This is a genomic window from Rhizobium sp. BK196 (assembly GCF_014193255.1).
In the GTDB taxonomy this organism is placed as follows: domain Bacteria; phylum Pseudomonadota; class Alphaproteobacteria; order Rhizobiales; family Rhizobiaceae; genus Rhizobium.
In genome coordinates, this window is record NZ_JACHZB010000001.1 from 273878 (window position 1) to 329092 (window position 55215).

At 61.4% G+C, this 55215-nt stretch carries 60 protein-coding genes and 1 pseudogene (1 of these 61 running past the window's edge); 35 read left to right on the forward strand and 26 right to left on the reverse strand.

The window, feature by feature from the left end; all coding sequences use genetic code 11:
• Window positions 1-61: 61 nt before the first annotated feature.
• Window positions 62-916 (forward strand): DMT family transporter, encoded by an 855-nt coding sequence (locus FHT78_RS01485; protein ID WP_183739547.1) that lies wholly within the window; start codon window positions 62-64, stop codon window positions 914-916.
• A 639-nt stretch (window positions 917-1555) separates the two neighbouring features.
• Here the strand turns inward: FHT78_RS01485 and FHT78_RS01490 are convergent.
• From FHT78_RS01490 to FHT78_RS01500, 3 genes are all read right to left on the reverse strand, one after another.
• A complete protein-coding gene (locus FHT78_RS01490; protein ID WP_183739550.1) occupies window positions 1556-2146 on the reverse strand; it encodes a flavodoxin family protein in 591 nt (196 codons plus the stop codon).
• Between the two features lie 62 nt (window positions 2147-2208).
• Window positions 2209-2946 carry a response regulator transcription factor gene (locus FHT78_RS01495; RefSeq protein ID WP_183739553.1) on the reverse strand — a complete coding sequence of 246 codons (738 nt, stop codon included), beginning with the start codon at window positions 2944-2946 and terminating at the stop codon, window positions 2209-2211.
• Between the two features lie 739 nt (window positions 2947-3685).
• A complete protein-coding gene (locus tag FHT78_RS01500) occupies window positions 3686-4771 on the reverse strand; it encodes a hypothetical protein (RefSeq protein ID WP_183739556.1) in 1086 nt (361 codons plus the stop codon).
• Window positions 4772-5269: 498 nt separating this feature from the next.
• On the opposite strand from FHT78_RS01500, the gene FHT78_RS01505 reads away from it, so the two are divergent.
• The 6 genes from FHT78_RS01505 to FHT78_RS01530 all read left to right on the forward strand — a co-directional run bounded on the left by FHT78_RS01505 (window position 5270) and on the right by FHT78_RS01530 (window position 10322).
• On the forward strand, window positions 5270-5842 hold the full coding sequence (locus tag FHT78_RS01505; protein ID WP_183739559.1) for a PE-PGRS family protein: 573 nt from the start codon (window positions 5270-5272) through the stop codon (window positions 5840-5842).
• Window positions 5843-5945: 103 nt separating this feature from the next.
• Window positions 5946-7661 carry a type I secretion system permease/ATPase gene (locus tag FHT78_RS01510; protein ID WP_183739562.1) on the forward strand — a complete coding sequence of 572 codons (1716 nt, stop codon included), beginning with the start codon at window positions 5946-5948 and terminating at the stop codon, window positions 7659-7661.
• A gap of 14 nt (window positions 7662-7675) precedes the next feature.
• Window positions 7676-9121 (forward strand): HlyD family type I secretion periplasmic adaptor subunit, encoded by a 1446-nt coding sequence (locus FHT78_RS01515; protein ID WP_183739565.1) that lies wholly within the window; start codon window positions 7676-7678, stop codon window positions 9119-9121.
• Between the two features lie 7 nt (window positions 9122-9128).
• Window positions 9129-9401, forward strand: a complete 273-nt coding sequence (locus FHT78_RS01520; RefSeq protein WP_183739568.1) for a transposase — start codon at window positions 9129-9131, stop codon at window positions 9399-9401.
• Window positions 9402-9691: 290 nt separating this feature from the next.
• Window positions 9692-9919 carry a DUF4160 domain-containing protein gene (locus tag FHT78_RS01525; protein WP_183739571.1) on the forward strand — a complete coding sequence of 76 codons (228 nt, stop codon included), beginning with the start codon at window positions 9692-9694 and terminating at the stop codon, window positions 9917-9919.
• A complete protein-coding gene (locus FHT78_RS01530) occupies window positions 9912-10322 on the forward strand; it encodes a DUF2442 domain-containing protein (RefSeq protein WP_183739574.1) in 411 nt (136 codons plus the stop codon). The genes FHT78_RS01525 and FHT78_RS01530 overlap by 8 nt, the downstream gene beginning before the upstream one ends.
• A gap of 435 nt (window positions 10323-10757) precedes the next feature.
• Here the strand turns inward: FHT78_RS01530 and FHT78_RS01535 are convergent, their stop codons facing one another.
• Window positions 10758-11297: an alpha/beta hydrolase gene (locus tag FHT78_RS01535; RefSeq protein WP_183739576.1), complete on the reverse strand. Its 540-nt coding sequence runs from the start codon at window positions 11295-11297 to the stop codon at window positions 10758-10760.
• Between the two features lie 105 nt (window positions 11298-11402).
• Between FHT78_RS01535 and FHT78_RS01540 the strand changes: the two genes are divergently transcribed.
• A complete protein-coding gene (locus FHT78_RS01540; protein WP_183739579.1) occupies window positions 11403-11879 on the forward strand; it encodes an Lrp/AsnC family transcriptional regulator in 477 nt (158 codons plus the stop codon).
• A gap of 452 nt (window positions 11880-12331) precedes the next feature.
• On the opposite strand, the gene FHT78_RS01545 is transcribed toward FHT78_RS01540, so the two are convergent.
• Window positions 12332-13621 carry a hypothetical protein gene (locus tag FHT78_RS01545; protein ID WP_183739582.1) on the reverse strand — a complete coding sequence of 430 codons (1290 nt, stop codon included), beginning with the start codon at window positions 13619-13621 and terminating at the stop codon, window positions 12332-12334.
• 191 nt (window positions 13622-13812) lie between these two features.
• Here FHT78_RS01545 and FHT78_RS01550 point away from each other — a divergent pair, with 191 nt between their 5' ends.
• Together FHT78_RS01550 and FHT78_RS01555 are read left to right on the forward strand one after the other, a co-directional pair.
• Window positions 13813-14388: a transglutaminase-like cysteine peptidase gene (locus tag FHT78_RS01550; RefSeq protein ID WP_183739585.1), complete on the forward strand. Its 576-nt coding sequence runs from the start codon at window positions 13813-13815 to the stop codon at window positions 14386-14388.
• A gap of 207 nt (window positions 14389-14595) precedes the next feature.
• Window positions 14596-15066, forward strand: coding sequence for a DUF3597 domain-containing protein (locus tag FHT78_RS01555; protein WP_183739588.1), 471 nt, complete (start codon window positions 14596-14598; stop codon window positions 15064-15066).
• 16 nt (window positions 15067-15082) lie between these two features.
• Here FHT78_RS01555 and FHT78_RS01560 read toward each other — a convergent pair whose 3' ends face one another.
• Window positions 15083-15379: a YkgJ family cysteine cluster protein gene (locus FHT78_RS01560; protein WP_183739591.1), complete on the reverse strand. Its 297-nt coding sequence runs from the start codon at window positions 15377-15379 to the stop codon at window positions 15083-15085.
• Window positions 15380-15621: 242 nt separating this feature from the next.
• Between FHT78_RS01560 and FHT78_RS01565 the strand changes: the two genes are divergently transcribed.
• The 3 genes from FHT78_RS01565 (at window position 15622) to FHT78_RS01575 (ending at window position 19779) form a co-directional block, all read left to right on the forward strand.
• Window positions 15622-17133 carry an ATPase domain-containing protein gene (locus FHT78_RS01565; protein ID WP_183739594.1) on the forward strand — a complete coding sequence of 504 codons (1512 nt, stop codon included), beginning with the start codon at window positions 15622-15624 and terminating at the stop codon, window positions 17131-17133.
• The gene (locus FHT78_RS01570; protein WP_183739597.1) at window positions 17117-19174 is read left to right on the forward strand and encodes a hybrid sensor histidine kinase/response regulator; all 2058 of its coding nucleotides are present in this window, start codon (window positions 17117-17119) and stop codon (window positions 19172-19174) included. The genes FHT78_RS01565 and FHT78_RS01570 overlap by 17 nt, the downstream gene beginning before the upstream one ends.
• Before the next feature lie 86 nt (window positions 19175-19260).
• Window positions 19261-19779, forward strand: a complete 519-nt coding sequence (locus FHT78_RS01575) for a hypothetical protein (RefSeq protein WP_183739600.1) — start codon at window positions 19261-19263, stop codon at window positions 19777-19779.
• A 118-nt stretch (window positions 19780-19897) separates the two neighbouring features.
• Here the strand turns inward: FHT78_RS01575 and FHT78_RS01580 are convergent, their stop codons facing one another.
• Together FHT78_RS01580 and FHT78_RS01585 are read right to left on the reverse strand one after the other, a co-directional pair.
• Window positions 19898-20605 carry a phosphatase PAP2 family protein gene (locus FHT78_RS01580; RefSeq protein ID WP_183739603.1) on the reverse strand — a complete coding sequence of 236 codons (708 nt, stop codon included), beginning with the start codon at window positions 20603-20605 and terminating at the stop codon, window positions 19898-19900.
• Between the two features lie 234 nt (window positions 20606-20839).
• Complete coding sequence (locus FHT78_RS01585) at window positions 20840-21292, reverse strand: Lrp/AsnC family transcriptional regulator (RefSeq protein WP_183739606.1); 453 nt, start codon at window positions 21290-21292, stop codon at window positions 20840-20842.
• Between the two features lie 119 nt (window positions 21293-21411).
• On the opposite strand from FHT78_RS01585, the gene FHT78_RS01590 reads away from it, so the two are divergent.
• Window positions 21412-22386: a nucleoside recognition domain-containing protein gene (locus FHT78_RS01590; RefSeq protein ID WP_183739609.1), complete on the forward strand. Its 975-nt coding sequence runs from the start codon at window positions 21412-21414 to the stop codon at window positions 22384-22386.
• Window positions 22387-22755: 369 nt separating this feature from the next.
• Here the strand turns inward: FHT78_RS01590 and FHT78_RS01595 are convergent, their stop codons facing one another.
• Window positions 22756-23697, reverse strand: coding sequence for a hypothetical protein (locus FHT78_RS01595; protein ID WP_183739611.1), 942 nt, complete (start codon window positions 23695-23697; stop codon window positions 22756-22758).
• A gap of 248 nt (window positions 23698-23945) precedes the next feature.
• Here FHT78_RS01595 and FHT78_RS01600 point away from each other — a divergent pair, with 248 nt between their 5' ends.
• From FHT78_RS01600 to FHT78_RS01610, 3 genes are all read left to right on the forward strand, one after another.
• Complete coding sequence (locus tag FHT78_RS01600) at window positions 23946-24152, forward strand: hypothetical protein (protein ID WP_183739613.1); 207 nt, start codon at window positions 23946-23948, stop codon at window positions 24150-24152.
• A 200-nt stretch (window positions 24153-24352) separates the two neighbouring features.
• Window positions 24353-25702 (forward strand): chloride channel protein, encoded by a 1350-nt coding sequence (locus FHT78_RS01605; RefSeq protein WP_183739616.1) that lies wholly within the window; start codon window positions 24353-24355, stop codon window positions 25700-25702.
• Between the two features lie 315 nt (window positions 25703-26017).
• Window positions 26018-26884 carry a LysR family transcriptional regulator gene (locus FHT78_RS01610; protein ID WP_183739619.1) on the forward strand — a complete coding sequence of 289 codons (867 nt, stop codon included), beginning with the start codon at window positions 26018-26020 and terminating at the stop codon, window positions 26882-26884.
• Window positions 26885-26891: 7 nt separating this feature from the next.
• Here FHT78_RS01610 and FHT78_RS01615 read toward each other — a convergent pair whose 3' ends face one another.
• Together FHT78_RS01615 and FHT78_RS29195 are read right to left on the reverse strand one after the other, a co-directional pair.
• Window positions 26892-27095, reverse strand: a complete 204-nt coding sequence (locus tag FHT78_RS01615; RefSeq protein WP_183739622.1) for a hypothetical protein — start codon at window positions 27093-27095, stop codon at window positions 26892-26894.
• Window positions 27096-27193: 98 nt separating this feature from the next.
• A pseudogene (locus FHT78_RS29195) lies at window positions 27194-27319 on the reverse strand (addiction module antidote protein, HigA family); the annotation flags it as partial.
• A gap of 142 nt (window positions 27320-27461) precedes the next feature.
• Between FHT78_RS29195 and FHT78_RS01620 the strand changes: the two are divergent.
• Window positions 27462-27599 (forward strand): hypothetical protein, encoded by a 138-nt coding sequence (locus tag FHT78_RS01620; RefSeq protein ID WP_183739625.1) that lies wholly within the window; start codon window positions 27462-27464, stop codon window positions 27597-27599.
• A 5-nt stretch (window positions 27600-27604) separates the two neighbouring features.
• Here FHT78_RS01620 and FHT78_RS01625 read toward each other — a convergent pair whose 3' ends face one another.
• Entirely contained in the window at window positions 27605-28285 is a 681-nt protein-coding gene (locus FHT78_RS01625) for an RNA polymerase sigma factor (RefSeq protein ID WP_183739629.1), read from the reverse strand.
• 149 nt (window positions 28286-28434) lie between these two features.
• Here FHT78_RS01625 and FHT78_RS01630 point away from each other — a divergent pair, with 149 nt between their 5' ends.
• Complete coding sequence (locus FHT78_RS01630) at window positions 28435-28956, forward strand: DUF4142 domain-containing protein (RefSeq protein WP_183739632.1); 522 nt, start codon at window positions 28435-28437, stop codon at window positions 28954-28956.
• On the forward strand, window positions 28953-29264 hold the full coding sequence (locus tag FHT78_RS01635; RefSeq protein ID WP_183739635.1) for a plastocyanin/azurin family copper-binding protein: 312 nt from the start codon (window positions 28953-28955) through the stop codon (window positions 29262-29264). The genes FHT78_RS01630 and FHT78_RS01635 overlap by 4 nt, the downstream gene beginning before the upstream one ends.
• Before the next feature lie 41 nt (window positions 29265-29305).
• Here FHT78_RS01635 and FHT78_RS01640 read toward each other — a convergent pair whose 3' ends face one another.
• The 3 genes from FHT78_RS01640 to FHT78_RS01650 form a co-directional block, all read right to left on the reverse strand.
• Complete coding sequence (locus tag FHT78_RS01640; RefSeq protein ID WP_183739638.1) at window positions 29306-29605, reverse strand: HigA family addiction module antitoxin; 300 nt, start codon at window positions 29603-29605, stop codon at window positions 29306-29308.
• A 48-nt stretch (window positions 29606-29653) separates the two neighbouring features.
• Window positions 29654-29938, reverse strand: a complete 285-nt coding sequence (locus FHT78_RS01645) for a type II toxin-antitoxin system RelE/ParE family toxin (protein WP_183739641.1) — start codon at window positions 29936-29938, stop codon at window positions 29654-29656.
• A gap of 121 nt (window positions 29939-30059) precedes the next feature.
• Window positions 30060-30800 (reverse strand): phosphatase PAP2 family protein, encoded by a 741-nt coding sequence (locus tag FHT78_RS01650; protein ID WP_183739644.1) that lies wholly within the window; start codon window positions 30798-30800, stop codon window positions 30060-30062.
• A gap of 306 nt (window positions 30801-31106) precedes the next feature.
• Here FHT78_RS01650 and FHT78_RS01655 point away from each other — a divergent pair, with 306 nt between their 5' ends.
• Window positions 31107-31799, forward strand: a complete 693-nt coding sequence (locus FHT78_RS01655) for a response regulator (protein WP_183739647.1) — start codon at window positions 31107-31109, stop codon at window positions 31797-31799.
• Window positions 31796-32965, forward strand: coding sequence for an ATP-binding protein (locus FHT78_RS01660; protein ID WP_183739650.1), 1170 nt, complete (start codon window positions 31796-31798; stop codon window positions 32963-32965). Before FHT78_RS01655 ends, FHT78_RS01660 begins: the two co-directional genes overlap by 4 nt.
• Before the next feature lie 102 nt (window positions 32966-33067).
• Here the strand turns inward: FHT78_RS01660 and FHT78_RS01665 are convergent, their stop codons facing one another.
• Window positions 33068-33715, reverse strand: coding sequence for a TetR/AcrR family transcriptional regulator (locus FHT78_RS01665; RefSeq protein ID WP_183739653.1), 648 nt, complete (start codon window positions 33713-33715; stop codon window positions 33068-33070).
• A gap of 134 nt (window positions 33716-33849) precedes the next feature.
• Between FHT78_RS01665 and FHT78_RS01670 the strand changes: the two genes are divergently transcribed.
• The 10 genes from FHT78_RS01670 (at window position 33850) to FHT78_RS01715 (ending at window position 42047) form a co-directional block, all read left to right on the forward strand.
• Entirely contained in the window at window positions 33850-34743 is an 894-nt protein-coding gene (locus FHT78_RS01670) for an NAD(P)/FAD-dependent oxidoreductase (protein WP_183739656.1), read from the forward strand.
• A 56-nt stretch (window positions 34744-34799) separates the two neighbouring features.
• The gene (locus FHT78_RS01675) at window positions 34800-35180 is read left to right on the forward strand and encodes an antibiotic biosynthesis monooxygenase family protein (protein ID WP_183739659.1); all 381 of its coding nucleotides are present in this window, start codon (window positions 34800-34802) and stop codon (window positions 35178-35180) included.
• 355 nt (window positions 35181-35535) lie between these two features.
• Window positions 35536-35775, forward strand: a complete 240-nt coding sequence (locus FHT78_RS01680) for a hypothetical protein (protein WP_183739661.1) — start codon at window positions 35536-35538, stop codon at window positions 35773-35775.
• A gap of 13 nt (window positions 35776-35788) precedes the next feature.
• On the forward strand, window positions 35789-37474 hold the full coding sequence (locus tag FHT78_RS01685) for a portal protein (RefSeq protein WP_183739663.1): 1686 nt from the start codon (window positions 35789-35791) through the stop codon (window positions 37472-37474).
• On the forward strand, window positions 37474-37827 hold the full coding sequence (locus FHT78_RS01690; protein WP_183739665.1) for a hypothetical protein: 354 nt from the start codon (window positions 37474-37476) through the stop codon (window positions 37825-37827). Before FHT78_RS01685 ends, FHT78_RS01690 begins: the two co-directional genes overlap by 1 nt.
• Window positions 37811-38506 (forward strand): hypothetical protein, encoded by a 696-nt coding sequence (locus FHT78_RS01695; RefSeq protein WP_183739668.1) that lies wholly within the window; start codon window positions 37811-37813, stop codon window positions 38504-38506. The genes FHT78_RS01690 and FHT78_RS01695 overlap by 17 nt, the downstream gene beginning before the upstream one ends.
• Window positions 38507-38512: 6 nt before the next feature.
• Window positions 38513-39547, forward strand: a complete 1035-nt coding sequence (locus tag FHT78_RS01700) for a major capsid protein (RefSeq protein WP_018115848.1) — start codon at window positions 38513-38515, stop codon at window positions 39545-39547.
• 64 nt (window positions 39548-39611) lie between these two features.
• Complete coding sequence (locus tag FHT78_RS01705) at window positions 39612-40022, forward strand: Bbp16 family capsid cement protein (protein WP_183739670.1); 411 nt, start codon at window positions 39612-39614, stop codon at window positions 40020-40022.
• Window positions 40015-40329 (forward strand): hypothetical protein, encoded by a 315-nt coding sequence (locus tag FHT78_RS01710; protein WP_183739672.1) that lies wholly within the window; start codon window positions 40015-40017, stop codon window positions 40327-40329. Before FHT78_RS01705 ends, FHT78_RS01710 begins: the two co-directional genes overlap by 8 nt.
• 71 nt (window positions 40330-40400) lie before the next feature.
• A complete protein-coding gene (locus tag FHT78_RS01715) occupies window positions 40401-42047 on the forward strand; it encodes an SGNH/GDSL hydrolase family protein (protein ID WP_183739675.1) in 1647 nt (548 codons plus the stop codon).
• A gap of 12 nt (window positions 42048-42059) precedes the next feature.
• Here the strand turns inward: FHT78_RS01715 and FHT78_RS01720 are convergent, their stop codons facing one another.
• From FHT78_RS01720 to FHT78_RS01740, 5 genes are all read right to left on the reverse strand, one after another.
• Window positions 42060-42359 carry a hypothetical protein gene (locus FHT78_RS01720; protein WP_183739678.1) on the reverse strand — a complete coding sequence of 100 codons (300 nt, stop codon included), beginning with the start codon at window positions 42357-42359 and terminating at the stop codon, window positions 42060-42062.
• 410 nt (window positions 42360-42769) lie between these two features.
• Window positions 42770-43072: a hypothetical protein gene (locus tag FHT78_RS01725; RefSeq protein ID WP_183739681.1), complete on the reverse strand. Its 303-nt coding sequence runs from the start codon at window positions 43070-43072 to the stop codon at window positions 42770-42772.
• Window positions 43073-43248: 176 nt separating this feature from the next.
• Window positions 43249-43512 (reverse strand): DUF982 domain-containing protein, encoded by a 264-nt coding sequence (locus FHT78_RS01730; protein ID WP_183739684.1) that lies wholly within the window; start codon window positions 43510-43512, stop codon window positions 43249-43251.
• Between the two features lie 152 nt (window positions 43513-43664).
• Window positions 43665-45314 (reverse strand): calcium-binding protein, encoded by a 1650-nt coding sequence (locus FHT78_RS01735; protein WP_183739687.1) that lies wholly within the window; start codon window positions 45312-45314, stop codon window positions 43665-43667.
• Between the two features lie 618 nt (window positions 45315-45932).
• Window positions 45933-46124, reverse strand: coding sequence for a hypothetical protein (locus FHT78_RS01740; RefSeq protein WP_183739690.1), 192 nt, complete (start codon window positions 46122-46124; stop codon window positions 45933-45935).
• A 657-nt stretch (window positions 46125-46781) separates the two neighbouring features.
• On the opposite strand from FHT78_RS01740, the gene FHT78_RS01745 reads away from it, so the two are divergent.
• The 3 genes from FHT78_RS01745 to FHT78_RS01755 all read left to right on the forward strand — a co-directional run bounded on the left by FHT78_RS01745 (window position 46782) and on the right by FHT78_RS01755 (window position 50658).
• Entirely contained in the window at window positions 46782-47882 is a 1101-nt protein-coding gene (locus FHT78_RS01745; RefSeq protein WP_183739693.1) for an acyltransferase, read from the forward strand.
• Window positions 47883-48175: 293 nt separating this feature from the next.
• A complete protein-coding gene (locus FHT78_RS01750) occupies window positions 48176-50281 on the forward strand; it encodes a calcium-binding protein (protein WP_183739695.1) in 2106 nt (701 codons plus the stop codon).
• 194 nt (window positions 50282-50475) lie between these two features.
• Window positions 50476-50658 carry a hypothetical protein gene (locus tag FHT78_RS01755; RefSeq protein WP_183739698.1) on the forward strand — a complete coding sequence of 61 codons (183 nt, stop codon included), beginning with the start codon at window positions 50476-50478 and terminating at the stop codon, window positions 50656-50658.
• Between the two features lie 35 nt (window positions 50659-50693).
• On the opposite strand, the gene FHT78_RS01760 is transcribed toward FHT78_RS01755, so the two are convergent.
• From FHT78_RS01760 to FHT78_RS01785, 5 genes are all read right to left on the reverse strand, one after another.
• Complete coding sequence (locus FHT78_RS01760; RefSeq protein WP_246715050.1) at window positions 50694-51212, reverse strand: hypothetical protein; 519 nt, start codon at window positions 51210-51212, stop codon at window positions 50694-50696.
• Between the two features lie 227 nt (window positions 51213-51439).
• Window positions 51440-51694, reverse strand: coding sequence for a KTSC domain-containing protein (locus FHT78_RS01765; RefSeq protein ID WP_183739704.1), 255 nt, complete (start codon window positions 51692-51694; stop codon window positions 51440-51442).
• A gap of 343 nt (window positions 51695-52037) precedes the next feature.
• Window positions 52038-52373 carry a hypothetical protein gene (locus FHT78_RS01770; RefSeq protein ID WP_183739707.1) on the reverse strand — a complete coding sequence of 112 codons (336 nt, stop codon included), beginning with the start codon at window positions 52371-52373 and terminating at the stop codon, window positions 52038-52040.
• Between the two features lie 1416 nt (window positions 52374-53789).
• Window positions 53790-54698 carry an RDD family protein gene (locus tag FHT78_RS01780; RefSeq protein WP_183739713.1) on the reverse strand — a complete coding sequence of 303 codons (909 nt, stop codon included), beginning with the start codon at window positions 54696-54698 and terminating at the stop codon, window positions 53790-53792.
• A protein-coding gene (locus FHT78_RS01785) for a stage II sporulation protein M (protein WP_183739716.1) crosses the window boundary here: on the reverse strand, window positions 54695-55215 show its final stretch. 547 nt of this gene lie beyond the right edge of the window; 521 of the gene's 1068 nt are visible here — the last part of the coding sequence; its start codon lies off the right edge, out of view; the stop codon is at window positions 54695-54697. The genes FHT78_RS01780 and FHT78_RS01785 overlap by 4 nt, the downstream gene beginning before the upstream one ends.

The following is a 55215-nucleotide window of genomic DNA, read 5'->3' on the forward strand; positions in this document are numbered from 1 at the left end:
AGTCGGCATGCCTGCCCCGCTCGGTTCTGCGAGTTCGCTTTCAACGAAAAGCTTGGGGGCTATGTTGCTTTTGGCCCTGATGTGGGGCCTGTCTATTCCGATCACCAAGCTGGGCCTCGGCAGCATTCCCCCGATGACGTTCACGGCGCTGCGCTTCATGGTGGCTGTGCCGCTCATGATGTTCCTGGCCAGACGCGAACTCCGGGTTCCCAAAAAAGCAATTCCTGGAATTGTCGGTCTGGGTGTCATGGGTATCACACTGGGCAACGTCGCCCAGTCGTTCGGAGTGCAAGGCACGTCGGCCTCGGTCGCCACTATCCTCTCGGCGACGATCCCGCTGTTCATGGTCGTGCTGGCAGCAATGCGCTTCCGGCAATCAGTGACACCGCTGCAGTGGAGCGGTCTACTGGTTGCGTTCCTCGGTATTGCCCTGGTGGCCGTCGGAAGCGGACCCGGTGTCGATGACATGTCGAGGACGACGGTGACCGGCGTGATGTTGATGCTGCTCTCCGCCGTCGCTATCGCGATCTACTATATCTGGAGCGCGGAGCTGACAGAGAAGTACGGCCTGCTGCCAATTGCGGCATGGAACATGCTCGTAGGGCTTTTGACCGTCCTGCCGCTCGCTGGCTGGGAAATGACCCAACACACCGTCGTTATCACCGTCGAAGCGCTTGCGGCCATCGTCTACCTCGGCGTGGTCGTTACCGTCGCCGGGCTGATCGTGTGGCTCTACCTCCTGAAGGTCGTTCCGGCCCGCGTTGCGGCGAGCGTCCAGTATTTGCAACCTGTCTTCGGGATCAGTGCCAGCGCGTTTCTGTTCGGCGACAAATTGGGGCTGATGTTCGCAGCAGGCGTAGGTCTTGTCCTCGCCGGGCTTGGGCTGGCGGCCGCCGGAAAGCGAACAAGCTCCTAGCTGGTTTGAGGTTCGCCTCTTTGAATTCCCCCGCTCGGTTACTCCCCGAGCGTTTTGGCCCGCCTTCGGCGGGTCTTTTTTGCGCCGTGAACGATGGTTGCTTTGGATCCGCAGGTACCCGAAGCGCTGACTGGGGTGCGAAAACTCTGCGACACCCCTACTGGGAGTCGACCCGCGTCGGTCGTTCCATGAGGAAATGGGTCGAAGTGCGTCCCACCTCAACGAAGCCATTTCGCCGGTAGAGGCTGCCAACCGGGTTCCATAGAAGATATTCAAGGCGGACGGCGAGGTTTTTGGCGTCTGCAAGTTGGAGGCAGTGGGCAAGAATCTTCGAGCCAATGCCAATTCCTCTGAACTCGAATTCCTCAACCGTTGGCGTGAGCTTTCGAAATTTCAATTCGGGGGAAGGTCCGGAATTTTCATACGACCAGACTATCGTCAAGCGATCAGCCCGTCACCTCAGTTCTATCCGAGTCGACCGCGCCAGCGTTTGGTTGCGCACTTACCCGCTGATGTCGCGACACCGCCTAACTCTGCGAGGCGCCAGGCCCGCCGGCGGCTCGAAAGCCATACATCAGGGAGGACCGCTTTTCAGGGAGCAGACCATCACCACGCGAGGCGGCAAGAGATGGTCCGGTATCACCTCCTCCAGACCCACTGCCGGATCTCGTCAGCCAATTGCTCGAGAACGCCTGTCGTCCCGGCGGAGAGCGGGTCCGGAAACCGTTGCTCGGGATAAGCGAGCGTTCCCCCCAGATGGACCGGCTGGACGCAGGGCATCTCGTGCTGTTCGAAAAAATTGGTCATGTTGTCCGCGCATTGGCGCACACTCGGATCATCAGCGGGATCGGTGGCGCCGTTGACGATGACCGCTCCGAGTTTACCCTTGAGCTGTTGTCCCTCACGCCACAGGGGATCCGACCTGTTGAGCAAGACGACGCCCAGCGCCGGCGGCATTCCGAAGCAGGTGGGAGTAGCCATCAGAATCATGTCCGACTCCTTCATGCGTGACAGAACACGATCGATCCCGTCGCCGTGGTATCCGAACGTTTGATAACACTGCTCGCACCCGAGACACTCGATACGCTCATCGGCCAGACGCACCTGTTCGACGACCTTCACCCGCCGATCTCTATCGAGCGAGCGAAGAACTTCGCCGAGCATCCGCCCTGAGTTACTGGACGCGCGTGGGCTGCAGTCTATTCCAATGATGGTCGTCGCTTTGTCCATGTGAGGATCCCTGGTAAGGCGCGACACAGTCCGCAGCGTGCGCAGCTTTGCGGGGACACCGCCTAACTCGGCGAGGGGTCAGGCCCGCCGGCGGCTCTTTGAATCAAGCGGGCAACCACTTCGGTACGGTTCTGCGCCTGCAGCTTACGCATGATGTGCTGCAGATGCATCTTCACCGTATGCCCCGACAAATTCAGTTTTCCTGCGATCACCTTGTTCGAGCAGCCGGACTGCAGCTCTGCCAGCACATCCGCTTCCCGCGGAGTGAAATCGGCGATCGCCAGATATTGCATCCTGTCGTCAAGGCTTTTCTCCGCCTCGCTTCTCGCCGGACCGTGCTCGCCTGAGCCGTTTGCGGCAGCCCCCAGCAGCTGCGGGAAAAATGTGCCTCCTGCCAGAACGAGACGCAGGCCGGCAAGGGCAAGGTCGACGGCGAGTGACGTCGAGAAAAGCCCCCGTATGCCCATCTTGAGCGCCCGGCGGGCTATGTTGACGTCGTCGATGCCTGAGAGCAGCGTGACGGCAGCCTCGGGAAAACGTTCGGCAATCGCTGCAAGGTCATCACGCAGGCTGGTACTCTCGATACCCCTGCCCGCCAGATCCAATGCGATCAGCCGCACCTCGGCTCCAAGAGCCCGGTCGAGACTCTCGGCCGAGATCAGATCGATGAAGTTCCACCCGGCGAGTTCATGCTGAAGAAGCTTCACCACGGTGGTGCGTGTCAGTGTAGAATGCCCAATAATGATCACAGTTGGTGCATTGCGCCCCGCACGGCGCTTGGTTTTAACACTGTCGGACACTTGCGTGCTCCCCGGAAGATTTGCAACCCAACAGCTATTCACATTATTCCTGTTCTCGCTTCATGTCATGAGAAAAAACGAGTGTATCGCCCATATCAATAGTCTGATCTCTCATGATAATTCTTATAGTCTATGAGACTTAAGCGAGAGACGACTGGGAATGCAGTGCACTTTTCAAAGCTTAACTAGGAGAGCCGCCGCAGCGACTTGTCGTTGCAGTCTTTCCGCTCGTTGTCGAATTCACGTACGGCAAACGGGTCAACAAAGTTTTCAAAGGCACTGAAAAGGCAGGCGATCTTCTTCAGTTCCCTTCGCGAAAGAGTCGTTGCTTGGAACAGCTGCCGGTCGGCCGGGCTTTGTGTCCATATCCCGATTCAAAGCAGAAGCGGACCTCGACGGCAAAACGGCCGATGCGAAAAGCGACCAAGAGCCTGGGACCGGTGTTAACTCATTATGATTACTGATTAACTAGGGGTTTTGACGGCGCAGGGATACCGGGCGGCAGCGTTTTCACTCAGGCAGCACCGCGCCGGCACCGCCAAGTGGGAGTCTATCCGATGGAGCTTTTCGGGGAAGTATCAAGCGGTTTTCCGTCCGGGATGCGACGCCTCGTCCGTCATGTCAGGGCTTACCCGGGATATCTGCTACACGATAAAGCTCAAGATCGAAGGGCGCTGTCAGAGGCAATTCCGGCAAAACCTGCCTGCCGCTCCAGCATTACGCCTTGGATGGAAATGCCCTAGCTGTGCATGAAGTCCATGATATCATCGACGAGAGCCGAATGGGCGGTCGTGAGGTTGCCGTCTCCGCTGTGCCCTCCGATGCCGGCCAATTGGAGCGCGTGCTGGTCGTAGAGAATATGATCGATCTGCTGGGCGTCCGCCGTCCCGCCGGCGGGAACGGCGATGTTGATCGGATGGAAATAGGCGAAATTGACGTCGACCATGCTGCCGGTCGACGATCCGATCCCGCCGCCGCCACCTGCATGATTGCCGGTGAAGATCGTGTCCGACGACAGGTTGAAGCCACCGCCATTGCCGCCGATGCCGGCGATCTGCACGGCACCCTGATCGAAAATGACATTGTTCGTCTGATGCGCCTCAGCCGAGCCGCCTGCGGCGCCGATCGCGATGTTGATCGGCGAGAATATGGCGATACTGACGTCGACCATGCTGCCGACGAAATATCCATTGCCGCCATGGCCGGCATAAAAGTCGCCGGTCAATGTCAGCGACGTTCCCGGGCTCAACGAGTCATGGCCCGCAGCGTTGTGGTCTCCGCCCGAGCCGCCCATGCCGCCGATCTGGGTTGCGCCCTGCAGGAACAGGGCGTTGTTCGACTGGTCGGCGTGGGCCGTGGCACCCGGGCCTGCAGCCACGGCCGTATTGACGGGCACAAACAGCGCGGTTTCGGTGCTGACGAGCCCGCCGTAGAAGAGCCCCATGCCGCCGCTGCCGGCATGATTGCCACCCTCGCCGCTACCGATGACAACATTGCCGCTGCCGCCATTCCCGCCGATCCCGGCCATTTCGGTCGGATGCTGATTGACGAGCGCATCATTGCCCTGGAAGGCGTCGGCAGACGAATGCGGTCCTGCAATAGCGGCATTGGACGGCATGAAGACGGCGAAAGCATTGGCGCTGATCACACCCTCGCTGATGCCGTCACCGCCGCTGCCGGCTGAACTATAAGATGGACTGGAAGCGACATCCAATGGAAGCCAGGTCGGCACCAATGCCAGATGCCCCGCGGCCACATTGGAGACGAGGTTTTGATCGGTGCCCGCCTTGGGCAATTCTTCCAATGAGGGACGAGCTTCCGTCATCACCGTCTCCATTCGCGGCCAACCGCACGGCCACCGGGCGTGCAGCGATATGCAGCCTGAATTGTTCCGGCATTGTGCATCCGAACGCGCAAAAAGCAGAGCCTGCAATTCGTCTACATACCCTCGGCTAGTTCTGTAGCCATTTGGCTGTCATGGCCACAGAGCCCGTTGTGCGTGTTTGAAAGCACCAAATCCCTCTTTGGATAAAAGGCCCGGCGTGCCTTTTTCGCGGCGAGACACGAGCGTTTTCCGGCCCCGGACAGTATCTCCTTTGCCACGCGCAGCCGGCACTCCAGACACCGATCGAAAGCAACGCCCCGTCTCCCCAAGTATACGCCCAAAGGAACGTCGCCGAATATCCGGCTATCTCAGAGATTAAATCGTGCCACTATTCGCCGGCGGCTGTATTGGCTGGCGGCGGCAGACTGAATACCCACGCCGTAAAGGGGACGCCGTAGAAGAAATCCGGACGAAACCAAGTACCAAGGAGCGATATCAATGCCTATTCCTCAATTATCCGACACGATCTATCTCCATAACCCTGACGCAGGCGACGCCAATGCCGGCAACGGCGGCGATGGCATCAATAATGGCAATATCGACTACAACCCGATTGCCTATGTGAACCCCGTGCAAACGGTTTACGGGGCAGATACCCATCTGCACAACGGCGATCACGTCTGGCAGGGGGCAGATTGGGACGCCGGCGGCGGTGGAGCCGGTGGCTTCAGCCAGGCCCAGAACGGCTTCCTGGCATCGCTCACCAGCGGCGCCGGCGGCGCAGGCGGAGCGGCTCACTCCAACGGCGACCAAGGAAATACGAGCGGCGGCGACACGGCGACCGTGAATGCGGGTACGACCGCAACACAATATACGCAGCTGATGGCCGATCAGCATGCCACCATCCTGGCAGGCGTCGGCGGCAACGGCGGCAACGGGAACAACGCGCTCGGCGGCGATATCTCCTCAGCCGTGGTTCACACCAATCCCGAAACGACGACCGTGAACAATGCGCTCGATCATTTCATAAACGCCTTTGGTCATATCGACGTCAGCCATCTCGGCTCATGAATTCAACCCCTGAGGGTCGCCGGTTTCGGCTGGCGACCCTCCACTATTGCCGACCCTGCAAGCAGCCTCTTCTTGTCAGTATCGAATGCAGCGAGATCTGATAATGGCAACGATTTCGATAAAGCCATCGCGCCCGCAGACACATCTCGTTGTCGCGCTGCGAGCCTGTGCCGGGGCCTTCGGGTTGGTCTTCCTCTATAGCTGCGGCTACAATCTCTTTCTTCTGGCGCCTTCCGTCTATCTCCTGCAGATCTATGACAGGGTCCTGTCGAGCCGAAGCGCCGACACGCTGCTGATGCTGACGATGATCATCGCCGTCGCCGTGCTGGTCGGGTCCATGCTTGACATCGTGCGCAGGGCCGCTCTTTCGCGCATCGGCAGCTGGCTGGACCACAGGCTGCGGCCCATGGTGCTGACGGCATCTTTCGAATATGCCACGCTTGCCGATACCGGATCGGCCACGGAGTGCTACCGCGACCTGGCCTCATTGCGCCAGTTCCTCGATTCACCGGCGAGCTCCCTTTTCTTCGACGTTCCCTGGGCGCCGGTATTCCTGCTCCTGCTCTTTCTCGTTCATCCGCTGCTCGGGACCATCGGTCTCTTGAGCGCAGTTGCGCTTCTCCTGTTTGCGTTCCTGACGGAAGTGGCGACGAAAGAGCCGCTGACCCAGGCCAATTTCGCCCTTTCGAGCAGCTATCTGCGATTTGCGACCGCCCTCAAGAACATCGAGGTGATCAGGGCGATGGGCATGCAGGATGGCGCTGCACAGATCGTCTATCGCGATGCGGAAATGGCAAGAAAGGCACAGGACGTCGCGATGCATCGCACGGAGATCATTCTCGGTTTCTCCAAATCGATCCGCACGCTGGCGCAGATCCTCATGATGGGATCGGCGACATGGCTGGTGCTCGTCAACAGCGGCAGTCCCGGGATCATCTTCGTTTCGAGCCTGCTGCTCGGGCGCGGGCTTGCGCCGATCGAGGGCGCAATCGGTGCCTGGCGCTCCCTTACCTTTGCGCGCAGCGCCTTCAATCGCCTGAACAGAATGCTGATAACAGTCGCCTCGCAACATGACGGGCGAATGGTGCCGATGCCGGAACCCAATGGCCTCATTCTCGATAATGTCGGCTATATCGTCCCATTCGCCAACCGGCCGATATTGAGCGGCATCACATTGCGCCTGGCACCCGGCGATTGCGTCGCGCTCATCGGTCCGTCGGGGTCGGGGAAATCGACACTCGGTCGCATCATCGCCGGCGTCGTGCCGGCAACGAGCGGGTGTGTTCTTCTCGGCGGGGTGGATATCTCGGCCTTGCGCCTTTGCGGGGGGACCCGCCATGTCGGATACCTGCCGCAGGATATCGAACTCTTCGGCGGGGCGATCAAGGATGTGATCGGTCGGCTGGACGGAGGAGATCCCGGCAAGGCGATCGACGCTGCCAAGCTGGTTGGATTGCACGAAGCGATCATGCGGCTGCCCCGCGGCTATGAGACCGATATCGGCGAAGGGGGAAACCTGCTCCTTCGCGCTCAGCGCCAGCAGCTGGGGCTGGCCCGCGCAGCCTACGGAAATCCATCTCTCATCGTTCTCGACGATCCGAATTCGAGCCTGGATTATGACGGCGAACGCATGCTGTTTAAGGCAATCGAGCGCATGAAGGCCAGGGGCATGACCATCGTCATCATAACGCACCGGATGGGGATCCTGCCGGTCACCAACAAGATTGCCATCATGCGCGACGGCATGCTGGCTGCCTTCGGCGACAGCGACCGAATTTACGACACCTATCTTCAACCGCCGTCTCGAACGGGAACATAGGGAAGGACGCTGCCGTGACCCTTGTTCAACTGGACGCAAAGCCGGCGAAATCGTCGAACTGGTCAAGGACGGTCCAGCGCTTCGCCCGGCGCTCGACGGCGAGAGCCGAACGGCAGACGGCTTATTTCCCGGTCATCGATCCGAAACAGCGCGGCCCTGCGCCCCCCTCGCCCATGCCGGGGCTCAGGAGCGTTGTTCGGACCGGCAACCTGCTGATCCTGGTCTTCATCGTGGGATTGGGGATCTGGTCGGCCATAGCGCCGCTGAAAAGCGCTGCGGTCGCATCGGGCGTTATCGAACCGGAAACCAGCCGCAAGACCATTCAGCATCTGGAAGGCGGGATTATCAGGCGGATCCTCGTCAGAAACGGCGATACGGTCATGGGCGGGCAGATCGTGATAGAGCTCGACGATACCAAGTCCCGCGCCGAGCGCGACAGCATTCAGGGGCAGCTTTGGGACGCCGAGGGAAGCCGCGCCCGCCTGCTTGCGGAGCAGACGGGCAGCGACCACATTGCCTATCCCGGAGATCTCAGGGCGGCGATGGAGAGATATCCCTCGGTCGGCGCCATTCTGACCGGGCAACAGAAAATATTCGAAGCCCGCCGCCGGGTCATGCAGGCGGAAATCCAGATCGCCAACGAAAAGATCGCGCAGGTGCGGCAGGAAATTGCCGGACTGGGCGCGCAGAAGGCAGCACTCGCCGACAGAGCCGCAATCTCCAGCCAGGAACTGGATCAGGTTAGCGCCCTCAACGCCAAGGGACTGGAGAAGAAGAGCAGGCTTCTCAACCTCCAGCGGGAAAAGGCCGATCTCGACGGCCAGCAGGGTCAGGTAGAGGCGCAGATCTCCCGCGCCTACCAGGTGATCAGCGAGGCACAGGCCGATCTCGCAAAGCTCGAGAGCGACCGGTTGAGCGAAGTCGCCCAAGGCATGCGCGATACGGAAGGCCGGATCATGCAGCTGCGCGAGCGCCTGCGGGCGATCGACGACCAGGTTTCAAGGACCGATATCCGTGCTCCAGAAGACGGAACGATCATGAACCTGCGCGTCCACACGGCCGGCGGGGTGATCGGCGCGGGCGAACCGCTGGTCGATCTCCTGCCGCGCGCCGATCGCCTTATCGTCTCTGCCCATGTCAGGCCTGAGGACATGAACCTCGTCCGTGCCGGGCTCGAAGCGCAGGTCCACCTCCTGCCATACAATCAGCGGCGCGTTCCGCTCCTCAAAGGTCGCGTCGAATATGTATCGGCCGACCGTCTCACCGATACGCAGACCGGCCAGCCCTATTTTGCCGCGACGATCCGTGTCACCGACGAGCGGCTGGCGAAAATGAGGGATGTCGAACTGGTCGCGGGCATGCCCGCGCAGATACTGATCGAAACGGGCCAAACCAGCGTGGCGCTTTATGCCGTCAGACCACTCCTCGACAGTTTCAACAGAGCATTTCGCGAGGACTGACCGTGTGATGGGCAAGAGAAAATTCGACGACGACCAGATTACGGGCATTCTCAGGGAACACCAGGCCGGCGTGACGGTGGCCGATGTCTGCCACAGGTACGGTATCAGCGAGCCGACATTCTATCGGTGGCAATCCCTGCAGTCGGGAAATGTCGGTCTCTCTGCCAAAAAGGTGAGAGCGCTGGAGGAAGAGAACCAGAAGCTCAAGAAGCTGCTGGCCGAAGCCATGCTCTCTGCCGCAACGCTGAGCGAGATGCTGGCGAAGACCTCGAAAGGGTGAAGCTGACTTCCGGATGGAGGTGGCTTGGTGGCGGCCGGCGGCTGCGGTCCTGATCTTGCGCCCTTTGTGCAGCTCGGTGAAGCCCCTCCCCAACCCCTCCCCACAGGTTTGAGGGGCTAACCTGCGGCACCGGCTCATCCCTCATGAACGTCGAAGATTTGAAAAGCGGCTTCAGCACCTTAAGCCCCTGCCGCTTGTGGGATCGTAGGCACCATTTTTTGCGCTCGTAAGCTGGCAGTCGAGCGCCTTACGGCTCTTGAAAAACCCAACTTGTTGGGTTATTTTGGAGCATGGTCACCGTTCTCCGCGAAGCAGGAATGCGATTTGTCATTTATACGGATGACCACGAACCGGCGCACACCCATGTCTATGGAGATGGGGAAGCCCGCATCAATATCCTTGATCTCACGGTGTTATCGAACCGGGGAATGAAGAAGCGGGATTTGGGCATCGCCCTTGCCATTGTCCAGGCGAACAGGCGCCTGTTCATCGAGAAATGGGAGAGCATCCATGGGTGAAGTTACCTTTGAAGATCGCCACTACCAAGACGCTACCCTGAAGGGGGAGGCGGAACGCGCCCGCGCGCCGATCCCGGCATCAGTCCGTTTCGATGAAGCATCCGGCCGCATTGTTGTGGATTTCACCAACGGCGCCGCGTTCATGGTGCCTGCCCGATCGATCCAGGGCCTGGAAAATGCCACCGTTGCGCAGTTGGCGGAAGTCGAGCTTCTCGGTGAGACCGGACTGCACTGGGAAAGCCTGGACGTCGATTTTACCATCGCCGGACTGATGAAAGGCCTCTTCGGGACCGCGAAGTTCATGGACGCGCAACGCCGAGGCGGCCAATCCCGATCAGCCGCAAAGGTCGAGGCAAGCCGTGCCAACGGTGCCAAGGGCGGACGCCCCCGGAAGAACGGCTAGGCGCTTGCAGATGGCTGGGCCAAACCCGCGAGCCCGAAGGATCGGCCGAACCAGCTCTTAGCCGGTCTAGCGGCTGATCCCGAAACTGTCGCATAACACCGTCACCGGCAAACCGCCTTCCAGGTAGGCCGCTAGAAAACGCATCCGCTCATCCATCGCACAGGTCTCTTTCCACGGCATCGGCAAAGCCCTCCTTTGCCGAGCACAAAACCTATCAATCATGTCGTCAGCCTATACTGTCCAGTATGTAGCCGGTTTGGACCCATCAAAGCCCCTCCCCAACCCCTCCCCACAAGCGGGAGGGGCTAACCTGCGGCACGCCTCACCCCTCATGAACGTCGAAGATTTGCAAAGCGGCTTCAGCACGTTAAGCCCCTCCCGCTTGTGGGGTTGGAAGTGTTTTTGTCTCCGCTTGCTGATTTTGCGTATCCGACCTCAGATGATAGAGGCAGCTGCAAACGCTTTCAGCAATCCCAGCCCCTCGGGCCAGTTCTCCAGGCCGCTCTGCCCGTTGATATGGCCGAAGGCGCCAACGACTTCGAGCCCGCTTCCCCATTGAGCCGCCCTCTCCCGGGCATAGGGGAGCGAGCCATAGGGATCGTCGGTGCTTGCCACGATCAGGGATGGAAAACGAAACCGTTCCTGCGGCACGGCCGCAAAGCCCGCCGCCTGTGCGGGGAACGCCGCAGAGGTTGGATCGGGCACGGCCACCAGAAACGCGCCCCTGGCCGGCGCCTCCGATAGTCTTTGCCAATGCGCGACCAGCAGGCATGCGAGACTATGGGCGACCAGAATGGGCGCGGTTTTCGCAGATCGCACGGCCCGTTCCAGCGCCGTGGTCCAGTCGGAAAGATCAGGCTCGTCCCAGCTTGCCGGCGAGAAGCGCCGGATGGACGTGTCGGCCTCCTCCCAGCGCGTTTGCCAATGGGCGTTTCCGGAGTTGCCGATACCCGGCAGATGAATGAATTCGGTCACCGCTTCACCTCTTCGTCGCGTCCTGGCCATTCTGGCTGTTTACAGCCGCGGACGGAATTGGCATTCATCGGAAAAGAGAAGCGAAAACCGATGGATTCAAGGCAGATGGCAAAAGTTCCCGATAGTCGCGCAGCGCTTGATCCGACCGATATCGCCATGATCGAAATTCTTCAGGACGACGGACGGATCAGCGTCTCGGAACTCGGCAGAAATGTCGGCCTCTCCCAGCCCGCAGCCTCGGAGCGGCTCAAGCGACTTGAGGAGCGCGGCATCGTCACAGGCTACCGGGCGGTCATCGACCCTGCCTCCCTCGGGTTTGGAATGATGGCGGTGATCCGTCTGCGCACGACGCATGAACACATTAAACCGTGTCTGAAGCAGTTTTCCGAGATGCCTGAAATCATCGAGGTTTTGCGGCTAACGGGCGAGGATTGTTTCCACCTTAAAGTCATCGTGCCGTCGCCGGCCGACCTCGAAAGCATCGTCGATTCGATTGCCCGCTACGGTCCCGTCACCACGGCGATCGTCTTGCGCAGCGAACGCCCGAAACCCATCGGTCGCGATCTGATCGCGGAACGTTAGCGCCGATCGACGGCTTCGCGATATCCCGCGAGCGCGGGAAACCCATGGCGCGCAAATGTCACCGCCCGCGCCGCATAAAAAAGGGCTTCATCGCTGAAGCCCATTTCGCTTGCATATGTCGGCTTGGACCGATCTTTGTTACGCCCCCTCTCCTTCCTCATCTCCGTGTTCCCGGCCCAGCCCGGGTTATTTCACGGAGATCCAGCGCGCCCGCTCCCCTCAGGCGCAATGACCCCCTACGCAGTACATGCGGGCCACGCATCGCGCCGAGGCGTGATGCCTGGATTCCTGTGATTTCCTTCGCGCCAGCACGCGGGCACAGGAATGAGGAAGGAAAGGGAATGCGCCCCTTGATGATGGCAAGAAGTCACCATCGCCGGGCCGCATTTCCAATGCTGCATTTGGAAAAAGGGCTTCGACCCTGAAGCCCTTCCCCGGTTCAGGATGCCGGATCAGCCGGGCTTGTGTCCGCCCTTGCCAGAGCCGCCATTGCCGGAGCTGCCGCTGCCGGAACCGCCATTGCCGCCACCGTTGTCGGAGCCACCGTTATTGCCGCCGCTGCCCGAGCCGCCGTTGCCGCCACCGTTGTCGGAGCCGCCGCTGTTGCCGCTGCTGCCGGAACCGCCGTTGCCGCCGCCGTTGTCGGAGCCGCCGCTGTTGCCGCTGCTGCCGGAGCCGCCGTTGCCGCCACCGTTGTCCGAGCCGCCGCTATTGCCGCTGCTGCCGGAACCGCCGTTGCCGCCGCCATTGTCGGAGCCGCCGCCATTGCCGCCACTGCCCGATCCGCCGTTGCCGCCGCCGTTGTTGGAGCCACCGCTATTGCCGCTGCTGCCGGAACCGCCGTTGCCGCCGCCGTTGTCGGAGCCACCGCTATTGCCGCTGCTGCCGGAACCGCCGTTGCCGCCGCCGTTGTCGGAGCCACCGCTATTGCCGCCACTGCCCGATCCGCCGTTGCCGCCGCCGTTGTTGGAGCCGCCGCCATTGCCGCCGCTACCCGATCCGCCGTTGCCGCCGCCGTTGTTGGAGCCGCCGCTGTTCGAGCTGTTGCCGCCCTTGTTCGAGCCTTCCTTACCGCCCTTGCCCGGATGGTCGTTGCGCTGGCCCCAGCCCTGACCGCCGTTGTCGCCGTGGCCCTTATCGCCACCATCGCCATGGTGACCGTTGTCGCCGTGATGACCGTTATTGCCGTGGTGGCCGTTATTGCCGTGGTGGCCGTTGTCGCCGTGGTGACCATGATCGCCATGATGGCCGTGGCCATTGCCGCCATGATCGCCGCCGGGGCCGTCGCCATCACCAGGGCCAGAACCACCGGTGTTGCCCGATCCACCGGTGTTGCCGGAGCCGCCAGTGTTGCCAGAGCCGCCGGTGTTGCCAGAGCCGCCGGTGTCGCCCGAACCGCCAGTGTTGCCAGAGCCGCCGATATTGCCCGAACCGCCGCTATTGCCATCATTGCCGCCGGTGTTCTGACCGCCGGTAGAGCCCTGGTTCGACGCCTGTTTGCCAGAATCGGAGCGGTTAGAGCCGGATCGGTTAGAGCCGAAGCGGTTGCCGCTGCTGTCGTTGTTGACCGTGCGGCTGTCATTGTCGGTGCGGATGGATTTCGTCGGCAGGCACAGGCGGGCCTCGATCGTTCCAGGCGCGGCCTTGGCACAGTTGACGACTGCCGGCGCGGCCATCGCGAGGCTGCTGCTGGCCAGAAGGTAAGCAACGGCGACGCTATACTTCGCTGCTTTGCTGATCATCTTTTTTCTCCCTAGGTTAACAACCCGTTAACTGGGAGAATGTTTATATTAGCGATCCGTTAATTCCAAGAATAAACGGCGGATTACGGCACAGCTTCTTAACCTATAGTTAATTATGCAAGTAATAAATTTTATTAAAAGTTTTACTGTAAACCATGTTACCTTCCCCACGCATAATAGAGGGGTGATTCATGCGGCGGCTTTTCTGTGTTGCTTCCCTTGTGTTCTTTTCCGTGCAATTTCAAGCACTTGCCGGGCAGCCTCTGCCGGTCGGCAGGAGCATCGGCGCGCCGGTGGGCTTCGCCTCCGCCTGCGCCAGCTATCGCTGGCTTTGCCACGGGACGGCTGTTCAGGCCCGCACCCGCGGGCCGGCCGATGAGGCGGGCATGCCGCTTCTGCGCAGGGTCACCCGCGCCGTGAACCTCTCCGTCCGCTCGGTGGAGGACCGCTCCGCTGACGACTGGACCCTGCCCGTCGGCGGCCGGGGCGACTGCGAGGATTATGCCCTGCAGAAGATGAAGGACCTGATCGACGCCGGATTCCCGGCAAACCGCCTGGCGCTCTCGGTGGTAATCGGCCCGCATGACGAAAACCACGTCGTGCTGATCGCCCGCCTGGACGACGGCGATTACGTGCTCGACAATCTCAACAACGGGGTAAGACCCTGGCGAGCCACGCCCTATACGTTTCTGGCGACGCAGGATTTCCGCGCCCGCTCAACATGGCGCGTGACGCTGGCCGGACCGCGGGCGAATGAGTTTTCTTGATCGGCTGGGGGCGTAATTATTGACGCCGAGTGCTCGGGTATACAGGACGCAGACGTTTAATACCTGAGAACCGCGTCTCACGCCCCATGATTCCCGTCCGCCACCTTTGCGGATCGCGCCGCCACCCTAGTTCTCTCCCGGTCATCCCTTGGAAACCCGGTTCCAACAGGCGTTTCCAGATCGCAACCACAAGAGGAGGGTTTCCCCGTGGGCGTCTTCGACCGCATCAAGAACGCGATTTTCGGCAAAGCGCAGGCAGCACCTGTTCAAGAACCCGCATCCGCAGCCCCGCAGGCCTCCACTGCGCCCGCTGCATCCCCCGCGCCGGCGACGAAATCCGCGCCGGTGACCGAACCCGCAACCGGCGCGCCGCCGCCGGCCCAATCGAACCCCGCTCAGGCAAGCCCCACCCAGGTAAGCAGTGCCGATATCGAGCAGATCCTCAACGCGGCCGTCAAGAAATCCGGCCAAAAGCTTGACTGGCGCCATTCGATCGTCGACCTCATGAAGGCGCTCGGAATGGATGCCAGCATGGCCGAACGCAAGGAGCTGGCCGCCGAGCTCGGTTACACCGGCGATACCAATGACAGCGCGAAGATGAACACCTTCCTCCACAAGGCGCTCATGAAGAAACTGTCGGAAAACGGCGGCAAGGTGCCGGCCGATCTTCTGGATTGAGTGACGGCTGAAGCGGCTAGGTAAAACCGAACGCTTTGCGCGCCGTCAAACAGGCGTCGTCGCCGGGCAGGCATGCGCGGCAGACATCCGGCCTGATGTCGTAGACCATGCACGCGACATGCGAACCGACCGTGCCTGAGAGCGCACAGCAACGGTCTCCGTCCCAGCGCATGCCTGTCTGGTCTGCCGAAACGAAATGCGCCGGCAGCAGATCGAGGTCGGCGTCGCTCTCGGTCGAAAATCGCGGCCATTCGCTCGAATAGGAACAGCACGCGCCGCAGGCCTGGCAGTCTAGGTCTGTTGATAGGGTCATGGGTGGCTCTTAGCACTGTAGCTGCCAAGGATGCAAAGCCGCACCTGAAACGCCGCGCGCAATCTTTGCCGCCAGCCTGCGGCAGGGGAAGGATTGCTGGCCTCCCCAGGTGGAGTTGCTTGAGGAAATCTTACCTTTGGTTGGAATCTTTCGGCTGGCGAGAACTTATTCTTTGTCTCGTGCGTTTGATGTCTCCTTGTCTCGGCAATAACCGGTCCTATTTTTTGAAACCCGGAGGAAGCATGGACGAAACTTTAAGAACGAAGGCGAGAACCGGCATCGCCGGCCTGGACGACATCCTTGCCGGCGGCTTCACACGCAATCACGTATTTCTCCTCGAAGGGTCTCCGGGGACGGGCAAGACGACAATCGCGCTGCAGTTTCTCGTGGAAGGTGCCGCCCTTGGCGAGCGCTGCCTCTACATCAGCCTTTCCGAAACCAGGGAGGAATTATACGAAAGCGCCAGGTCGCACGGCATGGAGATTGGCGAGGAGATCGAGATTTTCGAACTCGTGCCGCCCGAGAGCCTGCTCGATGCCGACCAGCAGCAGAGCCTGCTCTACTCCTCCGATCTCGAACTCGGCGAAACGACGAAGCTGATCTTCGAATCCTTCGAGCGCGTCAGGCCGCAGCGGGTCGTCATCGACAGCCTTTCGGAGATCAGGCTCCTGGCGCAAAGTTCGCTGCGCTATCGCCGGCAGATCCTCGCGCTCAAGCACTTCTTTTCCGGCTCCGATGCGACCGTTCTGCTGCTCGACGACATGACCTCGGACAATCTGGACAAGACCGTCCATAGCGTCGTGCACGGTGTCATCCATCTCGAGCAGCTGGCGCGCAATTACGGGCCTGAGCGCCGGAGGCTGCGGGTCCTCAAATATCGCGGCCAGGCCTTCCGCGGCGGCTATCACGATTTCATCATCAAGACCGGCGGTGTCGCCGTCTTCCCGCGCCTGCGCGCCATCGAGCACAAGACAAGCTTTGCGCGCACGATACTGAAGAGCGGCATCAGGGAGTTCGACCAGCTTCTCGGCGGCGGTATCGAACGTGGATCGAGCACGCTCTTGATCGGACCGGCGGGCACGGGCAAGACCCTGTTTGCGCTGCAGTTCGTCGATGCGGCCGTCAAGCGCGGCGAAAGGGCCGCGATATTCATCTTCGACGAGGAGCTCGGCCTGCTGTTCGCCCGTACGAAGCCGATGGGCCTCGATCTCCAGAAGATGAGCGACGATGGAATGATCCACATCGAACAACTGGATGCCGCCGAACTGTCGCCCGGCGAATTTGCCCAGCGCGTCAGGGAGCGGGTGGCAGACTACGATGCCAAGACCGTCGTCCTTGACAGCGTCAACGGCTACCACGAAGCGATGCCGGAAGAAAACGCCCTCATCCTGCATATGCACGAGCTGCTGCAATATCTGAACCGGCAGGGCGCCAACACTTTCCTGACCGTTGCCCAGCACGGCCTCGTCGGCGATATGAAATCGCCCGTCGATGTGACCTATCTCGCCGATACGGTGATCCTGCTTCGGTATTTCGAAGCCCACGGCATGGTCCGCCGGGCCGTGTCCGTCATCAAGAAGCGGACCGGCAAACACGAGGAAACCATCCGCGAATACAAGATCACCGATGACGGCCTGACCCTCGGCCAGCCGCTCACCGGCTTCCAGGGCATCCTTCGGGGCGTCCCGACGCTCGTCAATGACAGTAAGCCGTTGCTGCTGCAAAACGAACGCGAGGATGGCGACCATTCCTAACCGTGATGCCATTGCCCTGGTCCATGCGCCGCTCGGGCGCGATGCGCAGATCGCGGTCGCGCTTCTGCGGGAAGCGGGCATTCCCTCGCGGGCCGCACCCGACCTTGCCTCCTTTATCGCCTGCCTCGGCGACGACACTGCGCTTGCCATCATCACCGAGGAGGCGCTGCGCGATGCCGACCTTCGGGCGCTCTCGGCATGGATCGAGGCGCAGCCGAGCTGGTCCGACCTGCCCTTCATCATCCTCACCAATCGCGGCGGCGGCCCGGAGCGCAATCCAGCCGCCGCAAGGCTGTTGGAGGTGCTCGGCAATGTCAGCTTCGTCGAACGCCCGTTCCATGCCACGACCTTCATCAGCGTCGTGCGCTCGGCCCTGCGCGGGCGCAGGCGCCAATATGAAGCCCGGCTGCGCATGGAGGCGCTGGACGAAGGCGAACGCCGCTTGCAGACGGCGCTTGCCGCCGGTCGTCTCGGCGCCTGGGAGCTCGATCTCGCCACCGATATGCTGACGGCCTCGGCCACCTGCAAGGCCATTTTCGGCCACGGCCCCGACGAGGATTTCACCTATCGCGACCTGGTAAAGGCGATCCACCCCGACGACCGCGCCCGGGTGCTGGCCACCTTGCAGAACAGCGTGGAGACGGGATCGGATTATTCCATCGAATACCGGACGGTCTGGAAGGACGGCACCGTCCACTGGGCCGAACTCCGCGCCCAGCTTCACCGCGATCGCGCCGGCCGAGGGATAAGGCTCGTCGGCGTCTCGGCGGATATCACCGCCCGGCTGGAGGCCGAGGAACATCAGCGGCGGCTCAACGAGATCCTGGAGGAACGGGTGGCCGAGCGCACCCGCGAACTCGAACAGGCCCATGCGACGATGATGGCGGAAGTCAGCCAGCGCGAGCGGGCCGAGGAACAGCTGCGCCAGGCCCAGAAGATGGAGGCGATCGGCCAGCTGACGGGCGGCGTGGCGCATGACTTCAACAACCTGCTGATGGCCGTGCTCGGCAATCTGGAACTGCTGCGCAAGCATGTCGGCGACAATGGCAAGGCGATCCGCCTGATCGAAGGCGCATTGCAGGGCGCCCGGCGCGGCGCATCGCTGACCCAGCGGCTGCTGGCATTCGCGCGCCGGCAGGACCTTCAGATCGGGCCCGTCGACATGACCGGCCTCGTCGCGGGAATGGCCGACCTTCTGCAACGCTCCGTCGGCTCCACCGTGACGATCGAAACCGTGATTCCCGAGGAGCTTCCGCCGGTTTCGGCCGATGTCAACCAGATCGAACTGGCGCTTCTCAATCTCGCCGTCAACGCCCGCGACGCCATGCCCGCTGGCGGCACCATCCGCATAGAGCTGAAGCAGGCCCGCCAGCCTGTCGCCAGCGACGAACTCGCGGCCGGCGATTATGTCGTCCTTTCCGTCGCCGATCAGGGACACGGCATGGACAAGGAGACGCTGCAAAAGGCGATCGAGCCGTTCTTTTCGACCAAGGAACTGGGCAAGGGCACCGGGCTTGGCCTGTCGATGATCCACGGCCTGGCGCTGCAGCTGAACGGCGACCTGAAGCTTGCAAGCGAGCCTGGCAAGGGCACGACGGCGGAGCTGTGGATACCGGTTTCGACCGCGCCCGCTGCCGAGCCGGAGCCCGCCGAAGCGCCGGCGGAGAATGCGGGACCGGCATCCGGCCCGAAACGCATCCTGCTCGTCGACGACGACGTGCTGATCGCCATGAGTTCGGCCGATATGCTGGCGGATCTCGGGCATGAGGTGGTGGAAGCCCATTCCGGCAAGGAAGCGCTCGACTGCCTCGGCCACGACACAGCCTTCGACCTGATGATCACCGATTACGCGATGCCCGGAATGACCGGCGGCGAACTCGCCAGGGCCGCCCGCCAGATCGCCCCGCGCTTGCCCATCCTGATCGCCTCCGGCTATGCCGAACTGCCGCCGGGCCTCGACCTCGATGTCGCAAGGCTCGCAAAACCCTATACTCAGGATCAGCTGGCCCAGCAGATCGGCAAGCTGATGATATCGGGATAGCGCATCTTCCAGCCGAGGAAGGCCATGCCATGCATCCTTTTTCCGCCTCGAACGTTTGAACTGCGTCAGCGAAAGAGGAGACCGAAATGGCGAGCACGACAGGCAGGGACGCCATCGAAGGCATGGACGAACTCAGAGACGCGAGCGAGCCCATGCCAGCCCCCGAACGTGAAAAAACCTCCGAACAGGAAAAAGCCGATCAGCACGCGAAGGCTGAGGGTTTTGCGAGTGAGGCGGCCTATGAAGACTATCTGCATGCGGTCGCCGAGGATGCGCCGATCGAGGAGGTCGTCGTCGACATTGAGCGCGCCGCCGCGCGCGAGGAGCTTGAGCGGCAGATCGAGGATGTCCGCTACGAAATCGGCAACCTGCGCGCCCGGCTGCATAATATCCGCCATCAGGCGGGCAGCGTCGTGGAAGAAAACATTCGCTGGGCGGATGCGAGCGCCCATGCGCAGCTTGGGGACTATCCCTGGCTGAAGCTCTCGGGCGCCATGCTGCTGGCCTTCTTTACCGGCAAGGCCCTGCAGCGCCTGCCCTTCGGTTCGCTGATGACGGCGGCCGCACCGCTGCTGATTGCTGCTGCGCGGGAGAGAAGCAGGTAGCGGAAGGGCTGTTCCTGTTCTCTCCAGCTTCGGGCGCAAACCTCACACGCATGCCGCGTCGGAACCCAGGGGTCGGCGCCTCGCCCAAAAGCAGCGCTCTATGTCTTTATCGGCAACCTCACCGCCGCTCGCTCCCCGCCTCGTCGGCCGTGCGCGCGATGAACCGTTTGGAGACCAGCCAGCAGCCGAGCGCCCAGAGCGAGCCGGCGACCCAGCCGGCGAGCACGTCGGTCGGATAATGGACGCCGAGATAGATGCGGCTGAGGCCGATGATGACGGCGAGGAAGATGCCAGCCCCCATGACGAAGATGCGCGTGGCGCGGTATTTCTGGGTGCGCGCCAGAAGCACGCCGAGCGTGAGATAGGTGACGGCGGACACCATCGCATGGCCGCTCGGGAAACTGTGATCGCCGACATCGACGAGATGCGGAACGATGTCAGGCCTTGCGCGGGCGACAAGAAGCTTGAGCCCCGTGCTCGCCAGCCAGCCGCTGAAGACCGAGAAGAACAGGAAGACGGCGATCACAGTCCTGCGGTCGAGCAGCAGATAGACGGTCGCAAGCAGCGTCAGCAGCGCCAGCACGGTCACCCCTCCGAGGCTGGTGATATCGCCCACCGCATGAGCGAACCATTGCGGGCCGATCGGCTGGCCGAGATCGCCGGGCTGGCGCAGCCACAACAGGACCGCCTGGTCGAAATTCAGCGTCTCGCCCTCCAGCACCTCGCTCGTCAGCCGCTGCAGCAGGAAAAGCCCGCCGGCAAGGCAGGCGAAGGTGATGAGCGTCATCGGCTCATACTGGTTCAGCCAGGTCTTGATACGGTTCATTCTGCTCCTGTCGAATATTTGGTTTCCGGGAGAGCCTCGGCTCGCTGACTTCATCAACTGTGTGCAGCACTTTGGTTTTGCAAGGGGCTCCTCATCTCGGATCCCGCCCTGATATCGCGCACGCCGCGGCCGAACCGCTGGCGCCGTGCAGCCGCTCGGGCTGCTGATGCAGGGGAAATAACTGCGTTGTGCAACCTCCAAAGCACCTCCCCAACCCCTCCCCAACAAGCCCCGTCAAAGCCTGATGGCGGTCTCCTCTTTCGCCGTGCGGATGACGATCATGGTGAAATAGCGGGCAACGTTGTTTTCGTCGCGGAAAAGGCGTTCGCTGAGGGCGTCGAATTCCTCCATGTCGCGCAGGCGCAGCATCAGCACGACATCGGTCTCACCGGTGACGGAATAGGCCTGCGAGACCGCCTCTTCGGCAACGGCGATGTCGAGAAAACGGCGCATATGCACCTCCCCATGCAGCTTCAGCTCCACGGTCACCAGCGCCTTGATACCACGTCCGGCCTTTGCCGGATTGAGGATCGCGACGATGCGGTCGATGACACCGGATTTGCGCAGCCGCTGCACGCGGCGCAGGCAGCTGGAGGGGGCCAGGCCCACCTCGTCGGCCAGATCGGCATTGGTGCGCGAAGCGTCGCGCTGCATCAGGTTCAGAAGCTTCCGGTCGATACGATCCATTATAGCAGCATAGCGGCAGGACACGTTTTTGCAATAAAATTGCAAACTGCTGCAATCTTTGACCGCAAATTCGAAGCGAACGGGTCTAGCAGATGGAGACATCGCAAAAGGGGTCTCAAATGCCGTTCCTGTCGTTCATCCGGCGCAACACCGCGCAAACACTTGGCATCTACTGGGTGCTTGTCCGCATCACAGTTCCGATCGCTATCATCACCGAACTCCTGTCGAGGATGGGAGCGGTCAAGGCGATCGCACCGGCCTTTGCACCCATCATGAACCTGGTCGGGCTTGCGCCGGAGCTGGGGCTCGCCTGGCTGACGGGCATGCTGGTCGGCATCTGGGGCGCCGTTCCGCTCGTCTTCACCCTCGTTCCCGTCTCCTCGCTCAGCGTTGCCGACGTCACGGTATTCTCGGCGCTCATTCTCTTCGCCCACGGCCTGCCGATCGAGCAGAAGATCATCCAGAAGGCAGGTCCGGGCATGATCGCGACGACCACGCTGCGCATCGCCGGCGGCCTGCTCTACGCCTTCATGCTGCACCATCTTCTCTCGGCGACGGACTGGCTGTCGGCGCCGGTCGCTCCTGTCTGGCTGCCGATGAGCGCAACGCCCGACTGGGCTGGCTATTTCAGGGGTCTTGCCGAGACCATGGCCTGGATGCTCGTCATCCTCGTCACCCTCTCCTGGGGCCTCGAAATCCTCAAGGCGACCGGGCTCATGGAATTGATGATGAAGGCTCTTTCGCCGGTGCTGCGTCTTGCCGGCATCAACGGCGAAGCCGGACATCTGACCGCTATCGGCCTGTTTCTCGGCATTTCCTACGGCGCCGGCTTGCTGATCCGCGAGGCGCAATCGGGCGCGGTATCGCCGCGCCAGATCTTTCTGTCCTGCGTGTTCATGGGCTTCGCACACAGCGTGATCGAGGATACGATTGTGGTGATGTCGCTCGGCGCAAATCTGCACGGCGTTCTGACCGGACGCCTCGTCTTTGCGGTTGCGGCCTGCGCAGCGATTGCGGTCCTGCTCCGCCGTCTGCCCGACAGGGCATTCTTTGCCCAGATGTTTCGGCTGAGAACTATGGAGGCCGAACGGTGATGAGCACCGGCTGGCCGCGGATTGCGACTGTGGGAAGATGGTTGCGTGGTGGCTCGGGCTTGAGTCTTGAGGACACTTCTCCGGCGCAGTTTCACCACCAAAGCGCAAAGCTCACTTGAGGCACCTGCGCCCACCCAAACTCTCCTCATCCCCTCCTCCTGCTAGCACGAGGATGTCACGGGGATCCAGCCTGCCCAAGGCCTTGGGCAGGCAAGACTTTTCGTTTTCGGCAAACAGGCAGTCATACACGGCGCGGACGCGCCGTGGCTGGATTCCTGTGACAGGCACAGGAATGAGGGAGGAAAAGGTGTGCCGCAACACACCTGGCGAAAGCGCGGCGCCCTCTCCTTCGAGAGCACCGCCCATCCATCACACCAGCGGCCCGCGGCCTACCGCAACCAGATCCTCCTCCTCGTCGCGCTGGCGCCCGCCGAGTGCGGCAGCCGCAGCGGCGATGAAGGCGCCGACGAGCAGTGAGAGCGAGCCGATCAAAGCCGAGGTCGCCGCAGCCTTGCGGGCCTTGTCGGCGGCAGCCTGCGCTGCGACCTTGGCGTCGTCGATCTGCTTCAGCACCGTATCGACCCTGGTGCGGGCATCGGCTTCGGAAAGCCCGGTGCGGGCCGAAACGATGCCGGCAATATAGGCCTTGTCGCCGTCAGGCACCGAGCCGTTCACGGCCCCCTGCAAGAGGATGCGGGAAATCTCGGCTGCGGCCGCGCCATTATCCGCGTTGGCACGGTCGGCGATGTTCTGCGGCCGCAGCAGCGCGTCGGTGAAATAGGCGGTGGGCATGCTTGGGCCAGTCGTATCCGTGTCCGAAGCCGAGGCTGCAGCAGCGCCTCCGGCCACACCGGCGGCCATGGCGGCCTGACCGGCGGCACTTGCCCCAGCGCCGGCAAGCGAGGTCAGCGACGACGCCAGGAAACCGGCGACGAAGACGGTGGCGAGCGCCCAGCTGAGGAAGCCATGCGCGGTATCGCGGAAGAAAACCTCATCCGTGTGGATTGCCGCCCATTTTGTCCTGAGCCGCCCGGTCAGATAGCCGCCGAACGCCGAGGACAGCCATTGCACGACGACCAGCCAGATCGCCGCGGTGACGCCGACGGTTGCCGCCGAACTGCTTTCGCCCGACCAGGGGGACACCATCGTCAGCCCCACGCCGGAACCCAGAAGCAGCAGGATGAGCGTGATGCCAGACGCCGCCACGGCGCCGCCGATGATCGGCCCCCAGGCAATGGCCGATTTTGACGATTCGACCGGCATCACATCCGTGCGTGCGCCGGGCGTAACCCGGTCTTCAGCAAGAGACATGGCAGCCTCCTATCGCATGAACAGAACGAGCAGGATGACGAGCGGCAACGGGATACCCAGAAGCCAGAGAAGAATACCGCGACCCATTTGAAAATCCTCCGTGAATTGAATGTGTTCGCGAGGATCGAACGCCGGCCGATGCTGTTTGTTCCGAGGCTGGGTGTGGCGCAATGCATGGCGCTATTCTCAGGCCTCGATGGAACCGGCGAGTCCACCCCGCGTTGCGCTTTCAGAGAAAGGAGCCTTCCATGCCTCGTAAGACAAAACCGCTCGTCGAAGTCGCCGCCAAGACTGAGGACGGCCGTGTGCCGCTCGGCATCATGAACACCAAGCAGGCCCTCGACCTGCCGGAAGAACTGGATGTCGAGATCTCCCATCCGGACAAGGAAGCCGGCGCCACCGATCACTTCATCGACAGGGACGAACTGCGCAAGGTCAGACGCAGACGAGGATAACGAGAGCACGGAGACGGCACGGCCATTACGTGCCGCCTGCCCCGCCACCGGCCGATATGCAGCTCCTGACGGAGAAGGCGGGTTGAGGCTGTGCGGCGGCAGATTGCCGCCAAAATGCATCGCCGTTAAATCAGCGGGTGATATCGGGCGGCCTTTGGGTCTATACCGGACTGCCCCCAATCGACCGCCCGAGTCCGCCCATGCCTCTTCCCTATCGCAATTCCAGGCTGCTTCGCCGCTCCCGTGTCATCTGGGGATCCTTCTCGCTATGGCGGCCGCGGCTGGTGTTCTGGTGCGGAGCGCTGGCGATCGGCCTGGTCAGCGTCGGTTTTGCAAGGCTTGCCGATCTCGCGCAGAAAGCCTTCGCCGGCCTCACAGCGTCGGGCGAATGGTCGTTCCTGCTGCCGCTGATCGTCAGCCCGCTCGGCTTCATGGCCTCGGCCTGGCTTGCAGCCACGTTGTTTCCCAATTCGCAGGGCAGCGGCATTCCCCAGGCGATCGCCGCGCGCCATCTGCGCCATGAGGAAGACCGCACGCGTCTGCTTTCGCTGCGGATCGCCGCCGGCAAGATCGCGCTCACCGTTCTCGGCCTCTTCTGCGGCGCATCGATCGGCCGCGAAGGACCAACGGTACAGGTCGGCGCCTCCATCATGCTGGCAGTCGCGCGGCTCAGCGGCATGGCTCAGGCGCGTGGCCTGATCCTGGCGGGCTCTGCTGCCGGCATCGCTGCGGCCTTCAACACGCCGCTTGCCGGCATCGTCTTCGCCATCGAGGAAATGAGCCGCACCTATGAATCGCGCGCCAACGGCCTGGTGCTGACCGCCGTCATCCTTTCAGGCCTCGCCGCGCTTGGCCTTGCCGGCAGCTACAATTATTTCGGCGAGGCTTCCGTTTCGCCGGCGGGCCTGAGCGACTGGGGCCTGGTGCTCGTCTGCGGCATAGGCGGCGGCGCGCTCGGTGCTGCGTTCAGCGGCTCCGCCCTGCATTTCGGTCAGCGTATCCGCCGCTGGGCGCAGCCGCAGCCCCTCTCCCGCATGGTCGCGCTTGCCGGCATCTGCGGACTGGCGGTGGCCGCCATCGGCATCGCCTCTGGCGGCACGACCTTCGGCACCGGCTATAATCAGGCAAGAGGCGCGGTCGAGGGCCATGCGCTGCCGCTCTTCTTCTTCATCGAAAAGCTGGCGGCCGGTTTCCTGTCGATGCTGTCGGGCATTCCGGGCGGCATCTTCGCCCCATCGCTCGCCGTCGGCGCCGGTTTCGGCAGCACCGTCGGCTCCCTTCTCGGCACCAGCATCGCGCTTGCCGCCATCCTCGGCATGACCGGCTATTTCTCCGGCGTCGTGCAGGCGCCGATGACCGCCTTCGTCATCATTCTGGAAATGACCGGCGACCACCAGGCCGTCATCCCCATCATGGCAGTCGCCATGCTCGGCTACATCACCTCCCGCATCCTCTCGCGCGAGCCGCTCTATCACGGCCTCTCCCGCGTCTTCATCGCCGCTGCGGTACGGGCACGGCGGGCGGTGGAGCGGGAAGAGGCCGCCGCCTAGCCGAAACGTGGCTCCACCCCCGCCCTGAACCAGACCGGGCTTCCGCGAGTTCTCCCCGCAACCAATCGGCTTTGTGGGGCCTCTGTGCCATCCACGAAAGAAACGGCAAGGCCCAACGCAGCCCATCCCATTCCGGCGCATCGAGCGGATCGGCGAGCGGGTCCTTCCTCTGCCTGCGGCTGTCCTTGTGAAGCGCGATTGCGAGCATGATCCAGTTGAGAAGCATCGTCCTGCCTCCATCTATGTCAGATGCAACTGACCTAAGGCGCGCTGACCGGCAAAAGTAGACGCGCGGACGAAAGGGGGTTTTCATCGATGAAAGAGGCAAGCTGGGACGATCTGCAGCTCTTCTTCCATGTCGCGACATCGGGCGGCCTGACGGGGGCTGCGGCACGCACTGGCCTCAGTGCGCCGACCATCGGCCGACGGATGCTGGCGCTGGAGCGGGCGACCGGGCGCACGCTCTTCAGGCGCGGTCCGACCGGCTATCTTCTGGCCAAGGATGGGGAGACGCTGCTCGAGCGCGTTCTGATCATGCAGGAGGCGGCCGAGACGATCGCTGACTGGCGCGGCGATGTCCTGACCCTGCCGATCGTCTCGACCGGGGCGGACGCCTGGATGTTATGGTTCATCGCCGGTCACCTGCCCGCCGTCTGGCAGCCTGAAGACAGGTTCCGCATGTGCTACAAAGCGCTCGATACCGGCCTCGACCTGACCTATCGCGAGGCGCATCTCGCCATCCTGCACGAACGGCCGGAGCGCGGTAATTTCGCAACCCGCCGCTCCGTCTCGGTCGCCCATGCAGCATATCAGGCCAGCACCTTCAGCGCCGCCAATCACAACTGGATTTCGCTCGGAACGGAGATTGCGGTGACGCCTGCCGACAAATGGACCTTCGAGCAGCCGGACCACTGGATCACCAGCTGGACGAATACGCCGCTGATGCTGCCCCATCTCATCCGCGGCGGCGCCGGCCGCGGCGTCCTGCCCTGCTTCATGGGCGATGCCGAGCCCGGTCTCGTCCGCGCCGGCCCTGTCATCGACAGCCTCACCTACGACATCTGGATCACCGTGCACGAAGACGAACGCCAGCGGCCGGAAGTGCGCACGGTGATCGACAGGCTCAGCGCACTGTTTGCCGCGCATGCGGACCTGTTTGCCGGCAGATGCGAGCGCGCCTGAAGAGGCATTACAGGGCCGCGGGTGCTGCTCCATGCCTTGGCCATTGCGGCGGCTGCACGGCAGGGTGCGGAACACCCTCGCCTTCGCCCTCGTCGTCGCAGCTCGCCTGCAGTTTCATGGCGCTGCCTTCGATCTGGTCGAGCTGGATTTGCACCTCGTCGAACCGGCCGAGAAGGCGGTGAGTCAATCTCTTGAATTTGCGTCTGGACATGATGGGCTCCTTTGATCCGGGAACGCCTGTCATCACGGAAAGTTCGATGGGCGGAAGCGTTTGTCGTGGCCTTTCGCCAGCCGCGCACGTCACGCAGCGGATTGCAGGTTCAGCCAGAAATCCGGCGCCGTGCGAAAGTATTTGGCGAGACTGAGAGCGGTGTCTGTCGTGACCGGGGGTTGTTCGGCAAGCCGTTTAATCGTTGTGCGGGGAAGATGCAGGCGTCAGCTATTCGGCTCATCGAGGCTATTTCCTCTCGCCGAAAGCTCCTTCCAGAACACGACCCATCATTCCCTCAACCCAAACAGGAACGAATCGCATTGCTCGACTGTTATCCGACCAACAATATCAGGATCGGATCGGCCGATGCGAATGCTCATGTTGATAATCCTGGCGCTGATGATCGCATCGGTGGTCGGCATATTGGTGGTGAAAATGTTCGACGGCGGCGGCACCAAGAGCGATAAGCCGCCGCCTGTCATTCAGCAGCCGGAGCCGAAGTAGCACCGTCACCGCCTCATCAGCTCGCCCATCACCTTCTCGGTCAGCCGGTCGCATTTCCAGCCGGCGAAAGGAAACGCGTCCAGCGCGATCGGCCCGATCAATTCGTCGAGCTCACGGCGCAGAAGCGCGCGTGCCCGGTGCAGGCGGCTGCGCACCGTTTCGGGCTTGAGGGATAGCAACTCTGCGGTTTCCTCCACGCTCATCTCCTCGATCACCCGGGCGATGAACACGAGGCGGAATTCCTCCGGCAGCTTGTCGGTTGCCTCTTCCACGAGTTTCAGGATCTGTCGCTGCGCCATTGATGTCTCGGGGTTGTCGATCGGCGAACCCGTGGGGAAATCGAGAACGCGGCTCTGCATCGGTGCGGAATCGACGGACACTTCGGGCGTGCGGCGCGCCTTGCGCAGCCGGCCGAGCGCCTCGTTCATGACGATGCGCGTCAGCCAGGTGGAAAAGGCGCTGGCGCCCTCAAACTCGGCAAGGTGGCGAAAGGCCTTGAGATAGGCCTCCTGCAGCGCATCCTCGGCCATGACATCATCGCGCAGGATGCCGCGGGCAATGCGGAACAGCCGCTGGTTATAACGCCGCATGATGGCGCGGAAAGCCTCAGGATCGCGCGCCAGCGCCAGCGCCACCAATTCGTGATCGTTTCTCTCCGCTACCGAAATTTCCGCCCGCTGCGCCATGGCTCATCCTTTTCCGCATTGGATGCCGGGGCAAGGCGAATGTTCCCGGTATCCGGAAAAAAACTTTTTGGGGAACGCCCGGCCGCTCCCGGCATCAAAGTCTGCGTAGGAAACATCGACCGGCGCGTATTCGCCGGATGGAGGACCACATGCAGAAACACCTTATCGCAGCACTCGCCGCTTTCGCGCTCTCCGCCCCCGCAGCTTTCGCCGCCGGCGCAGCACCCACCGATCCTGAGATCGCCCATATCGCCTATACGGCCGGCGTGATCGATATCGAGGCAGCCAGGCAGGCGGTCGAAAAATCCGGGGATAAGGAGGTCGTCGCCTTCGCCAAGGATATGATCCGCGACCATGAGGCCGTCAACAAGCAGGCGCTCGATCTCGTCAAGAAGCTCAAGGTGACGCCCGAGGACAATGATACCAGCAAGTCGCTGACATCGAATGCCGAAAAGGAGCGGCAGAAACTCTCAAAACTGAAGGGTGCCGCCTTCGACAAGGCCTATGTCGAGAATGAAGTCGCCTACCACAAACAAGTCAACGAGGCCCTGAAGACGACGCTGATCCCAGCCGCGCAGAACCCGGACCTGAAGAGCCTGCTCGAAACCGGCCTGAAGCTCTTCGAGGGCCACGAGCAGCATGCCGAGCATGTTGCCTCGATGCTGAAATGAGCGCCTTGCCCAAACTCTGCCTTGCGGCCGGCCTCTCCCTCACGGGAACGGCCGCAAGCGCCGCCACGATCGAGGTCACCATCGAAAAGCTTGAGTTCAGGCCGGCAATGGTGACGGCACGGCCGGGCGATACGATCGTCTGGCGCAACAAGGATGTGATGGATCACACCGCGACATCCAAAGGAAGCTTCGACGTGGTGATCCCGGCGGGCAAGTCGGGGTCGACTGTTATCAAGGGGGATGGGGTGGCGGAGTATTACTGCCGCTACCATCCCAACATGAAGGGGCAGATCGAGGTCTCAAACTAGCGGACTCTGGCTCGACCGCGCCGGCGTACGAACTTCCGGCCTCAGGCGGCGTGGTCGATTTCCTCGATGGCATCAAGCTCTTTCTGCAGTGCGGGCGCCCGGCTGCTGAGGTCATAGCTGGATTGCAGATTCAACCAGAAATCCGGCGTGGTACGAAAGTATTTGGCAAGTCTGAGAGCCGTGTCCGTCGTGACCGGCGTCTGCTCGGAGGCAAGTCGTTCGATCCTCGTGCGGGGAACATTCAGCTTTCGCGCCAGCGCCCCGGCGCTCATGGCCAGAGGCTTGAGATATTCTTCGCGGAGGATTTCTCCGGGGTGAACGGGAGCAAGAAGTTTCAGCATTTCTCACATTGCCTCCTGCAAAAAAGGATGCGCCATGGCATCGAGAACTCAGTGATAGTCGACAATTTCAACAGCCTCCGGGCCGCCTTCAGCCCAAACGAAACAGATGCGCCATTGGTCATTGATCCTGATCGAATGCTGGCCTTGCCTGTTTCCTTTTAAGGCTTCGAGCCTGTTGCCCGGCGGAGACCGAAGATCGTCCAGCACAGCCGCGGCATTCAGCATCGCCAGCTTTCGCTGAGCCGTGCGTAACAGATCAGCGGGAAACCCTTTTGGCGCCTTCTCCGTGGTCGCGACCGTTTCGGTCATCGCATTCTTGAACGATCGGATCACGGCCATCCCCTGAGCATCTGTATCATAGCGCGATACATGGCTGCGTCAAGCAGAGCGTATCACGTTACGATACAAATTCCGATGAGCCGCCGCAATCCTCAAGAGCGTGACGACTGGTCCCTCACGACCAAAGCTCTGAAACTGCATACGCATCCATCCAGCGCCAGACCCAGGCCATGGCGAACATCGTCAGCAGCCAGCCAAGCACGACGTCCGAAAGGAAATGAGCGCCGAAAATCACGCGATTGAATGCCACAAACAGGAGGCAAGGCACCAGCACGATCGCGGCCGCCCGCCTGAACTCGGCGGGCACCAGCACCAGCAGCGAAAGTGTTGCCGCGGCTGCGGAAGCCTCGCCGGAAGGGAAGGAGCAGTTGCGGCTGCACGCGGCGGAAAACTGCCATACCGGCGTAAAATCCATGGTCCCGCCGAACTCGACTAGGTCACGAGGCCGTACACGCCCGATGAGAACCTTGAGCGTCTGGACCGTGAGGAGCGGGCCTGCGGCAAAGCTCAGAAGCACGAACAAAGGCTTCTCTGGCGGGCAGATTCGCATGCGTTCCGGCAGGAGCCTCTGCAGCGCGATGAGCACGATCATCGAGCCGATAAGATAAGGCTGTGCGAGGCGGCCTTTATCCCTTACCTCCCGCAGGAACGGATTGTCGGCCAGAACGAAAATCCCGCCGCTGGCAAACCAGCGCGAAACCATGAGATCGAGATTGGGAAAGACGATAAAGACGAAACTGACCCAGACGATCGATGTGCCGATGACGGCAAGCGCCCGATCAGCCCCGGATGGCGTTGCCGGCAGGCGCACGCCGCTGGAGGCGGAATTCCAGTAACCAGATACAAATTTTCGCAAGCCGGTATCTCCGAAGGCAGCAGCATCGGCCCGAAAATCGGAATCGATTTTCGGAAAGCCTGATGCGTCAAATCAAAGCGTTAGAGCGTCCGTTGCGCGTCCGAATGGACGCGCGGCGCTCTCGTCGGCGGCAAGCTGGTTTTGAATTGTCAAGAAATGACGAGGAAGAGATCAAGGCGCTGTTGAGAACAGGCTGTCTGACCTGAGAAAGCACGCTTGCAAATTGCAGAAATCTCTCCTGTCCGCGATAGTGGGCGCCCGGCGGCAAAGCCGGCAAAGACAATTGAACAACCGCAGGGCATTGGGGTGGATAACAGTCTCGTTCTGATCGTTGAGGATGAACCGGCAATCGCGCAGATACTGGAAGGGTATTTGTTGCGTGACGGATTCCGTACCGTTCGCGCCGGCGACGGCGAAATCGCGCTTCAACATCATGCCCATCTGAAACCGGATCTTGTGCTGCTTGACGTGCGCCTGCCGAAACTCGACGGTTTCGACGTGCTAGCACGCCTGCGCCAGACAGGATCGACGCCTGTGATCATGGTGACGGCCGTTGCCGACGACATCGACCGGTTGAGCGGCCTGCGCCTCGGCGCCGACGACTATGTGGTCAAACCGTTCAATCCGCAGGAGGTTGTTGCCCGGGTCAAAGCCGTCCTGCGCCGGACGCAGGGAGACCAGGCCGAGGTCATCAAGCGGTTCGGGGATATAGAGGTCGATTTCGCCAGCTACACGGCATTTGTGACGAGCGACGGGCGCCGCACGCATCTATCCCTGACGCTCAGCGAATTTCGAATTCTCGCCTACATGATACGCCGTCCGACACAGGCTTTTGCGCGCGCCGATATTCTCGACGCCTGCCTGCCGGAAAGCGATGCTCTGGTGCGCACTGTCGACACGCATATTTCCAACCTTCGGCGCAAACTGGAAGACTTGGGGCAGAACGGCTTCTTTCCTGCGGTGCGGGGAATTGGCTATCGGTTCTCGGATCCAAGATGAGACTATTCAGGCTCCCCTCGCTGCCGCTTGCGACGGTCACCGCTATCATCATCGGGGTGATGCTGCTCCTCAGCGTCGGCATGACCTATCTCGGGGCCATCTGGTATTCCGACTATCTTGAAGACAGCATCATTGAAAACCTGCCATCGAGAGCCGCGGCTGCCTATCGCGATCTGGACAACGGCGTTGTCCCCGACCAGGATTCGCTGAAGCTCCTCCTCGCCAACCTCAATGGGCTGCAGGAAGAACAGACAGATTTCCAGCTCCAGCTCCTGATTCTGACCTGCGGCCTGCTTTCGGCCCTCGTCTGCGCCATTATCGGGATATTCCTGTCGCGACAGATCGCAAGGCCTCTCGCAGAACTCACATCTGCTGCCGACGGCCTGAAATCCGGCGACTTTTCGGTGAGCGTCACGGCCTCGCGCCACGCCACCCGGGAAGTCGCCAGTCTCATGGATACCTTCAACGCGCTCGCGGCCAGTCTCGACAGCATGGAGACAAGACTGCGCTTCAACAACATGGCGGTCGCCCACGAATTGCGCACGCCGCTGACGATCCTGCGGGGTTCGTTGCAGGGCATGCTCGACGGCGTCTTCCCGATGGACCGGAAGATGATCTCCGACCTCCTGCTCCAGGTGGAAGGTCTCGGGAGAGTTGTCGAAGATCTGCGCACCCTGTCGCTGGCGATCGGCCAGAAACTCGTGATGGAGCGTGAACGGACCGACGTGTCGCAGGTGGTAGAAGCGGTACTGACATCGGCCAAGCCCATGCTGGAGACCAGCACGCTGACGCTCGAAACCGGCCTGCAACCCGCCTTCCTATCGGTGGACTCGCCGCGTATTCGCCAGGCCGTGCTGGCGCTTCTGGAAAATGCCAGCCGCTATGCGGCAGACGGCAATTGGCTGCGCTGCGAAACGGAGCAATTGCCGGATGAGAGCGTCGTCATCCGCTTTCTGGATCGAGGTCCCGGATTTCCTGAAGGCCTGGATGCCGTGGCCACGAACCCATTCTGGCGCGGTGATCCCTCACGGTCTCGCGCAACGGGCGGCACAGGACTGGGACTATCGGTGGTGCAGGCCATCGCGGTTGCCCATGGCGGACATCTTGAATTCGCAAACCGGGAGGGCGGCGGCGCGATGGTCGCAATCCACCTGCGTCCGGCATAGTGCGCAAGGGTGCGGTTACTCCGCCGGTCAGCCGCTGTCCAACGACGATAGTCGCGCTGATATCAGTTCGAGCATCCAAAATACCATGCGAGTACTTTTAGGCTATTCGCCCACGCGGTCGTTGCCACCGTGCGCGGCGATGAACATGGCCACGGCCGACCGGCAATAGGATTCGATTTCGTTGGCGTCCTCTGCTCTCGCCTGATCGAAGCGTGCAATAATCAGGAGATCGGATCCTTTGATAAGCGCAGCAAACAAGCGGGCGGACTGAAGTGGATCGGGCACGTTCAGAACCGCCTTCGCGTGCAACTGACGCAACAGCGCCTCGATTTGGGCGATGATATGGACGGGGCCGGCTTCGTAATGGACCTTGCTCAACGACTTTTGATTTGGAGTGTCGGCCATGACCATGGCTTCGACATTGCGGACGTCCGGACGTAACAGCGTGCGAAGCAGGGATGATCCCACCGCCATGAGCTGATCTTCGGCCGAACCGTCGACGCCTTCGAAAAGGGCCTGTGGTATCAACTGCTGGCAGCGGGCCGCAAACGCCGCGCCAAACAGCGCCTCCTTGTTCTCGAAGTGCCTGTAGATGCTGAGCTTGGATATCCTCGCCCGCTGGGCGACCTTGTCCAACGTCGTCGCCTGAAAACCCAATTCCGCAAAGAGTTCGCTCGCGGTGTCGACTATCGTTTGGCCAAGCGCCTCGTTGGCGGGCCGGCCGCGCCGGCCCTGGCTGTTTTCGCTCACGATAATTACGATCCTTGACAGTATCCTTATTTGAGAATTACGATACTACGCAGTGTCCAAAATTCCAAGAGTGGATTTTATCGTGTCCTCCAAATCAAGTTTCTCCTTCCATTCACAACTCGGAGCCCATCACCATGGATGACGTCATCATCATCGGCGGCAGCTTTGCCGGCCTCGCCGCCGCCCTGCAGCTCGGCCGTGCCCGCCGCAAGGTCACCGTTCTCGATACCGGCCTGCAACGCAATCGCTTCGCCGGCCGCTCGCACGGTGTGCTCGGCCACGATGACAAGCCACCGTCCGCCATCCTGGCCGAGGCGCGGCAGCAACTCGCGCGCTACCCTGCGATCAAATTGGTCAATGCCCGCGCCGACAGCATCTCCGGTGCCATCGACAATTTCTCCGTCCTCACCGGCGAGGGCGAAAGCATTGGCGCGCGGCGCGTGATCTTGAGCTATGGCGTTGTTGACCAGATGCCCGATGTTCCGGGCTATGCCGAGGGTTGGGGCAAATCAATCATCCCGTGCCCCTACTGCGACGGCTTCGAAGTCGCCGGCCAGCATTGGGGGCTCGTCTGGTCCGGCCCGCAGTCAATGAATCAGGTCAGGCTGTTTCACGATTGGACCGATCGGTTGACGGTCTTCGCCGATGGTCACGACGTCACATCCGAAATACGGGCCGATCTTGCGGGCCGCCAAGTACCTCTCGTTGATGGCCGGATCACTGAAATCGCCCATCGCTGGGGTCATAGCGCCACCGTCAAGCTCGATACCGGGCCCGATGTCATCGTCGACATCCTGTTCGCCCATCCGCGTACCAAGCCGTCGGCAAGCCTGCATGAAACACTGGGCCTCGCCACGGTCAACACGCCAACCGGCATCGCCCTCAAGACCGACGAACGCCGCGAAACCAGCACGCCCGGCATCTATGCCGCCGGCGACCTTGCCAACCCCGGAATCCCCTCGGTCACCACCGCGATATGGCAAGGCGCGATGGCGGGTATCTTCGCTCAGCAGTCGATGATCACTTGAGTGCAAGCAGCCTCGATCACACCAGTTTCAATTTTACAATAGACAGGAGCGCCACCATGACCGCCGCAAAACCATTCATACCTCTCGATGAGAAATTTCCGTTTGATCGCCAACTCGGCATCGCGGCCGCGCCTCTCGTGCTCGTCAACCTCTTCACGGTCGTAGATCCCGCCGACGAAGCGGGTTTCCTGGACGCTTTCAAGGCGGCTGCCGAGGTTATAACGAAGCAATCGGGCTTCATTTCCATGCAACTGCATCGAGCGATCGGCGATAGCCCCACTTACCTGAACTATGTGGTGTGGGAATCCACCGAGGCGGTCCGCGCCGCCTTCACTGATCCCGCGTTCCTCGCGAGACTTCCAGCATATCCGTCATCGGTCGAAGCCAGACCGCACCTGTTCCAAAAGGTCGCCGTCCCCGGATTCTGCACTGCCTGACTTGAGAAATACGGCAAGGCGCGATGGCGGGCATCTTCGCTCAGCAGTCGATGCTCGCTTGAGAGCACAGATTCCCTTCTCCGGCTGTCGCCGGCTATCATATTCTGGAGGTTGCGGGCCGGTGCCACGGAAAACCGACTGGCCGGCCGACCCGCAATGTCCCAGCCGCACCTTCACCTGCCTTCGCTGAGGGCCCGGCAGGGCAGAGGTGGCCACGGTACAGCGCCAGATTCCCGCCCCCATTTCACCTCCTCAACCGTTCATCCGCAACGCTCCCACCATCAAAGCCAAATCGGCCGGATGGAGGGTAATCATCCGCCCCGGCCCACACCGCCACCAGGATCGGATGACCCCAATGTGCATGTTCTCCTCCCCGCCGAAAGCCGAACCGCCGCAGGCGCCGCCTGAATACGCTCAGCAGAAGACGCCAGACTACGCCGCCGCCCAATCGACCGCAGCGCGGCGCGCCTCCGACAAGGTGAAGGGCGCCCCCTCGACCATTCTAACCTCTCCGTCAGGCGCGCCTGTTCTCGCCGATACGCAGACCCCGGCGCTGACGGGCAATACGCTCAAGAAGACGCTGCTCGGGCAATAAGGCGGAGACATCAATGGAAAATCTTCGTCGCGACAACGAGACGCAAATTGCCTATCACCGCCGCCGGCTCGCCGAACTGAAAGAGGTTCGCCAGCCATGGGAGGCGGAGTGGCGAGCTTTGGCCGAGCATATCGAGCCGACGCGGCTGAGGCTCCACTCCGGCCGGGAAGGCCCGCGCTCGCGTGACAAGATCATCGACAGCACCGGCACCCATGCCTATGAGACGCTGAAATCAGGCATGCATTCGGGGCTGACCTCGCCCGCCCGCCCCTGGTTCCGGCTGACGACCTTCGATCCCGATCTGAAGAAGCAGGATTCCGTCAAAGTCTATCTCGCCGCCGTGCAGGACAAGATGCGCGAGGTCTTTGCCGCCTCCAATCTCTACCGCGCCTTCCATATCGGCTATGGCGATCTCGGCCAGTTCGGGCAGTCGGTGGCGATCATCGTCGAGGATGAGGAGACGGTCATCCGCGTGCAGCAGCTGGTGCATGGCCGCTTCTGGCTCGCCCGGGATCACAAGGGGAAGGCGACGACCCTCTACCGCACCTTCCGCTGGAGCGTGCAGCGCATCATCGAGCGTTTCGGTTATGACAATGTGCCGGAGCGGCTGCGCAGCCTCTATGACTCATCGAAATACGGCGAATGCTTCGATGTCTATCACGCCATCGAACCGCGCTACGACCGCGATCCCAGACTGATCGACAAGCGCAACAAGGCCTTCCTCTCCAATTACTGGATCGACGAGCTCGGCGGCGATCTCCTGGAAGAAAGCGGCTTCGACAGCAATCCGATCATCGCGCCCGCCTGGGAGCTTTCCGAAGACGATCACTATGCGCTGTCTCCCGGCCAGAAGGCGCTCGGCGATATCAGGATGCTGCAGCTCGAGCAGACGCGGAAGCTGGAGGGCATCGACAAGAAGGTGCGCCCGCCGATGAACGCGCCGACCTCGATGCAGAACAGCCCGGCCTCCCTGCTGCCGGGTGCGGTGAACTACGTGGATGATCCGACCGGCAAGGGTTTCCGGCCGGCGATGGAGGTGAACCTCAGCCTCGCAGAGCTGCGCGAAGATATCCAGGAAGTGCAGAACCGCATCGAAAAGACCTTCTTTGCCGATCTCTTCTTCGCCATCACCAATATGGAAGGTGTGCAGCCGCGCAACCAGTTCGAACTGACCCAGCGCAAGGAAGAGCAGCTCCTGCAGCTCGGCCCCGTCTTGGAAAACGTCTTCGGCGATCAGCTCGGCCCCACCATCGACCGCACCTTCGATATTCTCGCCGCCCGCGACGAGCTGCCCCCGCCCCCGCCGGAGCTGCAGGGCATGGAATTGAAGGTGGAGTATATCTCCACGCTCGCCCAGGCGCAGCAGGCGGTCGCGACAGGCGCGATCGAGCGCGGCGTCGCCTTCATGGGCCAGGTCTCGGCAGTCAAGCCGGAAGCGCTCGACAAGCTCGATGTCGATGAGGCGATCGACCTTTATTTCGATGCGATCGGAGCCCCGCCTTCGATGATCCTTGCCGATGACAAGGTGGAGGATCTGCGCTCGCAGCGCGCCCAGCAGATGCAGGCGGCACAGACCGCGCAAATGGCCGCGCAGGTGGCGCCCGCCCTCAACCAGGGCGCCAAGGCCGCACAGGTGCTGGCTGACGCCAATGACAATCCGAACGGCGCGGCACTACTGCGCCAGCTGGGGCTCGCCTGATGGACCATTTTAAGGATCAACCATCCATCCCCCAAACCATCGGGCGAGACGAAATCACCACGGCGTTTCGCGAGGTCTTCGCCACCGCTTCCGGCAAGCGCGTGCTGTTCTGGATGCTGGAGCAATGCGCGATCTACCAGGAAGCCTATGCGGGAGAGCTCGTCAACGCCACGCATTACACGCTGGGCAAGCAGGGCGCCGGCCGGCGGCTGATCGCCGAGCTCGACCGCATAGACCCGACGCTCTATCCGCGCCTGCTGCTGGCGATCGCGGATCTCAAGGCAAGTGACAAGGCAGCGGCGGCAAGCCGCGCCGCAAGTGAGGAAGGCGAAGACCATGACGTTGATGCTTAAGATCGGCAGGCCGCAGATCGCGATGAGCGCCGAGGGCGCAGGCGGCGGTGGCGGTGAAAGCGCTGCGCCCGAAACCATTCTCTTCCCCGAGGATGCACCATCACCGGATGGTGACACCGGTGGCGATGACCACGCCGAAACCGAAGACCGCGACGCCGGCAAACCTGACGATAGCGCTCACGACGATCCTGATGACCGCGTGCCTGATGATGGCCGCTACCAGCTCACCATGCCCGAGGGCATCGAAGTGGATCAGGAGCTGATCGACGCGCTCGGCCCCGATTTTCACTCCCTCGGCCTGACCAACCGGCAGGCGCAGCAGCTCGCCGATCGCTTCATCGAAATCCAGGGCCGGCGCGGCAAGGCGGCTTCCGAAGCCTGGGCCGGCCGCGTGCAGGGCTGGGCCGACGAAGCCCGCAAGGACCGCGAGATCGGCGGCGCCAAATGGACCGGCACCGTGGGCTCGGCGCAGCGCGCGCTCTCCCGTCTCGGCACGCCGGCGCTGCGCGAGTACCTCAATTCCAGCGGCGGGGGCAACCACCCCGAGATGATCAGAATTTTCGCAAAGGTCGGATCGATGATCCAGGAGGACAACCCACCGAACGGCGGCGCGGGCGGAAACGGCAGGAAAGCCGAAACCGCGCACCTGATGTTTCCCAAAGACGCACCGAAGGGCTGATAAGACATGGCCACCATTGGCAGCTACTACCCCAATCTCGTTGACGCATTCAAAGGCTCTGCCGAAGGCGCCGTCATCGAGCTTCTCTCCCAGCAGAACCCGATCCTCGACGACGCGATGGCCGTCGAATGCAACATGGATGCCGTGCACCGCCACATGGTGCGCACCGGCCTGCCCTCGGTCTCCTGGGGCCGGCTCTACCAGGGCATCAAGCAGTCGAAGGCGACGATGCAGCAGGTGGACGACACGACCGGCTTCGTGCATGCCCGCTCCGAAATCGACATGCGCCTGCTCGATCTGGCACCCGACAAGGCCAAGGCCCGCCTCGTCGACACCATGCCCTTCATCGAGTCCCTGAGCCAGGAAATGGCCTCCGGCCTCTTCTACCATGACACGGCGACGACGCCGGAGAAGTTCAAGGGCCTGTCCGCCCGCTACTCCGCCTATAACCCCAACCTGCCGAACGTGGCGCAGCCGAACATCGCCAACCAGGTGGTCAACGGCGGCGGCACCGGTGCCGACAATACCTCGATCTGGTTCGTCACCTGGGGTGACCACGCCACCCACCTCCTCTACCCGAAGGGCACCAAGGCCGGTGTGAAGATCGACGACAAGGGCGAGCAGCGCGTGCTGGATGCCAATGGCGACCCCTACTATGCCAAGGAGACGCTCTACACCTGGCATATCGGTGCAGCCGTGAAGGACTGGCGCTACAATGCCCGCGTCGCCAATATCGACGTCTCGGACATGATGGCCGGCACCGTCGATCTCTGGTCGCTCTTGCGCAAGGGCTACTATCGCCTGCAGTCGCGCCGCCTGAACGCCAAGGCCAGCCGCATCGCCATCTACATGAACAAGGATGTGCTGGAAGTGCTCGACGTGCAGTCCTCGGACCGCGCGCTGACCTCCGACCGGCAGAACACCGTGCACCTGACCACGCAGTTCGTCGAAGGCCAGGAAGTGAAGTTCTATCGCGGCATCCCGATCCGCGAGACGGACGCCATCCTCAACACCGAAGCCGCCGTTCCGGCCCTCGCCTGATCGTCTCCCTCAAACCCGCCGTGATGAGCGGCGGGCACCCTCCTTTTATCGAAAGGCATTCGACATGATCTTCGACCGGCAGACGCTGCTTTCGGACGCGCAGGTTATCACCGCGTCTGGCCCCAGCACCAATGTCATCAATCTCGGCCCGATCAAGGCCGGCCTCACCCGCGATATCGGCAAGGGCGAACCGATCCCCTTCCTCATGCAGGTGGTGGAAAGCTTCAACAACCTGACCTCCCTCGCCGTGACCATCCAGACCGACGACAACGAGGCCTTCCCCTCGCCGAAATCAGTCGTCACCACGACCCTCAACCTCGCCGATCTCAAGGCCGGCAAGATCATCCCGCCGAGCCATATTCCGCGCGGCACCGACGAACTCTACCTGCGCCTGCTCTACACCGTGACCGGCACGGCACCGACCACGGGCAAGATCACCGCCGGCTTCACGGCTGGAGTTCCCTCGAATGGTTGATGTCGTCGCCACCGAGCGCGGCTATTTCGGCGGCGCCAGACGCGAACCCGGCGAGCGTTTCAGCCTGCCGGACGCGCTCTGGAAGGACGAGAAGCGCCGCCCGAAATGGGTGCGGCTTGCGCGGGCCAGCGACAAGACCGGCGCCAAGGCTGATGTGGAACCATCGGACAAAAAGCCGGCCGCAAAGCCCACCAAATCCGCCACGTCTGCCGGGCCTGAAGGCAACGGCGTGCAGGAAGCCCTCGGCGGCCCCGCTCCGGACTGGCTGGCGCCGGAAATCCAGAACTCCTCCCAGCCTGGCGATTGATCCCTCTTATCGACAGGCCACCTCGGGCGGCTTCGGCCGCTCTTTTTTCTCCGAGCGAAGGCAGAGCGCCCATGGCGAAACTCTATAATATGCAGCGCGTCCAGGGCGTCGTCATCGTTGCCGACGGTACGCAGATGTTCAACAACCGCCCGGTCATCGGCATTCGCGAGGTGGGTGACGCCATCCTGTTTACCGACAATAGGCCTGTACTCGGCGTCGATATCGTCACCGATGGCGCAACCATCTATAACGACCTGCCCGTGCTCGGCGCCGTCATGATATCGGACGGGCGCAGCTTCTACGGCAATGCGCCGGTCATTCCCGTGAAGGGTGCGGATGTCGCGGTGCCCCTTCCTGCCCTGCCGCTGGCGGCAGGCGCAAAGATCATGGGCCTCGGCCACAGCTTCATCGGGCTGGGTGCGCTGCAGACCTATACTGCCGGGCAGACGGCGACGAACGGCCATACCGGCTTCTACGAGAACGGCCGCACGGTCCTCTCCTGGATCAAGGCAGCCGATGGCCGCTTCAATCTCGATATGTTCGCCGAACTCAGCCATCCCTTCTTCGCACCCAGCTCCTTCGCGGCCTTCTCGGGCGCCATGGGCGGAAAATCGGGCGATTGCCTCAACCCTGTGGCTGGTTCGGAAGCGCAGTTCCCCGGCACGCTGGCCCGCACCGATTATGCGCTGAGCCAGAAACCCGACATCGTCTATATCGACATCGGCTACAACGATATCGTCCGCAACAGGACGCTTGCGGCCATCCTCACGGACCTCGACACCCAGATCCGGCGCATCGTTGATGCCGGCGTCTATGTCATCCTGCAGACGCTGAGCTGGACCAGCACGCTCGACGACGATCCGGCCAACGATAACCCGGAATGGCCGGGCATCCTCGCCGGCATCAATGCCTGGATCCTGGATCAGGAAGGCCGCGACGGCGTCGTGCTCTGCAACACGCTTGCGCTCGACGGCCCGGCCTCGGGCATCGCGCCGGCCATGTTCGTCGACGGGCTTCATCCCAAACCGGACCTGATGGCAAAACGAGCAGACATCCTCCTGCCGATCCTCCAGGGCATGGTTGCGGCCGGAGAAACGCGATCGCTCGACCCGCTCGCCGCCTACAACATCTTCCCGCAGAAGGGCACACCCGGAATTGCCGGCACCAAGACCAACGTCACCGGCGACGTCGCCACCGGCATGCGTCTCGTCCGCGGCACCGGCACCTCGACCTATGTCGGCAGCAAGGAAGTGGTGGCCGCCGGAAACGAAAAGCAGGTCATCACCATCACGCCCGTCAACGACGCGCTCGCCGTCCATACCGTGACCTACGGCCTGCCGTCGGCTCTCAGCCTCACAAGCCTCGGGCTTTCCGCCGGCGACTGGCTCGAGATCGAAGTCCCGGTCGAGCTGAACGACTGGGCCGGCTGGGACTACCTCGACAGCTCCATCCGCGGCCCGGTCCAGATCGCCAACACGGTGACGGTGACAGGCGGCGCCTGGGCGACGGGCAACTACATCGGCGGGCGCGGACGTTCCCTCATCTGCGGCTCGAAACTCTGGCTGCCGACCGGGCTGACGATGACGAACCTGCGCCTCGATAACCTGCTGGTCCTGAGGCACTTGTGCAATACGGGCGGGGTCGGGGTGGCCAAGATCGGGGCGCCGGTCATTCGCAAGATCGGCAGTCCAAGGACGGCGTGGGAGTTGGCGGCGTGAGCCGCCTCATCATCAAACGATGCTGGCGGCTCTTTGCAATCTGCGGAATAACTTCACGGCAATCCAGCCCGCGATAACCACGACGATCAAACCCGCGATCGAACAAAGCGCCGGATAAATCATCATGTCGTGAGAGTCGTCGCACTGCTGGGCCAGGCTCTCGGGGCAACCTCGATCCGAATAATCGCCCCATGCCACCAGGCTCAGCAGTCCGAAACCGAGGAAAGACATAAGGCCGAACGTGCCAGCCAAGGCAACGCCAGCTAGGACCGCCGCTTGCATAAGATTGTTCGGGTGCTTGCTTTCACTCATGGATTGTCGGCCGCTTTGCCTGAGCATCCGATAGCTATAGCGATTTTGTCATGTCTGCAAAGCCCAGCACGCCATCGTCGTCTGCTCGCTGTCTGAAGCGGACAGCGTAAGCCATGCCCCTGCAGAGGGAAACCATGAAGATAACAGCTCTGCTCGGCGAGGAGCGGCGGGATCCGGATTTCAACGTGAAAAGGGCGCCCCCCGGTCAGGGAGGGACACCCTTTTCATGCTGACTCTGAACGCATATTACACCGCTGACTCTGAACGGACAGCTGAACAGAAGGTAGCTGACGGACGGCGATCTGTAATCGGACTAAAGTCCGATGCTTCACAATCCTTTCGTGTGAGGGATCGGTCAGCGAGTTGCGCTTCGGTCGTTATCAGATCGAGTGAAATCATGGCTGTCGCCGTCATCTTCCAGCGAGGACCTTCCTACCCAACAGCTTCGTAAGCAAGGCCATGGCAGAGGGTTGGCGAACGATCGGCTGCAGGCCTGCTTTCGGATGGGAGCGCGGTATCAGATGGATCTGATCTCCCATGGACCAACCATCGCCTTCCCGAACGTCTGCGCGCCCGGGCGAAATCGTCTCTTTGACGATCTCGTTCGAGAGCGCAATATCGGAAAGCTCGCGCTTATCGGCAGCAGCGGCCTGTATCAACGCGTCTATGTCGTAAACTTGCTGCGCTTCTTCAAATAACTGCTCGATGCCCATTCGACCTGACCCCAGGAAATTTCAACCCAGAGGCAGCGGTATCAGGCTGCAAATTGCACGTAAATCTTGCGACGCTCCAAGGCTCGAGAGAAAGTCCGATTAAGGTCAACCGGTAAGGTTAAAGACCCACTGCGCTCATCGCCGCCGATCGGCAATTGCTGGTGCGCTCCTTGAGGTCAATGAAGAATAGAAAGGGCCGTAATGCCCGCCTCGTCTGCGGCCCGGATGATGGCCGCTCTGAGTTCATCGGCTTCGGCTTTGCCGGTCATCACGTCCAGGCAGGCTTTGACGGCAGACAGGAACTCCTCGCCATCGTCGGATGGCCATTCTCTCATCAGCGCGTTGGCAGCCTCCCCGACCGTTCGGACAATCAGATGTTTGTTCCCGTCCTTGAAGACGAGGATGACCGGATCGAACAATGCCGAAGTGTCCCATTTCATGACGCTTGGTTCCCGACGAACTAACACATCGGTAACCTTGCAAAAGTCATGCCGCTGCACGCCGGGGTTGGAAATTGCCGTTGGCCGCATGGCCGGATGAAAAAACGGCCGGCGAAGGCCGGCCGTCGTCTCAAATGCTGTAACTGCGCTCCTCAGACGAGCAGCGAGCTGTTCACCAGGATGTCGGCATTGTCGAAGAATGCCTTGTGCGCGCCGATGAAGGCGATGTCCTGGGCGGCATGGGCGGTGCCGGCGCCATCGGCGTCGTAGGAGAGAACGCCGGTCGCAGCATTGTAGATCAGCTCCGGGCCAGCCTTGGTGCCGGCTGCACCCCACTTGTTGACGATCTCGAAGGACGCGGCGTCGACCACGCCGTTATTGTCGAGGTCGAGGCCGGTAAAGGCGCTGCCGAGCGAGATCTTGTCGTTGGCGTCGAAATCCCAGATCGAATCCTTGTTGGCCGCACCCATTTCGTTGAAATGGAACGTATCGACGCCACCCTTGCCGTAAAGGCTGTCATTGCCTGCACCGCCGGCGATGACGTTGTTGCCGGCATTGCCGGTGATCGTGTTGGCAAGGCCGTTGCCGATGCCGTTGATGTTTGCGCTGCCGTTCATGCGCAGGTTTTCGACATAGGCATTGTTATTGAGATCGACGCTGACGGTCGCCCAGATCGTATCCGTGCCGCCGCCCGCGACCTCATCGACCACCCGGTCGCCGGCATTGTCGAAGACATAGCCATCGTCACCGGCCGAGCCATGGATCGTGTCTGCACCGCCGCGCCCATCGATCCAGTCATTGCCCGACGCGCCGTAGAACGTGTCCGCGGCCGCCGAACCGGTGATCGTCACACGCTCCACCGAGGTCAGCGAAACGGTCGAATGGTAGCCGTCGGCGCCGAGGATATCGTAGACGACCGCGTTGCCGTTCACCGTTGCGGTAACGGTTTGCGCAAGCGAGAAGTCGAGTGCAGCGTTGTCAGCGCCATCCTGACCATCAAAATATGCCGACTGGCCGTGGTCGAATGCCCATGGATCTTCTCCGCCTCCCAAGCCCTGCTTATACACCAGTGTATCGTCGCCGGTGCCGCCGAAGATCGAATTGCGCGAATGATCGCTGGTGACGAGGAACTTGTCGTCACCATCCCAACCAGAGAGATAGTTGTTCCCGGCGAAGCCATTGAGGGTGTTGTTGCCGTCGCTACCATAAATCCAATTGTCGAGTTCGTTGCCGTAGCCTGACGCATCACCCTCGTAAAGCCAGAGCTCTTCGATGTCGGCGCCGAGAGTGTAGGTCAAAAGCGTTGTCCTAACGCTATCGTGAAGACCAAATTTGCCCCCGAGTTCGATCACCTGATCGCCGACGTTGTCGACGAAATAGGTGTCCGACTCGCCTGCTCCAATCATTGTGTCGGCGCCGGCGCCGGGATTGATGAAGGCGGACATGCCCCAACTTATCTTGATGTAATCATTACCGGCACCCGTGAGGATGTTCGTCGTCTCCGCGTTCGCCACTTCGATGTGATTGTTGCCGTTGCCGCCGTAGATGCTGAGTTGATCGGCGATCAAGCCGTAGGCATTCAGCGGCGTATCGGACGATTGACCGTCAAAAAACGCCTGGTTCATGCCGATGTCGCCCCAGAAATAGAGCCGCCAGTCTCCCGATCCGAGAGTAAGTCCAAGCGAGGTATCGAAAGAACCTATGGCTAGGGAAGTATCGGTAGATCCGCCCGTAAACGTCGTCTCATCGATAAACTGACCGAAGGATTCATCGCCGGTCTGAGTAAAAACAATCGTTCCCATAAATAACCCCACAAAAAATCTGCGCACGCGGGATTTCTTCCACAGCCACAACCAGAAGTCAAAGCTCGAAGTAAGAAATTCTTAACGCTGTTGCTGCGCCGCAATATTTGAAAATATAGTCATATATAACATAGAAGTTGCTGCCCCGCCCTCCCCGGCAGGAAGGCGCGGCGATCCTTCTTGGAGTTCATAAGAAAACAGGAACGCGGCAACGCCTGCAGCACACGGAATCGCGGCGTGACGCCCTGACATTGCCGGCAAACCAACGCGGTTGAAGAACGGCAAAACTGTCACGGTTCATGGCAGCAGATAGCCAGCTCAATGGACGGCAAGATCGGCCGCCGAAAACTTGCCGCTGTCCTTGAATGTGCTCTTCAATCGGGCCAGCGGAGACTGGCGGTCTGACGGCCACCGGCAGGTTGCCGACAGGCTATTGCAAAACCCGCGACGGCATCCTCGGCTTTGTGCCGAGGATCTGCGTCCACCGATTAAATATCTGAAAACAAATGCTTTCTCCTCAAGAGAATTGCAACGGTCAGATGCTCGGCGCAAGGCCGAGCATGACGGATGAGATTTTGTCGACAAACTGGTTGGCGGCCTCACGACCCGCCAAGGACTTCAATACTCAATTGAATGCTGCAGCTGCGCGATCGTTTCGGCCAGCAGAATTTTTACTGCTTCCTTGACGTCCTCATTTGTCGTCTGAGGCTTTTCAAGTTTCGTCTGCGCCGCCACGAGCAAGGCAATTCTATCATCTACGTACTGAGGTCCGGGCTTGGAAGAATTGTTGCCCCTATGCATCATGTTCATAATTCGCCCCCTGCGAAAAAGAGTTTAATACGACGGATCATCTTTTCAATCGGAATGCATGTCCTGTCAATTCATGCAGCGCGGAGCGGTTAAATGTTAAGGTTATCAGAAATGTCAATTTTTATACATCCGGCACCAGCAGTGCCGGACAATAAAAACCATTAAAACAGAACCGGCACACTCCCCCGAGACGGCGTCGCTTCGCTGTCCGGAAATACACCCCTCTGGCGCAATAACCAGTAGTGGTAATTTTCCCGCGCGAGTCGAGAGCTCCAACGCGACTTTTTTTGGGTCTATCCCGAATAATGGAAATATCGATCGGCATCCCAAGCGAGACACACTACCGTAACATGTATTTCTCGAATACTCTCCGAACCTTCACGCAGTATTCGGGCCGGAGTGGCGGAAAAAGGGAAATAATCAAGCCAAAGTGCGGCGCTCAGGCTCGACTGCGAGCTTGCCAGATGGCTCGATCGTCTGATTTCCTGAAGAAGTTTCCCGTCTCCGCAGATAAGTGAAAGATTGTCATCGCATTCCGACAGAAGCAGATATTCCGTCGATAATAATGGTCCAATAAAACGCAGAAATGCGATAGAGCGTTGCCTATGCCAGACCTTTCGTGTACTTCGGCCGCCGGATGAGGATTGGGAGCGACGATTGCGATACCGGCAACTGGATGCGCTGCGAGGAGTCGCGGCCCTGACCGTGGTTTTCCATCACCTATTCATGGCCTTTCCCGGATCAGAGGCGCATGTGAGCGTTTTCGACCTGTCGAGCTGGGCTTTTTGGGAAACGTGGATGAAGTACACTCCGCTCCGAGCCTTTGTGAACGGGCGGCCCGCAGTTGTCCTCTTCTTCGTCCTCAGCGGGTTTGTTCTGGCGGCGAGCTTCGAGAAGCGGGCGCTCCCCTATCAGGATTATCTGATCCGGAGGTTTTGCAGGATCTATTTGCCGTTCGCCATAGCCATCGCCTTCGCGGTTTCCCTCTTCATGCTGTCGCCGCGCGGGCCGATAGCGGGCCTGACCGAATGGTTCAATGCGAGTTCATGGACCGCTGCGCCAAGTGTCGATGTTGTGGCCGGGCATCTGGCGATGACGGGACGAGAGGCGCATATCCAACTGAATAACGTCACGTGGAGCCTGATTCACGAACTGAGGATCTCCGCGCTTTTTCCGCTGATCGTTTTGTTGGCGGTATGGAACTGGCGGGTCACCCTTGCTGCGCTCGCATTGCTTTGGCTCGCCAGCGAGGCAGCGGGCGGTTTCGCCGAGGAGGGAAGCATCCTGGCGTCGATCCTCGATACCGGGGGTTACATTCTCTTCTTCGGTGTCGGCGCGATCTGCTTCTACAACAGGCAGAGGCTCGCCGCGGTCGCGGCCAAGCTACCGGTCTCGGCCATCTGCGTGGCGGCGCTCGTCGCGATGGCGATCCCAGCGGGTGCTCCGGCTTCCGAACTTCTCTACGGGCTGGCTTCGATAGCCTTGATCGGCGCGGCAATCGGCCATCAGAGGATCCAGCCGGTTTTTACCTCCTCTCCTCTTTTGTGGCTGGGCACAATTTCCTACAGCCTCTATCTCTTCCACCTCCCGATAATTCTGTTTGCCCTTCGTCACTGGTACGGGGCGGTCGACAACCGGTTGCTCGTGGCCGGGATCATGGCGACAAGCCTGATGACCGCTCAAATTGCGTACTGGCTGGTCGAGAAGCCATCGGACCAGCTCGGGCGCACCCTGTCCCGCCGGCATAGGCTCGCCTGACACGGCACCGCCCCCTCTCCCTGCTCGTCTAAAAGCTGACGACGACGCCTGACCGGGCATCGCTGCCCTGCCAGGTGTGGTTGTTTTCCATATGCCGCCACATCCCTCAGATCGCCATAATTACGGGATCATCTACCCCAGAGGGACTGAGGCGATGCATTGTGCCGATATCGGCCATGTCGGACGTATCGAAAATACTGCGATATCTACCGGACAATAACTCGCATGGTCCGCCGGCCAATTCTGCTTAGGATAAGGCTCGAATCAGGCGGAACGTTTTTGGAGACCCGTGAATGCCGACGATCACCGGAACCGATGGAAACGATACGCTGACCAGCGGCAATGCCGCCGAAGTCATCGTCGGCCTTGGGGGCGACGATGTCATCTACGGCAATGGCGGAAACGACATTATCGACGGCGGCGCCGGCTCCGACCAGCTCTATGGCGGCGCGGGTGACGACACGATCAAATCGTGGCGCCATGAAGGGCCTGACTATATCGACGGCGGCGACGGCATCGATACGCTGGCCCTGAAGCGCAGCTATGAATATGTTGTCGAGCAGATCGATATTTCCACGGCCCAAAAGATAGCCACGCCCCAGGACCTCGGCGAAGGAACCGTCATCGTCAACATGGAGCGCCTGAACATCACGGGCGGATATATGGGCGACCATTTCGTCGGCGGCGCGCTGGGCGACGAGATCCATGGCTGGAACGGCGACGATGCGCTGGAGGGCAACGGCGGCGACGATTACATCGACGGCGGCGCCGGCAATGACGTGCTGATCGGCGGATCGGGCCACAACACATTGATCGGCTACAGCGGCGACGACCAGTTCGTCTCCGCTGTCGATGCCGTCGACACCATCGATGGCGGAGCGGGCAACGACTCTCTTGTGCTGGATCGCCGCGCGGCGACCGTGGACCTGACATTGGACCTGTCGCTCCCGGCGACCACCGTCCAGGCGCTGGGCGACGGCACGACGATCAGCGGCATCGAGCAGATCCAGTTTCGTGGCGGCAGCGGCGCCGATACTGTCACCGGCGGCGCTGGTGACGATGTCTTTACCGGCGCAGGCGGCAATGACAGGTTCGATGGCGGCGCAGGCATCGACACGGCCAATTACGCCGGCTCCTTCGCCAAATATGCGATCGACCGGCTGCTCGGCACGGTCTCGAGCGCAGCCGAAGGCACCGACACGCTCGCGCATGTCGAGAAGCTGCACTTCCTCGACGGCATCTATGATTGGGAAACGGGCGTCTTCAAGCCGTTCAACAGCCCTCCCGTGTTGACGGCAGGTGCTGCGAGCAACGGCCTCGTCGAAGCCGGCCACAGCGGCGCCGGTGTCGATACCGCGAGCCTGCAGCTGACGGCAACCGATCCCGATGCGGGCGATACCATCTCCTACGTCACCGACGGCTGGAGCGATCTCGGCGGCGGGCAATGGAGCCTTTCCGGCATCTACGGCACGGCAATCCTGAACACGGCGAGCGGACAGGTGACCTACCTGCTGGACAATGACCGGCCGGCGACCCAGGCGCTGGCGGAAGGTGCCACTGTTGAGGACACGTTCGACCTGGCGATCCGGGACAGTCACGGGGCGAGCGCCATGCAGAGCATCGGATTCTCGATATCGGGAGCCGACGAGAGCATCGTCGGCGCGACGATCCATGGGACCGAAGGCAACGATTTCATCGTCCCGGGCGCGACCCTCGCCGGCCAGCCGCTCGTCACCATCAACGACGACACGATCTATGGCGCCGGCGGCAACGACTATATCGATGGCGGCGCCGGCGCCGACACGATGTTCGGCGGAAGCGGCAACGACACCTATTTCATCAACAATGCCGGCGACCGCGCTGTGGAAACGGCCGACGGCGGCACCGACACGATCCAGGCAACGATCAGCGTCGATCTCCACGACCACGCCTTCGTCGAAAACCTCCGTCTGAAGGAAGGCGCCGGCGCGATCGGCGGCACCGGCAACAGCCTTGCAAACCTCATCACCGGCAATGCCTCGGCCAATGCCATTGCCGGCGGCGCCGGTACCGACAGCCTCTATGGCAAGGGCGGCGCGGACACGTTCTATTTCAACGAAATGGGCGCCGCCAACAAGGATTCCATCTGGGATTTCGATGCCGACGACAAGATCAGGCTCGGCTCCGCCTTCGCCTCCCTCGACAGCAATCATGACGGTATCCTGGACGCGGACGCCTTCATGATCGCCTCCAAATACGGCGCGACAGCCACCGCCGATCACGCCCAGCTCATCTACAATTCCGCAAGCGGCAACCTCTCCTACGACGCCGATGGCACCGGCGGTCAGGCGGCGCAGGACATCGTCTTCCTCGGCGCTGGCAAGGCCTTCTTCGACCACGGCGACATCGTTCTGGTGTGAGATCGGCGGCAAAGCTGCCGGCCGTTGCCGCCGGCGACGGCTGCAGACTGTGACAGCCGTTATATCTTTCGACGGCAAGACCACGTAGGGAAGAGGGTGGACGCCGGTTCGGCGCCGCAAGTCCTTCCTGCTGGTTTGCAGCACGACTGAAGAAAACCTCGATCAGGTGCGAAAGCTTACCTGTGCCAAACCCTATGAGATCGCTGCACTACCTCCTGCTGATCTTCGTTGCGCCGCCCCTCATCGCGCTGGGACTGATTTTCCTCGTCATTTCCTGGTCCTGGAAAGAGCAGCCGGACCCGCGTCCGACAGGAACGGTCGGCGTGAAAAAAGGCGACAGGATCGGCACGCCGACCGAGCCGCATCCGCCTCGGTGATATCAAGAGTAAGATACGGCCGCACCGCGCGCCGGTCAGGACTTCCGCGCAATCGGCGGCAAGATGACCAAGGGATTGGCGGGATCATACCCCATCGCCGGCCTGCCCCCCTTGCCGGCTTTGCCGATCTCCAGCAATCCCGGCGCGAGATGCCCCTGCGGGCCGAAGAGATAGGCGCTTCCCGCGCAGAGATGGGCGAGCGCGCGATAGTCGAAATAGCGGAAGCTGCTGTCGGCCAGGAAGGCCGCCTCGTTATAGGCCTTGCCCTTGATCTCGGCAAAGCGGGTCGCGGTCATATAGGCGTAGAGCGCCTTCTTATCGAGCGAGGCGCCGCTGCAGAGCGTGGCGAGCGTATTGGCGAGCTTGACGACCCGCAATGTCTGCGCATCTGGATTGTCGAGCGGCTTCACCGCCTCTGCGAGGTAATGATTGGTCGCCGGATCGCCGGTCATCGACTTCTTCCAGAAAGCCGGCATTTCTTCGGCCGCAGCGATGCCCGCGCAAGCGATCGTCACGAGTGCCGCAAGCAGGCAGGATCTGAGATGACTGGCCAAAACATTCCCCCAACCGAGCGGCCTGGAGGGCCGTGCCCGCATTCACACGGGCAAAGGACGCTCCAACTCCTCGAATCCACATATCGGGCTTTCCGAAAATCGCTTCCGATCTCGGGCCGATGCCGCAGACTGGCAGAGATTCGCACCACAGCGCAAGATATTGACGCGTCTGTGAGCTGGGCGAAGGCCTAATGAGCGCGGCCGCCATCAGCCGCACTCTGCTGCGATCAGGACAATTGCCCGCGCCGGCCGAAGATCTGCCGCAGGCGCCCGTCCGGCCCGCCCTTTTCGGAACGGGAAAAAACATCCCGGATATGACGCGTATAATACCAACCCGGCGAGGCCGCCGTGATCAGGTTCTCATAGACCACCGGCGGCACATTGAAATACCGGCGCTTCCCCTTGAGACGGATCTCTATATCGAGGACGCCCGTCGAAGGATCGTAGGCGACGGATTTGACGAGTTTTGACGTAAGTTCCATCGTTATTCCCTATGCTGCATCGCACAAAGGAACCAAGTTCGCAAAAATAGTCAAGCATTTGTAAGGCCTCAGGACACTTTACCTCACATGATTTGCCTTACGTGAATGCTGTTATAGAACGAGCCGCCCGAGGCGGGTTGCCGCTCCGCAGCATTTCGGGCGGGCGTGCGGATTCCATAGGCTTCGACGACCCGCATAGGTTCGGTGACCTCGCCGGGCAGGAGAGACTTCCCCGCCTCAGATGAGTCCTTCACCGCCCGGACGCGCGGTGGCTGGATTCCTGTGACAAGCACAGGAATGAGGGAGAGAGGGTGCCGATAGCGTCGCTCCTCTCACCCCTCACCTACAACTTACACCCCTTCGACAGCGCCGCGCTCTCCATCGCCGACACTTTCCCCTTCGAGACGGCGACCTCGCCTTCCTTATCCCCACCCGCCACGCTGCCGATCGGAACGCCGACCAGGAATACGCCGAAGGCGTCGCCGTTGGCGGCGGAGATCTGCTGTTTGGAGAGGTCGTCGAGCTTCTTCTTTTCCGTGCTGTGCTCCTGCGCGATGCGCGCGCAGCTGAGATTGGTGTAGGCCTGCATAGGGATGTCGGCCTGCACGATGGCGTCGGGTCTTTTCGCGCAGGAGGTGAGTGCTGCGGCAAAAGCCACGCCGAGAATGAGTTTTTTCATGGATGCTCCCCAGTTAGCAGGAGATTCCTAGCATCGCCGCCCGCTTGGCGCGAGTAACGCGCAAGAACAACCACAGAAGAATTCCTGCACACGGCCAGCGTGGCCGGTATAGGTGCCCATGCCCTCCTCGCCCGCCGGCAGAGGAAAAACGATCAGCGAGCGCCCCAAGGGCGAATGACGCGATCGCGTCTCCGTCTAACCCTTTTGGATGAATTGCGAATCGGCCCCACCGCGAGGAAAGTGGATGCGCGGCGGTAGTAGGATTACAGGACCGAACCCGATGCGGGGGGCTTGCCGAGTATTGAGTGGAAGCCCTTCATTTGGGAGGGCGCCGCTTTAAAAGCAGCGAACGGACGATCGATACCTCCTTGCCGCCGAACCGGAACTCCACCGTTTCATGCCGCGATAGCGAACTCTCCCGACCATTGGACGCCTCCGCCGCGCGAGCCGCCCCGGCATCGGTGACGACGGTGCGGGCGCGGCGATCGACAAGGCCACGGCATTGCTGGAAATGTAGGCTGAGACAGACCGGAATCGTCTGATCCTGCTGAGCGCGGTTGGGCTCGCCACACATTACAGATGCGAGCCCTGTGCCTGCTCAGTCCGCCAAACGCGTTAGGCGGGTGTAATAATCACAGACGGCGTTCAGAGTCGCGTGAAAAGTGTGTGACATGGCTCGCCGCGTCGATTCGTCTCGATCAAGCGCTGCTCTCCACGCGAGTGCATCTTGGCGGAGGCGCGTGTCCAAGCCGTGGGGTCAGCCAACACTGTTTCAGCTGCAAGCATCCGCGTCAAAACGTGGGCGCGCTACCGATGCTCTGCGTCCAGCTATGCGGCCGGCGGCGCCTCCCCCCATTGTTTGCCGTATTCGACACCGGTGCGGTCGCAACAGGCAGGAAGGCGCCGCGGGTTACGGGGTTCTTTTTTCCAGCGCCTCTACGTCACTCGTCGTGAGGACCTGAGGAACGGCTCGCAAGTCGATGGTATGAGGCTCGTTGCCGGGTTGCCAGGAAAACATAATTGCGATCGGCCGCTGGTAGTGCCTCTTGAGGACCCTGGCTGCTTTCTCCTCGAAGCGTTTGCGCTGTTTTAGGCTGTCGGCAACATTCCGCTGCTCATAAATCATACCGGCTCCCCCTCCGCTCGCGATTGCCCCCGCGAAAAAGAGTTGAAAAGGGTGCGCCGGGTCAGGGACAGACACCCTTTTCGTGCTGATTCTGAAGGCATCAGCACGAAATTATGTAGCAGACTATATTTCGGCTTCCATCGGACCAAAGTCCGATGCGATGCGGCAAGCGCGCACGACCGCTCCGGCATCGGCCCGAAATTGATCTCCGGAAGGCTCGATTGCGTCGATTCAGAGAATTGGAGCGTTCTTTGTGCGGGCGAATGGACTACTTGCAGCCTCTCAGCCACTCAAACAAGCTTCTTCGCCTCTGTTGTCGTATGCTCGTGATACTTGTTCTCGCGCAGCGTCCCGAACAGCTTCAGGCTCTCCAGATGCTCGCGCTGCGCCCGGTAGAACGCGTTGAGGAACACCAGCTCCTGGCCGGGCTTCACCGGTTCCTCATAGCGAATCCTTCTGGTAATGGTGCGCACGATCTTGACGATCTCTTCGGTGTTCGGCTTCTTTGTTGTATCGCGCAGCACATCCTCCAGCGTCTGCAGCTCGTATTTGCCGTAGATATCGAGATGCTCGGGCAGGAAATCGAATGCCGGCTCGGAGGAAGTCTTCGCGGGAGGCGACAGTGCGAGATCGGAGAGCAGCACGGAGCGTGGATTGTCGACCACCAGTGTACCGGCGATCATGTCGCCGATGCGTTGCCGACGGCGGTTGGCGAGCGGAACGATCACCACCACCAGAAGCCAAACGGCCGTCAATACGCCTTCCAGCCCCGACTGTTCGCCGAGCGTGCCCAGAAGCCCCATCGGAGCGAAGATCTCCACCTCTTTCATCAGGTTGCGCGCGGTCACCTGATGCGGCGTCAGGCGCCGGCCATCGACGTTGATGACGCGGATGCCCGTTATCCGTTTTCCGAGCGTGCGCCCGTTCCAAATCAACTCGGATAGCACGTAATAGGGTGTCCGCAGCAGAAAGCCCATCAGAGTGATCAGGACCGTCATGGCGCTAAAGGGCAAGACCCCCGTGAAGACGACGGCAAGGGCGATGATCACGAAAAGGAGCGTCGTGAAGATGATATCAAGTATCTGCGCACCCAAACGGGCTCCGATCGAAGCGATCGCGAAACTGATCGGCACGCCCTCCGGCGGAATGAACTGCATGACGCGCTTGCCGTCTGTCATCGTCTGGTGCGGCTGCTTCATCGGGAAGCCTTGCCTTCGCGCCCTGCGAGCGTCAGCCATGCGACCCAGAAGACACCCATGCCCCAGCCGATGCCGATCCGCCAGACCGGCTCCTGGACGAGCTGGCGCAGGAAGCCTTCGATAAAGGCTGCCACGACCAGCATCAGGGCCGCGAGGATCGCGAGCTTGACGGCATCATGCCCCTGGTGACGCAGAGCCTCCTTGCGGGTTCGCGCGCCCGGAAGAAGAACGGCAAGCCCGAGCCCCGCCCCGCCGGCGCAGGCAATGGAGATCGCCGCAAGTTCGGTGACGCCGTGGATGGAAAGCCAGGCGAAGGCATCGTAGCTCAGTCCTTTCTGCCGGAACATCGCGAAGAAGGCGCCGAGCATCAGGCCATTGTAGAAAGTCAGAATAAAGCTCGGCACCGATGCGAAGACGCCGAGTGCAAAGATCAGCACGGCAATCCCCGTATTGTGGGAAAAGAGATAGGCCGAAAAAGCCGCGAGCCCGTCGCTCTCATGCCGTTCATTGCCGTAGA

Excerpts from the sequence above, each read along its gene's own strand:
- FHT78_RS01680 (WP_183739661.1), top strand. The coding sequence starts at position 35,536 with ATGTGCATGTTCTCCTCCCCGCCGAAAGCCGAACCGCCGCAGGCGCCG.
- FHT78_RS01685 (WP_183739663.1), top strand. The coding sequence starts at position 35,789 with ATGGAAAATCTTCGTCGCGACAACGAGACGCAAATTGCCTATCACCGC.
- FHT78_RS01705 (WP_183739670.1), top strand. The coding sequence starts at position 39,612 with ATGATCTTCGACCGGCAGACGCTGCTTTCGGACGCGCAGGTTATCACC.
- FHT78_RS01510 (WP_183739562.1), top strand. The coding sequence starts at position 5,946 with ATGGCAACGATTTCGATAAAGCCATCGCGCCCGCAGACACATCTCGTT.
- FHT78_RS01735 (WP_183739687.1), bottom strand. The coding sequence starts at position 45,314 with ATGGGAACGATTGTTTTTACTCAGACCGGCGATGAATCCTTCGGTCAG.
- FHT78_RS01770 (WP_183739707.1), bottom strand. The coding sequence starts at position 52,373 with ATGAAAAAACTCATTCTCGGCGTGGCTTTTGCCGCAGCACTCACCTCC.
- FHT78_RS01575 (WP_183739600.1), top strand. The coding sequence starts at position 19,261 with ATGGCGAGCACGACAGGCAGGGACGCCATCGAAGGCATGGACGAACTC.
- FHT78_RS01635 (WP_183739635.1), top strand. The coding sequence starts at position 28,953 with ATGAGCGCCTTGCCCAAACTCTGCCTTGCGGCCGGCCTCTCCCTCACG.
- FHT78_RS01580 (WP_183739603.1), bottom strand. The coding sequence starts at position 20,605 with ATGAACCGTATCAAGACCTGGCTGAACCAGTATGAGCCGATGACGCTC.
- FHT78_RS01490 (WP_183739550.1), bottom strand. The coding sequence starts at position 2,146 with ATGGACAAAGCGACGACCATCATTGGAATAGACTGCAGCCCACGCGCG.
- FHT78_RS01595 (WP_183739611.1), bottom strand. The coding sequence starts at position 23,697 with ATGTCTCTTGCTGAAGACCGGGTTACGCCCGGCGCACGCACGGATGTG.
- FHT78_RS01630 (WP_183739632.1), top strand. The coding sequence starts at position 28,435 with ATGCAGAAACACCTTATCGCAGCACTCGCCGCTTTCGCGCTCTCCGCC.
- FHT78_RS01605 (WP_183739616.1), top strand. The coding sequence starts at position 24,353 with ATGCCTCTTCCCTATCGCAATTCCAGGCTGCTTCGCCGCTCCCGTGTC.
- FHT78_RS01740 (WP_183739690.1), bottom strand. The coding sequence starts at position 46,124 with ATGAACATGATGCATAGGGGCAACAATTCTTCCAAGCCCGGACCTCAG.
- FHT78_RS01565 (WP_183739594.1), top strand. The coding sequence starts at position 15,622 with ATGGACGAAACTTTAAGAACGAAGGCGAGAACCGGCATCGCCGGCCTG.
- FHT78_RS01780 (WP_183739713.1), bottom strand. The coding sequence starts at position 54,698 with ATGAAGCAGCCGCACCAGACGATGACAGACGGCAAGCGCGTCATGCAG.
- FHT78_RS01725 (WP_183739681.1), bottom strand. The coding sequence starts at position 43,072 with ATGGGCATCGAGCAGTTATTTGAAGAAGCGCAGCAAGTTTACGACATA.
- FHT78_RS01625 (WP_183739629.1), bottom strand. The coding sequence starts at position 28,285 with ATGGCGCAGCGGGCGGAAATTTCGGTAGCGGAGAGAAACGATCACGAA.
- FHT78_RS01530 (WP_183739574.1), top strand. The coding sequence starts at position 9,912 with ATGGGTGAAGTTACCTTTGAAGATCGCCACTACCAAGACGCTACCCTG.
- FHT78_RS01500 (WP_183739556.1), bottom strand. The coding sequence starts at position 4,771 with ATGACGGAAGCTCGTCCCTCATTGGAAGAATTGCCCAAGGCGGGCACC.
- FHT78_RS01600 (WP_183739613.1), top strand. The coding sequence starts at position 23,946 with ATGCCTCGTAAGACAAAACCGCTCGTCGAAGTCGCCGCCAAGACTGAG.
- FHT78_RS01570 (WP_183739597.1), top strand. The coding sequence starts at position 17,117 with ATGGCGACCATTCCTAACCGTGATGCCATTGCCCTGGTCCATGCGCCG.
- FHT78_RS01545 (WP_183739582.1), bottom strand. The coding sequence starts at position 13,621 with ATGATCAGCAAAGCAGCGAAGTATAGCGTCGCCGTTGCTTACCTTCTG.
- FHT78_RS01670 (WP_183739656.1), top strand. The coding sequence starts at position 33,850 with ATGGATGACGTCATCATCATCGGCGGCAGCTTTGCCGGCCTCGCCGCC.
- FHT78_RS01660 (WP_183739650.1), top strand. The coding sequence starts at position 31,796 with ATGAGACTATTCAGGCTCCCCTCGCTGCCGCTTGCGACGGTCACCGCT.
- FHT78_RS01485 (WP_183739547.1), top strand. The coding sequence starts at position 62 with ATGTTGCTTTTGGCCCTGATGTGGGGCCTGTCTATTCCGATCACCAAG.
- FHT78_RS01710 (WP_183739672.1), top strand. The coding sequence starts at position 40,015 with ATGGTTGATGTCGTCGCCACCGAGCGCGGCTATTTCGGCGGCGCCAGA.
- FHT78_RS01720 (WP_183739678.1), bottom strand. The coding sequence starts at position 42,359 with ATGAGTGAAAGCAAGCACCCGAACAATCTTATGCAAGCGGCGGTCCTA.
- FHT78_RS01765 (WP_183739704.1), bottom strand. The coding sequence starts at position 51,694 with ATGGAACTTACGTCAAAACTCGTCAAATCCGTCGCCTACGATCCTTCG.
- FHT78_RS01750 (WP_183739695.1), top strand. The coding sequence starts at position 48,176 with ATGCCGACGATCACCGGAACCGATGGAAACGATACGCTGACCAGCGGC.
- FHT78_RS01540 (WP_183739579.1), top strand. The coding sequence starts at position 11,403 with ATGGCAAAAGTTCCCGATAGTCGCGCAGCGCTTGATCCGACCGATATC.
- FHT78_RS01590 (WP_183739609.1), top strand. The coding sequence starts at position 21,412 with ATGCCGTTCCTGTCGTTCATCCGGCGCAACACCGCGCAAACACTTGGC.
- FHT78_RS01520 (WP_183739568.1), top strand. The coding sequence starts at position 9,129 with ATGGGCAAGAGAAAATTCGACGACGACCAGATTACGGGCATTCTCAGG.
- FHT78_RS01585 (WP_183739606.1), bottom strand. The coding sequence starts at position 21,292 with ATGGATCGTATCGACCGGAAGCTTCTGAACCTGATGCAGCGCGACGCT.
- FHT78_RS01690 (WP_183739665.1), top strand. The coding sequence starts at position 37,474 with ATGGACCATTTTAAGGATCAACCATCCATCCCCCAAACCATCGGGCGA.
- FHT78_RS01695 (WP_183739668.1), top strand. The coding sequence starts at position 37,811 with ATGACGTTGATGCTTAAGATCGGCAGGCCGCAGATCGCGATGAGCGCC.
- FHT78_RS01640 (WP_183739638.1), bottom strand. The coding sequence starts at position 29,605 with ATGCTGAAACTTCTTGCTCCCGTTCACCCCGGAGAAATCCTCCGCGAA.
- FHT78_RS01755 (WP_183739698.1), top strand. The coding sequence starts at position 50,476 with ATGAGATCGCTGCACTACCTCCTGCTGATCTTCGTTGCGCCGCCCCTC.
- FHT78_RS01730 (WP_183739684.1), bottom strand. The coding sequence starts at position 43,512 with ATGAAATGGGACACTTCGGCATTGTTCGATCCGGTCATCCTCGTCTTC.
- FHT78_RS01505 (WP_183739559.1), top strand. The coding sequence starts at position 5,270 with ATGCCTATTCCTCAATTATCCGACACGATCTATCTCCATAACCCTGAC.
- FHT78_RS01620 (WP_183739625.1), top strand. The coding sequence starts at position 27,462 with ATGCGAATGCTCATGTTGATAATCCTGGCGCTGATGATCGCATCGGTG.
- FHT78_RS01715 (WP_183739675.1), top strand. The coding sequence starts at position 40,401 with ATGGCGAAACTCTATAATATGCAGCGCGTCCAGGGCGTCGTCATCGTT.
- FHT78_RS01700 (WP_018115848.1), top strand. The coding sequence starts at position 38,513 with ATGGCCACCATTGGCAGCTACTACCCCAATCTCGTTGACGCATTCAAA.
- FHT78_RS01610 (WP_183739619.1), top strand. The coding sequence starts at position 26,018 with ATGAAAGAGGCAAGCTGGGACGATCTGCAGCTCTTCTTCCATGTCGCG.
- FHT78_RS01550 (WP_183739585.1), top strand. The coding sequence starts at position 13,813 with ATGCGGCGGCTTTTCTGTGTTGCTTCCCTTGTGTTCTTTTCCGTGCAA.
- FHT78_RS01615 (WP_183739622.1), bottom strand. The coding sequence starts at position 27,095 with ATGTCCAGACGCAAATTCAAGAGATTGACTCACCGCCTTCTCGGCCGG.
- FHT78_RS01560 (WP_183739591.1), bottom strand. The coding sequence starts at position 15,379 with ATGACCCTATCAACAGACCTAGACTGCCAGGCCTGCGGCGCGTGCTGT.
- FHT78_RS01525 (WP_183739571.1), top strand. The coding sequence starts at position 9,692 with ATGGTCACCGTTCTCCGCGAAGCAGGAATGCGATTTGTCATTTATACG.
- FHT78_RS01675 (WP_183739659.1), top strand. The coding sequence starts at position 34,800 with ATGACCGCCGCAAAACCATTCATACCTCTCGATGAGAAATTTCCGTTT.